Here is a 56,009-nt window from a genome sequence, read left to right as displayed (position 1 = left end):
GAGCTAATGGTTCTTACGCAACCAGGTATTTTACAACAATACGCAGGAGGACCTTTAGGACCAGAAGAAAGAGATTATCGAAGAGCAACCTTAATCCGTGAGCGATTACGTATTGAAAAAAACTAAGCGCAAGTAGGAGGCGATTTCTATGATGTTTGGAAGATTTACAGAAAGAGCACAGAAAGTATTAGCTTTATCTCAAGAGGAAGCAATTCGCATTGGGCATAATAATATTGGAACAGAACATATTTTACTTGGGCTTGTACGCGAAGGTGAAGGAATTGCAGCAAAAGCGTTAATTGCTCTTGGATTGAGCCCGGAGAAAGTGCAAAAAGAGGTAGAAGCGTTAATTGGACGTGGAACAGAAGCTTCTCAAACTGTACATTATACACCTCGTGCTAAAAAAGTTATTGAATTGTCTATGGATGAAGCGCGTAAGCTAGGACATTCTTACGTTGGAACAGAACATATTTTACTTGGCTTAATCCGTGAAGGTGAAGGTGTAGCGGCACGTGTTTTAAATAATTTAGGCGTCAGCCTTAACAAAGCAAGACAACAAGTGTTACAACTTCTTGGAAGTAACGAAGCAAGTTCAGGTCACCAAGGTGGTTCATCGACAAATGCAAATACACCGACACTAGACAGTTTAGCGCGCGACTTAACAGTTGTTGCACGTGAGAATCGTTTGGATCCTGTTATTGGACGTAGTAAAGAAATTCAACGTGTAATTGAAGTGTTAAGCCGTAGAACAAAAAACAATCCAGTGTTAATTGGAGAGCCTGGTGTAGGTAAAACAGCAATTGCTGAAGGGTTAGCACAGCAAATCGTAAATAATGAAGTTCCTGAAACGTTAAGAGATAAGCGTGTTATGACACTAGATATGGGAACAGTGGTAGCTGGGACGAAATATCGTGGTGAGTTTGAAGATCGTTTAAAGAAAGTAATGGATGAAATACGTCAAGCAGGGAATATTATTCTATTTATTGATGAACTTCATACATTAATCGGTGCAGGTGGAGCAGAAGGTGCAATCGATGCATCAAATATTTTAAAACCATCTTTAGCACGCGGAGAATTACAATGTATTGGTGCGACAACTTTAGATGAGTATCGTAAATATATTGAAAAGGATGCAGCTTTAGAGAGACGTTTCCAGCCAATTCATGTTGATGAGCCGAGTCTAGAAGAATCAACTCAAATCTTGAAAGGTTTACGCGATCGTTATGAGGCCCATCACCGTGTGTCTATTACAGATGATGCAATTGATGCAGCTGTGAAACTTTCTGATCGTTATATTACGGATCGTTTCTTACCAGATAAAGCAATTGATTTAATTGATGAAGCTGCTTCAAAGGTTCGCTTACGTTCTTATACAACACCACCAAACTTAAAAGAGCTTGAAGTGAATCTTGAGGAAATTCGAAAAGAAAAAGATGCGGCTGTACAAAGTCAAGAGTTTGAAAAGGCTGCTTCCTTACGTGATATGGAACAACGCTTACGTGAGAAATTGGAAGATACAAAGCGTCAGTGGAAAGAACAACAAGGAAAAGAAAATTCAGAGGTTACGGTAGAAGATATTGCAAATGTCGTTTCTACATGGACACGTATCCCTGTTTCTAAACTTGCACAAACAGAGACTGATAAATTATTAAACTTAGAATCCATTCTTCATGATCGTGTCATCGGCCAGGATGAAGCGGTAGTGGCTGTAGCGAAAGCTGTTCGTCGTGCAAGAGCAGGACTGAAAGATCCGAAACGTCCAATTGGTTCATTTATTTTCTTAGGACCAACAGGTGTAGGTAAAACAGAATTAGCAAGAGCATTGGCAGAATCTATGTTCGGTGATGAGGATGCAATGATTCGCATTGATATGTCTGAGTATATGGAGAAACATTCAACTTCTCGCTTAGTTGGTTCTCCTCCAGGATATGTTGGGTATGAAGAAGGCGGACAATTAACAGAGAAGGTTCGTCGTAAGCCGTATTCAGTTGTCCTATTAGATGAAGTAGAGAAGGCGCATCCTGATGTATTTAATATTTTACTACAGGTATTGGAAGATGGTCGTTTAACTGATTCTAAAGGACGTACAGTTGACTTCCGTAATACGATTGTTATTATGACGTCTAACGTTGGTGCTGAGGCGTTAAAACGTAACAAACATCTTGGATTTAACGTACAAGATGAAAGCCGTGATTATTCGGATATGAAAGGTAAAGTAATGGATGAGCTGAAAAAGGCATTTCGTCCAGAATTCTTAAACCGTATTGATGAAATTATCGTATTCCATATGCTTGAGAAAAAACATATTCAAGAAATTGTGACTCTTATGGTAAATCAGTTAGTGAATCGCTTAAAAGAACAAGAAATTGAATTGCAATTAACAGAAGGGGCGATTGCAGCTATTGCTGATAAAGGGTTTGATCGTGAATATGGTGCTCGTCCACTACGTAGAGCAATTCAGAAGCATGTAGAAGATAGACTATCGGAAGAACTTTTAAAAGGTGCTATTGAGAAAGGACAAAAAGTTATCTTTGATGTAGAAGGGGAAACATTTGTCATTCATAGTGCTGAAAAGGTAAAATAAGTATAGACAAACTAAGAGGGCTACGAGATAGCCCTCTTTCTTGTACGAGAAGGTCAAATGTTTATAGATGAAAGCGAAGTGAAATATAAAAAGATATGGCTAAAAAGAAAACAAAATTCACATGTCAAGAGTGTGGTTATCAATCACCAAAATATATGGGTAAATGTCCAGGGTGTGGTCAATGGAATTCGCTTGTTGAAGAGATGGAACCCGTTGTATCATCCAGACGCCTAAATTATGCAAATGCAATTCAAACAGAAGTAACAAAACCAAGACGTCTTACAGAAGTAGAAACAAAGTCTGAGGCACGTATTGAAACAAAATTTCAGGAGTTTAACCGTGTACTAGGTGGCGGAATTGTAGATGGATCTTTAGTACTTATTGGTGGGGACCCTGGGATTGGAAAATCAACGTTATTATTACAGATTTCCTCGCAATTAGCAGATGCTTCATATGATGTATTGTATATATCAGGTGAGGAGTCAGCAAAGCAGATTAAACTTCGTGCAGATCGTTTACATGTAAATGGTAGTAATCTATTTGTTGTATCAGAGACAGATTTACAGCGTATTGCAGCACATATTGAAGAGATGAATCCTGCTTTTGTTGTTATTGATTCTATTCAAACGATACATTTACCTGAGGTGACATCAGCTCCTGGTAGCGTGGCGCAAGTACGTGAATGTACAGCAGAATTAATGAAACTTGCAAAAACAAAGGGAATCCCAATTTTCATCGTAGGACATGTGACAAAAGAAGGTGCAATTGCGGGGCCGCGTATGTTAGAACATATGGTCGATGCAGTTCTTTACTTTGAAGGAGATCGACACCATACATATCGTATTTTACGAGCTGTAAAGAATCGTTTTGGTTCTACGAATGAAATGGGTATCTTTGAAATGAAAGAACTTGGCCTTGCAGAAGTCTTAAATCCTTCTGAAATTTTCCTTGAGGAAAGACCAGTTGGAGTTGCAGGTTCAACAGTAGTTGCCTCAATGGAAGGAACAAGACCAGTTTTAGTAGAAATACAGGCATTAATTTCCCCTACTAGTTTTGGAAATCCTCGAAGAATGGCGACAGGAATTGATCATAATCGTGTCTCGCTTATTATGGCGGTACTAGAGAAAAGAACAGGTTTACTATTACAAAATCAAGATGCGTATTTAAAAGTAGCTGGTGGTTTGAAATTAGATGAACCGGCAATTGATTTAGCTGTTGCCTTAAGTATAGCTTCAAGTTTTAGAGATAAATCTACGGCACCAACTGATGCGGTAATAGGAGAAGTTGGATTAACTGGAGAAATAAGAAGAGTATCAAGAATCGAACAACGTGTACAAGAAGCAGCTAAATTAGGATTTCAACGTGCTATCATTCCTAGAAAAAATTTAGGGGGGTGGACAATTCCAGAGGGGATTGAGGTTGTGGGTGTTTCTAATTTAGGAGAAGCGCTTCGTTTGACATTAGGAGGCTAGGCTATGGAAGAAAATAAGCAACGTGTCAAAAGTATAATTAATATTTTACAGCTCGTGGCCCCGGGAACACCACTGCGCGAAGGGATAGATAATGTACTTCGTGCACAAACAGGGGGACTAATTGTTCTTGGGTATAATGAGCAGATTAAAAGCATTGTTGATGGTGGTTTTCATATTAATTGCGCATTCTCTCCTGCTAGTTTATATGAATTAGCAAAAATGGATGGAGCACTTATTTTAAATGAAACTGGAAGTAAAATTTTAATTGCAAACGCACAGTTAGTTCCGGATTCATCTATTGATTCTATTGAAACAGGTATGCGTCACCGAACAGCAGAGCGTGTAGCAAAGCAGACGGGCAGCCTTGTTGTGGCCATTTCACAAAGACGTAATGTAATTACGCTATATCAAGGGAACTTACGTTATACATTAAAAGATATAGGTGTCATTTTAACGAAGGCAAATCAAGCAATTCAAACGCTAGAAAAATATAAGGCTGTATGGAATGACGGCATTACGAATTTGGGTATTCTAGAATTTGAAGAGGTCGTTACAATGTCCGAGGTGGTTCACGTTTTACATAGTGTTGAAATGGTGCTGCGTATAAAAAATGAAATATTGAGCTATATTCATGAGTTAGGAACAGAAGGTAGGTTAATTCGTTTACAGCTTACAGAATTACTAGCTGATTTAGAGGCAGAGGCAGCATTGTTAATTAAAGATTATCACCAGGAGAAAACACAAGACCATCATCAAATCTTGAAAAAGTTACAAGATCTTGCAAATACACAACTTTTAGAGGATAGTGATTTAGTTAAATTACTTGGCTATCCAGGACAAACAAGCTTAGAAGAAAGTGTGACACCTAGAGGGTACCGAATCACAAGCAAGATTTCTCGTGTTCCGCCACTTATTATCGAGAATTTAATTAATCGATTTAAAACATTGCAAGGTGTTTGCCGAGCAACTATTAATGAATTGGATGATGTGGAAGGAATTGGAGAAGTGAGAGCGAAGAAAATACGAGAAGGTCTAAAAAGAATTCAAGAGCATCTCTATATGAGTAGACACAATTAAGAATATTACATTGATTCTATAATATAACGACACTAGAACATTTTTGGTATATGATATGATATATTGGTAAATAAAACTATTTACAAAAAAACACGTCCGCTTTTGCATTCGGCGTTTTGATTAGCGAAACAATGGTTAATAATGAGTAGGAGGTGGTTGGATGTTAAAACGGATTGTACAGCTCTTCTTTTTAGTGATCGGGGGAGCGTTAGGGATTTACTTAATCCCAAAAATTATTAATGTATTAGATATCGGTGCGGTTCCTTTGTTGGAAGGATCGTATGTTCGTGCAATTATTGGTGCAATTATTTTATTTTTAACAACATTTTGGCTTGTAGATTATATTGTTCAACTTATTAAGCATATTGAAGAGGCTCTTGTAAAGGCGCCTGTAGCAGATGTTTTATTTGGTACATTAGGATTAATCTCTGGTCTTATTGTTGCATATTTAATTTTGATACCAATTCGTGAATTTACAATTCCAGTTATTAGTACGGTGTTGCAAGTGTTCTTCACCCTTTTACTTGGATATTTAGGATTCCAAGTAGGGTTTAAAAAGAGGAATGAATTGCTAGGATTATTTACATTACCCCAACGCGGAGGTAAGAAGAAAAACAATAGTGAGAATGAAGAGGTAGAGGTCGAAGCAGAAAAATCTACGACTCATTGGAAAATTCTTGATACGAGTGTAATTATTGACGGACGTATTGCAGATATTTGCCAAACAAAGTTTTTAGAAGGAACAATTGTCATTCCGCAATTCGTATTAGAAGAGCTTCAGCATATTGCCGATTCTTCAGATGCTTTAAAGCGTAATCGTGGCCGCAGAGGGCTAGACATTTTAAATCGTATTCAAAAGGAGATGCCAATTCCGGTAGAAATTTATGAAGGCGATTTCGATGATATCCAAGAAGTAGATAGCAAGCTTGTAAAGTTGGCAAAAATCACTGGTGGAACTGTAGTAACAAACGATTTCAATTTAAACAAAGTTTCTGAATTACAAGGGGTTACGGTGTTAAACATTAATGATTTAGCTAATGCGATTAAACCAGTCGTACTCCCTGGTGAAGAATTAAGTGTTTATGTTGTGAAAGATGGTAAAGAACAGAATCAAGGTGTTGCATACTTAGATGATGGTACGATGATTGTAGTAGAAGATGGTAGAGAGTATGTGGGTTCACAACTTGATGTACTTGTTACTAGCGTATTACAAACATCGGCTGGTCGTATGATTTTCGCAAAACGTAAATTGCTAGAAAAAGCATTATAAGTAGAGGATTATTAATATGTATACATTAATTATTCCGGCAGCGGGCCAAGGGAAACGAATGGGTGCTGGTAAAAATAAGTTATTTTTACTTATAGATGAAGTACCAATTATTGTGCACACATTGCGTGCTTTTGAAAAAGATAAAGCGTGCAAAAGTATTATTATGGCAATTAACGAAGAAGAACGCCCGTATTTTGAAGAGTTGATGCAGAAGTACCAGATTGAAAAGCAGGTACAATTTATTCAGGGTGGAGCCGAAAGACAAGATAGCGTATATAACGCACTTCAGTATGCGAGTGGTGTCGAATATGTTCTTGTTCATGACGGGGCGCGCCCGTTCGTAACGAATAAAGTGATTCGCGATGTATTAACTGCAGCAGAAAAATATGGAGCTTCCATTTGTGCAGTGCCAGTAAAAGATACTGTTAAGAAAGTAGAGCAGGGTGTTGTTGTAGAAACGGTAGAGCGGTCTCAACTTAACGCTGTACAAACACCACAAGGATTCTCTGTTTCTCTTTTGCTAGAAGCTCATAGAAGCGCAAAGCAAAGTTGTTTTCTTGGAACAGATGATGCAAGTCTCGTAGAACGCGTTGGGAAGCAAGTTGGTGTAGTGGAGGGGAGTTACTATAATATTAAAGTGACGACTCCGGAAGATCTACTAATTGCTGAAAGTTTCCTTCGTGTTCAGAAGAAATAACGTTGATGATGTGTTAATAAAGAAAAGCTCGGCAACAGCCGGGCTTTTCTTTATAAGGATAGCGATATAATATAGAGTCATAAAGCTCAGTAGTTTAGCTTAAGGAGGAAGTAAGGATGTTTCGAATTGGACAAGGTTTTGATGTACATGAATTTGCGGAAGGGCGTCCGTTGATTATCGGTGGAATTACAATTCCACACGAGAAAGGATTAATTGGTCATTCAGATGCAGATGTATTGTTACATACGATTGCTGATGCATGTTTAGGTGCGATTGCAGCAGGAGATATCGGAAAGCATTTTCCTGATACAGACCCAGCTTTTAAAGATGCAGATTCAGCTGTATTGTTACAAAAAGTTTGGGAATTTGTGCGTGAACAAGGTTACGAGTTAGGAAATTTAGATTGTACAATTATTGCTCAAAAACCAAAAATGGCACCACATATTGAGAGCATGCGTAAGCGCATTAGTGAACTGTTAGAAACGTCTATCAATAACATTAATGTAAAGGCAACAACAACAGAAAAATTAGGATTTACAGGTAGAGAAGAAGGGATTGCTTCTCAAGCGGTTGTTTTATTACAGAAAAAATAATGGTTTTTAATTCGTAAGATGGATAATCACATTTTTTTGGTGTACAATTATAGAATGTGTTGACATTAAGAATGGAAGGTGTACCAATTATGGAAAAGCAAGTGAGAGTGCGCTACGCGCCAAGTCCAACAGGACACTTACATATCGGAAATGCGCGTACGGCATTATTTAATTATTTATTTGCTCGTCATTTAGATGGCAAATTTATTATTCGTATTGAAGATACTGATGTAAAACGTAACGTGGCTGGTGGAGAAGAAAGCCAATTAAAATACTTGAAATGGCTCGGTATGGACTGGGATGAAGGTGTTGATGTTGGTGGTGAATTTGGACCATATCGCCAAACAGAGCGTTTAGATATTTATAAAAAATTATATGAAGATTTATTAGAGCGTGGTCTAGCTTATAAATGTTATATGACAGAAGAAGAGCTAGAAGCAGAGCGTGAAGGACAAATCGCTCGCGGTGAAACACCTCGTTACGCAGGTAACCACCGTGAATTAACTGAAGAACAAGTGAAAGAATTTGAAGCTGAGGGACGTATTCCAAGTATTCGTTTCCGTGTACCAGCTGATCGTGACTACACATTCAAAGATATTGTAAAAGATGAAGTTGCGTTCCATTCAAATGATTTCGGTGATTTTGTTATTGTGAAAAAAGATGGAATTCCAACTTATAACTTTGCAGTAGCAGTAGATGATCATCTAATGGAAATTACACATGTACTTCGTGGTGATGATCATATTTCAAATACACCGAAACAAATGATGATTTATGAAGCTTTCGGCTGGGATATTCCACAATTCGGTCATATGACTCTAATTGTTAATGAAAGTCGTAAAAAGTTAAGTAAGCGTGATGAATCTATTATTCAATTTATTGAGCAATATAAAGAGCTTGGGTATCTTCCAGAAGCAATCTTTAACTTTATTGCACTACTAGGTTGGTCTCCGGTAGGAGAAGAAGAAATCTTCTCTAAAGATGAGTTTATCAAAATGTTCGATGCAGCTCGTTTATCAAAATCACCTGCATTATTTGATTCTCAAAAACTAAAATGGATGAACAACCAGTATATGAAAAAGCAAGATTTAGATACGGTTGTAGAGTTAAGCTTACCGCATTTAGTGAAAGCTGGACGTGTGGGAGAAACTTTAAGCGAACAAGACCAAGCTTGGATTCGTGATGTAATTGCTTTATACCATGAACAAATGAGTTTTGGAGCTGAAATTGTAGAGCTTTCTGAAATGTTCTTTAAAGATCATGTTGATTATGAAGAAGAAGGACAAGAAGTATTAAATGGTGAACAAGTACCTGAAGTACTTCGTGCATTTGCTGGTCAAATAGAAGCTCTAGAAGCAATGGAGCCAGCAGCAATTAAGGCAGCGATTAAAGCAGTTCAAAAGGAAACAGGACATAAAGGTAAAAATTTATTTATGCCAATCCGTGTTGCAACTACAGGACAAACGCATGGTCCAGAGCTTCCGAATGCTATTGCACTTCTTGGAAAAGAAAAAGTTTTAAATCGTCTTCAAAAAGTAATTGGTTAACATTTTCTAGGTTTAGAAATATAATAAGTATACCTAAAACCTAATAAGGAAAAGCGACGAGAAGGAGAAGTAGAAAATCAGGCTTTTTACAGAGAGAACCACCTTTAGGCTGGGAGTGGTTTATAAGCGGATTTTTGAAATGCCCCTTCGAGTCTTCTGCTGAACAGCGAATTGCTTCGTGGGATGTCTTAGGCCGCAAAGTAAGCAGAAGCGGTGTACACCGTTATCATGGATGAGTTTGAGGCTTTTTTAAGCCTAAACAGAGTGGAACCGCGCTTAAAAGGCGTCTCTGTCAATATGACAGAGACGCCTTTTTTTTATACCGTGTAAATAGGTATGAATATAGAATTTATCTCCTTATATAAAGAATTAGGGGAGAAGTGATGAGTTAGGGGAGTTCGTTCGACAAAAAAGCAGCCCATAAAGGGGAGGGAACACCGATGTTTAAGAGGCTTCGGGAAGATATTGAAGTCGTTTTTGAACAGGATCCAGCGGCAAGAGGTTATTTCGAAGTCATTTTAACTTACTCTGGATTACATGCAGTTTGGGCCCATCGAATTGCACATGCTTTTTATAAAAGAAATTTTTTCTTTCTTGCACGTTTTGTTTCACAAGTGAGCCGCTTTTTTACTGGCATTGAGATCCATCCAGGAGCAACTATTGGTCGACGCTTTTTTATAGATCATGGAATGGGAGTTGTAATTGGAGAAACTTGTGAAATTGGTGATAATGTAACGATTTATCAAGGGGTTACATTAGGTGGTACAGGAAAAGAAAAAGGGAAGAGGCACCCAACAATTCAGGATAATGTATTAATTGCGACGGGTGCTAAAGTTCTTGGGTCTATTACTGTGGGAGAGAATTCTAAAATCGGAGCAGGGTCTGTCGTATTAAAAGAAGTTCCTGCACATTCTACAGTTGTAGGTATACCTGGCCGTGTCGTTATTCAAAATGGAGTAAAGATTGGTCAAGAATTAAATCACTCTGACCTTCCAGATCCGATTTTTGATAAATTAAAGGCTATGGAAGTAGAACTTGATAAATTGAAGAAACAATTGGAATTAAAGGTAGAAAGGAAGGATAAAAATGACTATTCACATTTATAATACGTTAACACGTCAAAAAGAAGAGTTTGTTCCATTAGAAGAAAATAAGGTAAAGATGTATGTATGCGGACCTACAGTTTATAACTACATTCATATTGGGAATGCAAGACCTCCTATGGTATTCGATACAGTGCGTCGTTATTTAGAATACAAAGGATACGATGTGCAATATGTATCTAACTTTACGGACGTAGATGATAAATTAATTAAAGCGGCAAATGAATTAGGTGAAGATGTACCAACGATTGCTGATCGTTTTGTTGAAGCGTACTTTGAAGATGTAACAGCACTAGGTTGCAAACACGCAACAGTTCATCCTCGTGTAACAGAAAATATGGATATCATTATTGAATTTATTCAAGAACTTGTGAATAAAGGGTATGCATATGAATCAGAGGGTGATGTGTACTTTAAGACGAAGGAATTCGAAGGTTACGGTAAATTATCACATCAACCAATCGCAGATTTACGTCACGGTGCTCGTATTGAGGTAGGGGAAAAGAAACAAGACCCTCTTGATTTTGCTTTATGGAAAGCTGCGAAAGAAGGAGAAATCTTCTGGGAAAGCCCTTGGGGGCAAGGACGTCCAGGATGGCATATTGAATGCTCAGCAATGGCGCGTAAGTACTTAGGGGATACAATTGACATTCATGCTGGTGGGCAAGACTTGGCGTTCCCGCATCATGAAAATGAAATTGCGCAGTCAGAGGCATTGACTGGAAAAACGTTTGCACGTTACTGGATGCATAATGGATATATTAATATTAACAATGAGAAGATGTCTAAATCGCTGGGTAACTTTATTTTAGTTCACGATATTATTAAGCAATACGACCCGCAGTTAATTAGATTCTTTATGTTATCAGTACACTATCGTCACCCGATTAACTTTAGTGAAGAGTTATTACAAAGTACGAATAATGGACTGGAAAGAATTAAAACAGCTTATGGAAACTTAAAGCATCGTATGGAGAGTAGTACGGATTTAACGGACCATAATGAGAAATGGTTAGCTGAAATAGAGAAATTCCAGACTGCATTTGAAGAGGCAATGAATGATGATTTTAACACTGCAAATGCAATTACCGAATTATACAACGTAGCAAATCATGCAAATCAATATTTACTTGAAGAACATACATCTAAAGTTGTGATTGAAGCATACGTAAAACAACTGGAAACGTTATTTGATATTTTAGGATTAGAATTATCAAAAGAAGAATTACTGGATGAAGAAATTGAAGAGCTTATCCAAAAGCGCATTGAAGCTCGTAAAAATCGCGATTTCGCATTGTCTGATCAAATTCGTGACGATTTAAAAGAACGTAATATTATTTTAGAAGATACCGCTCAAGGTACAAGATGGAAAAGAGGATAAGGATGATTGATGCAAAGCAATTAAACAGCTTGGCGTTAGCGTATATGGGTGATGCGGTATATGAACAATATATCCGCTATCACCTCCTTCAAAAAGGAAAAGTTCGCCCTAATCAATTACATCGCTTAGGGACGAGCTTTGTTTCAGCAAAAGCACAGGCGAAAGTTGTTTATCATTTATTAGAGACGGCATTTTTGACAGAGGAAGAAGAGGCGGTATTAAGAAGAGGGCGTAATGCAAATTCAGGTACAGTTCCGAAAAATACGGATGTACAAACATATCGACATAGTACAGCCTTTGAAGCACTAATTGGTTATCATCATTTATTAAATAATCGTGAAAGATTAGATGAAATTGTATATAAGGCAATTGCAGTTTTAGAAGAAAAGGAAGGGGGCACATCATCATGACTAGTGAATATATTATCGGACGTAACCCTGTAATTGAAGCGTTAAGATCAGGGAGAGATATTAATAAAATTTGGATCGCAGAAGGTGCTGCCAAAGGACAAGTACAAATTGTACTAGCGTTAGCGAAAGAAAATAAGATTATTTTACAACATGCACCAAAGAAAAAGTTAGATCAATTAGTTGAGGGTAATCATCAAGGTGTAATTGCTCAAGTAGCTGCATATCAGTATGCAGAGTTAGAAGATTTATTCAAAGTGGCAGAAAAACGTAATGAAGATCCGTTCTTCTTGATTTTAGATGAGATTGAAGATCCGCATAACCTAGGTTCTATTATGCGTACTGCTGATGCAACAGGAGCTCATGGAATTATTATTCCGAAGAGAAGAGCTGTGGGACTTACCGCATCAGTTGCGAAAGCATCAACAGGAGCGATTGAATACATTCCTGTTGCGCGCGTAACAAACTTATCTCGTACAATTGATGAATTAAAAGAGCGTGGACTTTGGATTGCTGGTACAGATGCCAAAGGGAAAACGGATTACCGTAATTTAGATGGTACAATGCCGATTGGATTAGTAATTGGTAGTGAAGGAAAAGGTATGAGTCGTATTATTGGTGAAAAGTGTGATTTCTTAATCACTCTACCGATGGTTGGTAAAGTTACATCCTTAAATGCTTCAGTAGCCGCAAGTTTGTTAATGTATGAGGTATATCGTAAACGTCACGAAATTGGTAAATAAAAAATGAACGATATTTTAATCGTTGACGGCTACAACATTATCGGAGCTTGGGGAGATTTGAAGAAACTGCGGGATGTAGATTTACAATCATCAAGAGATGCGCTTATTGATAAGATGGCGGATTATCAAGGTTATACAGGCACAAAAGTGATGATAGTCTTTGATGCCTATACAGTCCATGGTATTGAAAAAAAGATGAAACAATCTCGTGTAGAAGTAATATTCACACGAAAGAATCAAACTGCAGACGAAAAGATAGAGCAACTTGCGATAGAGCTTAGAAATATAAATACACAAATATATGTTGCGACTTCTGATTATACAGAACAATGGGTTATATTTGCGCAAGGTGCCCTTCGAAAATCTGCGCGTGAATTAGAGTTGGAAGTACAAGCAATGGAACAACAAGTAAGAAGGCGTACAAAAGACGCGAAAGAACAGCAGCCCGCCATGCGAAAGATATTTAGTAAGGATATTACAGAAAAATTAGAAAAATTAAGAAGAGGAGAGCGTTGAAGCATTGACGCTCTTTATCTTTTTACTGTATAATATTGCTAAATAAATAGCGGTCGGAGGGATCAAGGTGGAAGCAGGCTTCGTAAGTATAGGCGACGTTACATTTCGTGATTTAGAGGATGAGGCAATCGTTGAGTTAGTTCGAAAAGGTAATACTGACGCTCTAGAATATTTAATTCACAAGTATAAGAACTTTGTTCGTGCGAAATCAAGATCTTACTTTTTAGTGGGTGCCGATCGAGAAGACATTGTTCAAGAAGGTATGATAGGGTTGTTTAAAGCAATTCGTGATTATAAAGAGGACAAGCTGTCTTCATTCAAAGCATTTGCTGAACTATGTATCACTCGACAAATTATTACCGCTATTAAAACGGCAACAAGACAAAAACATATTCCTTTAAATTCGTATGTGTCTTTAGATAAGCCGATTTACGATGAGGAATCTGATCGAACGTTATTGGATGTTATTTCTGAAGCGAAGGTGACTGATCCTGAAGAGATGATCATTAGCCAGGAAGAATATACAGACATAGAATCAAAAATATCTGAATTATTAAGCGATTTAGAAAGAAAAGTGCTTTCTTTATATTTAGATGGTCGTTCTTATCAAGAGATTTCAGAACAGTTAAACAGGCATGTGAAATCTATTGATAACGCTTTACAAAGAGTAAAGAGGAAATTGGAACGATATATGGAAATGAGAGAAAGTACAACTTTAAATTCATAAGAAGTAACAAGTGCTGCAGGTGTAAAATAAATCACCTGTTTTCTTTTGTAGAGAGTACAAAATGCATGTCATTGACATTATCTTTTATTGTATGATACATTTTTAGGGACATAATGTTACAAGGTTGGTGTAACTAATGAGGAAAAAAGTTGTACTCTCATGTGAAGAGTGTAAAAATCGAAACTACTCTACTATGAAAGATACGAGCTCAATAGAGCGACTTGAAATAAAAAAGTTTTGTAAAACATGCAATCAGCATACAGTTCACAAGGAAACAAAATAAATAATTGAAATAATACACTGGAGGTCCCGCAGATGCGTTTAACGAACTTTTTCGGCGATGTAGGTCGCGAAATGAAAAAAGTAAGTTGGCCTAAAAAAGATGAATTACTCCGCTCAACAGCGACTGTTGTTGCTACAGTTGTGTTCTTTGCGATTTTCTTCGCAGTAGTTGATATGGGCATTTCTTCTTTAATTCGGTTAATTCTTGGTTAATTCTTGAATAAGAAGCACTTATCCATGATATAATGTTATTTATAAGAACTGTGTAAAAGCCCGGTGAACGGGTTTTTTCATTTGCGCAAAAAAATGTACGTCAGGGAGGGAAGGACGCTCGTCCTAAATGAATGGAAAAAAGTTGGTATGTTGTCCATACTTATTCTGGATATGAAAATAAAGTAAAAGCAAACCTAGAGAAACGTGTAGAATCAATGGGTATGCAAGATAAAATTTTCCGTGTTGTTGTCCCGGAAGAAGTAGAAGTAGAAATGAAAAACGGAAAAGAAAAATTAATGAAAAGAAAAGTGTTCCCAGGTTATGTATTAGTAGAATTAATCATGACTGATGACTCTTGGTATGTTGTACGTAACACGCCGGGTGTAACTGGGTTCGTTGGTTCTTCTGGTTCTGGATCTAAACCATCACCTCTATTAGAAGAGGAAGTTGTTACCATTATGAAACATATGGGAATGGACAACGAAGTGGTTGATTTCGACTTTGAACTTCATGAGACAGTACGTGTAAATGAGGGGCCATTCGCAGATTATACAGGTGCTATTGAAGAAATTGATGTGGAGAAGAAAAAGGTTAGCGTGCTTGTGGATATGTTTGGTCGCGAGACTCCAGTTGAACTTGACTTCCATCAAATTGAAAAATTATAAAATGAAACTTGAAATGAATTGTAAAAAGTGATAATATCTTTTAAGTCAGTACGTCTTCGTTATCGGAGACGTTTTTTGAAAGATTTTATCCTTACAGATAAAATATGACGTGGGAGGGCAAATCACTGTCCAATTGACCACATCACGGACTTAAGGAGGTGTGTCTCGTGGCTAAAAAGGTAATTAAAATGGTAAAGCTTCAAATTCCTGCAGGTAAAGCTAACCCAGCTCCACCAGTTGGTCCAGCATTAGGACAAGCAGGTGTTAACATCATGGGCTTCTGTAAAGAGTTTAACGCTCGTACAGCAGATCAAGCTGGTCTTATCATCCCTGTTGAAATTACGGTATTTGAGGACCGTTCATTCACTTTCATTACTAAAACTCCTCCTGCTGCTGTTCTTCTTAAGAAAGTAGCTGGTATTGAGTCTGGTTCTGGTGAACCAAACCGTAATAAAGTGGCAACTGTTAAGCGTGATAAAGTACGCGAAATCGCTGAAACTAAAATGCCTGACCTAAACGCTGCTAGCGTAGAAGCTGCAATGCGTATGGTTGAAGGTACTGCACGCAGTATGGGCATCGTTATCGAAGACTAATTCGATTTGTTTTTAAAAAAAGGTTGCGGGTCTGGAATTCCAATTCGCAACCTTTATTATCGTAAATGATTATCGTTTTTAAATAAATGGATGGCGCTCATCCTCAGGTTATACCTGAAAACAGGCGTAAACGTGGGAGGTTATTCCGCTAAAACCACATTCGAGGAGGAAATAAAAATGGCTAAAAGAGGTAAAAAGTACGTAGAAGCTGCAAAGCTTGTTGATCGTGCAGCTGCTTACTCTGCAACAGAAGCAGTAGAATTAGTAAAGAAAACAAACACAGCTAAATTTGATGCAACTGTAGAAGCTGCATTCCGTTTAGGTGTTGACCCTAAGAAAGCTGACCAACAAATCCGTGGTGCAGTTGTTCTTCCACACGGTACTGGTAAAGTACAACGTGTATTAGTATTTGCTAAAGGTGAAAAAGCTAAAGAAGCTGAAGCTGCTGGAGCTGACTTCGTAGGCGATACTGATTACATCGGTAAAATCCAACAAGGTTGGTTCGATTTCGATGTAGTAGTAGCAACTCCTGACATGATGGGTGAAGTTGGTAAACTTGGTCGCGTATTAGGACCTAAAGGTTTAATGCCAAACCCTAAAACTGGAACAGTTACTTTCGATGTAACTAAAGCTGTTAACGAAATCAAAGCTGGTAAAGTTGAATACCGCGTTGATAAAGCTGGTAACATCCACGTTCCAATCGGTAAAGTATCTTTCGAAGATGCTAAATTAGTAGAAAACTTCAAAACAATTGCTGACACTTTACAAAAAGTTAAGCCAGCTGCTGCAAAAGGTACTTACATGAAGAACGTAACAGTTGCTTCTACAATGGGACCTGGCGTACGTGTAGACGTTTCTACATTAGCGTAAATTTTGGAAGTTGACTTCATAAAGAAGTTTTAATATAATCATTTATGTTGTGAATTTAATTAGTGTACCGTAGACAGTAGGTGTCAATAGACTTAATTTCCTACCTAGGTGTTAATATACGAAGCGGAATCTTTTTTCTGTGACTATATGCCTCCATGTCTACAAGTTGGGCATGGAGGTTTTTAGTGCACTTTCGGTACATCTTCTATATAATCTACAGGAGGTGTAATAACATGAGCAAAGTAATCGAAACTAAACAACAAGTTGTAACTGAAATCGCGGACAAACTTCGCGCTAGTAAATCTACAATCGTTGTTGACTACCGTGGTTTAACAGTTTCTGAAGCAACAGAATTACGTAAGCAATTACGTGAAGCTGGCGTTGAGTTCAAAGTTTACAAAAACTCTCTAACTCGTCGTGCTGCAGAATCTGCTGAAATGGCTGAGTTAAATGAATTCTTAACAGGACCAAACGCAATCGCGTTCAGTAACGAGGATGTAGTTGCTCCTGCGAAAGTATTAAACGACTTCGCTAAAGATCATGAAGCTTTAGAAATTAAAGCGGGCGTAATCGAAGGTAAACTTGTAACACTTGATGAGGTTAAAGCAATCGCTACTCTTCCATCACGTGAAGGCTTACTTTCTATGCTTCTTAGCGTTCTTCAAGCTCCAATCCGTAACCTTGCACTTGCTACTAAAGCAGTTGCAGACCAAAAGGAAGAGCAAGGCGCTTAATTTTTTAAAAGATAATTACGTATTATCGATAAAACAATACAAACCTATTTAAGGGAGGATATTTACAATGACTAAAGAACAAATCATTGAAGCAGTTAAATCTATGACTGTATTAGAACTTAACGACTTAGTAAAAGCTATCGAGGAAGAATTCGGCGTAACTGCTGCTGCTCCTGTAGCTGTTGCTGGTGGCGCTGGAGAAGCTGCTGCTGAGAAAACTGAATTTGATGTGGAACTAACTAGCGCTGGTGCACAAAAAATCAAAGTTATCAAAGTTGTTCGTGAAATCACTGGTCTTGGCTTAAAAGAAGCTAAAGAATTAGTTGACAACACTCCAAAAGTAATTAAAGAAGCTGCTGCTAAAGAAGAAGCTGAAGAAATCAAAGCTAAACTTGAAGAAGTTGGCGCTGCTGTAGAAGTTAAGTAATTAACTTTTGATGCTTTAAAAAAAGCTCGCTCTCATGCGAGCTTTTTTTTTAACTGTAAAGAAAAGAGGTGGCCATATGGCAGACCATTATTTTTCTAACGACCCTTCTAGTAAAAGTGATCGTAAGCGATGGGAGTTTGCCCTTCGTGGATCTCGATTCACTTTCTTATCTGACCATGGGGTGTTCTCGAAAAACGAAGTGGACTTTGGTTCCCGTCTTTTAATTGAAGCGTTTCAAATGCCAGATATTAAAGGTGATATATTAGACGTAGGTTGCGGATACGGTCCTATTGGTTTGTCGTTAGCGAAAGAGTTTCAAGGTCGTGAAGTTCACATGGTGGATGTGAACGAGAGGGCACTTGGGCTTGCGAAAGAAAACGCCGCTAATAACAAAATCGAGAATATACGTATTTTTCAAAGTAGCGTCTATGAAAATGTAGATGGTAAGTATGCTGCTATTCTATCTAACCCTCCAATTCGTGCGGGTAAAGATATCGTACATGAGATTTTAGAAAAAGCTGTGGAGTATTTAGTTCCAGATGGAGAGCTTTGGATTGTTATTCAAAAGAAACAAGGTGCACCGTCTGCGCTAAAAAAACTAGAAGAAGTATTTTCTGAAGTTGAGGTTGTAGAAAAGAAAAAAGGATATTATATCATAAAATCAAAAAAACGTTGACGGTTATTTTTGGCTATGTTAACATTATACAATGCCAATATATGATTTTCTGCGTTGAGAAAGATGTATATTTTTGTTTCTCTTGGAAAAGATAGTAAAATCAGCAGATTATGAAACAGAATGATGGTTTTCTTATAGAAGCCATTTTTCTTTTTTGAGCAGGTAGAAAGACTCAACGTATTTATCTTTAAGAGAAAGAGACTACGCTAATAGCAGTAGTTGTATTTATTTGTGATTTTGCACAAATTTTTTTGTGCATTTATAATACTCATGATTTGAGGGGTGAAGCAGTTGACAGGTCAACTAGTTCAATACGGACGCCACCGCCAACGAAGAAGTTATGCCCGTATTAGTGAAGTATTAGAGTTACCAAATCTTATCGAAATTCAAACCTCTTCTTATCAGTGGTTTCTTGATGAGGGTTTGCGAGAAATGTTCCAAGACATTTCTCCGATTGAAGACTTTACGGGAAATCTATCGCTTGAATTTATCGACTACAGCTTAGGTGAACCTAAATACTCTGTAGACGAATGCAAAGAGCGTGATGTGACGTATGCAGCACCACTTCGTGTAAAAGTGCGTCTAATCAACAAGGAAACTGGTGAAGTAAAAGAACAAGATGTGTTCATGGGAGATTTCCCACTCATGACAGAGACTGGAACATTCGTAATTAACGGTGCAGAACGTGTTATCGTTTCCCAGTTAGTTCGCTCTCCAAGCGTATACTATAGTGGCAAAGTGGATAAAAACGGAAAACGTGGTTTTACTGCTACTGTAATTCCAAACCGCGGAGCTTGGTTAGAGTATGAGACAGATGCTAAGGATGTTGTATATGTGCGTATTGACCGTACGCGTAAACTTCCTGTAACTGTTTTGTTACGCGCATTAGGGTTTGGCTCTGATCAAGAAATCACCGAGCTTTTAGGTGATAACGAATACTTAAGCAACACATTAGAAAAAGACAACACAGATAGCACAGAAAAAGCATTGCTTGAAATTTATGAGCGTCTACGTCCTGGTGAACCACCAACAGTAGAAAATGCTAAGAGCTTACTTGTGTCTCGTTTCTTCGATCCAAAGCGCTATGATTTAGCAAATGTAGGTCGCTATAAGATCAACAAGAAGTTACACATTAAAAACAGATTGTTTAATCAACGTTTAGCTGAAACATTAGTGGATCCAGAAACTGGTGAAATTTTAGCGGCAGAAGGAACAATCTTAGATCGTCGTACACTTGATCGCATTTTACCTTACTTAGAGAAAAACATTGGATTCAAAACAGCGAAACCAATGGGTGGAGTGGTAGAAGGCGATGTTGAGCTGCAATCTATTAAGATTTATGCTCCTGAGTCGGAAGGCGAACGCGTAATTAATGTAATTGGTAATGCAAACATTACTCGTGATGTGAAACACATCACACCAGGTGATATCCTTGCTTCTATCAGTTACTTCTTCAACCTACTATACAAAGTAGGGGATACAGATGATATTGACCATTTAGGAAACCGTCGTCTGCGTTCTGTTGGAGAACTATTACAAAATCAATTCCGTATCGGTCTTTCTCGTATGGAACGTGTTGTTCGTGAGAGAATGTCGATCCAAGATACAAATGCGATTACACCACAGGCACTAATTAATATTCGTCCTGTTATTGCATCTATTAAAGAGTTCTTCGGAAGTTCTCAGTTATCTCAGTTTATGGACCAAACAAACCCATTAGCAGAGTTAACTCACAAACGAAGACTATCTGCATTAGGACCTGGTGGTTTAACGCGTGAGCGCGCAGGCTTTGAAGTGCGTGACGTTCATTACTCTCACTACGGTCGTATGTGTCCGATTGAAACACCAGAGGGACCAAACATCGGTTTGATTAACTCATTATCTTCGTTCGCGAAAGTAAATGAGTTTGGTTTCATTGAAACACCATACCGTCGTGTTGACCCAGAAACTGGTCTTGTAACAGGGCATGTTGATTACTTAACAGCAGATGAAGAAGATAATTATGTTGTAGCCCAAGCGAATATGAAATTATCTGACGAAGGTGAATTCCTAAGTGAAGATATCGTAGCTCGTTTCCGTGGTGAAAACATTGTCACAAATAGAGAACGCATCGACTACATGGATGTATCTCCAAAACAAGTAGTGTCGGCAGCGACAGCTTGTATTCCGTTCTTAGAAAACGATGACTCTAACCGCGCACTTATGGGAGCGAACATGCAACGTCAGGCGGTTCCGTTAATGAATCCGGAATCTCCGATTGTAGGTACAGGTATGGAGTACGTATCAGCAAAAGACTCAGGTGCTGCAGTAATCTGTAAACATCCTGGTGTTGTTGAGCGCGTAGAAGCACGTGAAGTTTGGGTACGTCGCTATGTAGAAGTTGACGGTCAAACAGTAAAAGGCGACTTAGATCGCTACAAAATGCAAAAATTCATTCGTTCTAACCAAGGAACTTGTTACAACCAACGTCCAATCGTAAGTGTTGGAAATGAAGTTGTAAAAGGTGAAATCCTTGCGGATGGTCCTTCTATGGAATTAGGTGAACTAGCACTTGGACGTAACGTGCTTGTTGGCTTCATGACTTGGGACGGTTATAACTACGAGGATGCGATCATCATGAGTGAGCGCCTTGTAAAAGATGATGTGTACACTTCTATTCATATTGAAGAATATGAATCAGAAGCTCGTGATACGAAGCTTGGACCAGAAGAAATTACACGTGACATTCCAAACGTTGGGGAAGACGCATTACGTAACCTTGACGAGCGCGGTATCATTCGCGTTGGTGCTGAAGTAAAAGATGGAGATTTACTTGTTGGTAAAGTAACACCTAAAGGTGTAACAGAATTAACAGCTGAAGAACGTCTATTACATGCTATCTTTGGAGAAAAAGCGCGTGAAGTACGTGATACATCACTACGTGTACCACACGGTGGTGGCGGTATTATCTTAGACGTAAAAGTATTCAACCGTGAAGATGGCGATGAATTGCCACCAGGCGTGAATCAACTTGTACGTGCATATATCGTTCAAAAACGTAAAATTTCTGAAGGTGACAAGATGGCCGGACGTCACGGTAACAAAGGTGTTATTTCTCGTATTTTACCAGAAGAAGATATGCCTTACTTACCAGACGGTACGCCAATCGATATCATGTTAAACCCATTAGGGGTACCATCTCGTATGAATATCGGTCAGGTATTAGAGCTTCATCTTGGTATGGCAGCAAGATACCTTGGCATTCACATTGCAACACCAGTATTCGATGGTGCTCGTGAGGAAGATGTTTGGGGCACAATTGAAGAAGCTGGTATGGCAAATGACGCGAAAACAATCCTGTATGACGGACGTACTGGTGAACCATTCGATAACCGCGTATCTGTTGGTGTCATGTATATGATCAAACTTGCGCACATGGTTGACGATAAACTTCATGCTCGTTCTACTGGACCATACTCACTTGTAACGCAGCAACCTCTTGGAGGTAAAGCTCAGTTCGGTGGACAGCGTTTCGGTGAGATGGAGGTTTGGGCACTTGAAGCTTACGGTGCTGCTTATACTCTTCAAGAAATCTTAACAGTGAAGTCTGATGATGTTGTTGGACGTGTTAAGACTTATGAAGCAATTGTTAAAGGCGAAAATGTTCCAGAACCAGGCGTTCCTGAATCATTCAAAGTATTGATTAAAGAGCTGCAAAGTTTAGGTATGGACGTTAAAATGATGTCTAGCGACGATACAGAAATTGAAATGCGTGATACAGAAGATGACGATGATCATCAATCAGCAGATAAATTGAATGTCGAAGTTGAGACAACTAAGGAATAATTGGGATAACCTGTAGACTAAAAGGGAGGTAGGCCCCTTGATAGATGTAAATAACTTTGAATATATGAAGATTGGACTTGCTTCACCTGACAAGATTCGTTCTTGGTCATACGGTGAAGTTAAGAAACCAGAAACTATTAACTATCGTACGTTAAAGCCTGAAAAAGATGGCTTGTTCTGTGAGCGTATTTTCGGACCACAAAAGGACTGGGAATGTCATTGCGGAAAATACAAACGTGTACGTTATAAAGGTGTAGTTTGTGATCGATGTGGCGTTGAAGTAACGCGTGCAAAAGTACGTCGTGAACGTATGGGTCATATCGAATTAGCTGCTCCTGTATCTCATATTTGGTATTTCAAAGGTATCCCGAGCCGCATGGGACTTGTCTTAGACATGTCCCCTCGCGCGCTTGAAGAAGTAATTTATTTCGCTTCTTATGTTGTAACAGAAAGTGGAGATACACCACTTGATAAGAAGCAATTACTTTCTGAAAAAGAATACCGTGCATATCGTGATCGATATGGTAGCACATTCCAAGCTGCTATGGGTGCAGAAGCAATTAAAAAGCTACTACAAGACATCGATTTAGATAAAGAAGTAGACTTCTTAAAAGAAGAATTAAAAACAGCACAAGGACAACGCCGTACTCGTGCTATTAAACGTCTAGAAGTATTAGAAGCATTCCGTAACTCTGGAAATGAACCGTCTTGGATGATCTTAGATGTTCTACCAGTAATTCCACCAGAACTACGCCCAATGGTACAGTTAGACGGTGGACGTTTTGCTACTTCTGACTTAAACGACTTATACCGTCGTGTAATTAACCGTAACAATCGTTTAAAACGTCTATTGGACTTAGGTGCACCAAGCATCATCGTTCAAAACGAAAAACGTATGTTACAAGAAGCTGTAGACGCATTAATCGATAATGGTCGTCGTGGCCGTCCAGTTACTGGACCAGGTAACCGTCCATTAAAATCACTATCTCACATGCTTAAAGGTAAACAAGGACGTTTCCGTCAAAACTTATTAGGTAAACGTGTTGACTACTCTGGTCGTTCTGTAATCGTTGTAGGACCGAACTTAAAGATGTATCAATGTGGATTACCAAAAGAAATGGCGCTTGAACTGTTCAAACCTTTCGTAATGAAAGAGTTAGTTGAAAAAGGATTAGCACATAACATTAAGAGTGCGAAACGTAAAATCGAGCGTGTACAACCTGAAGTTTGGGACGTTTTAGAGTCTGTGATTAAAGAACATCCAGTACTTCTAAACCGCGCACCAACACTTCACCGTCTTGGTATCCAGGCGTTTGAACCTACATTAGTAGAAGGTCGCGCAATCCGTCTTCACCCACTTGTATGTACTGCATACAACGCGGACTTTGACGGTGACCAAATGGCCGTTCACGTACCTTTATCATCAGAAGCTCAAGCTGAAGCTCGTCTTCTTATGTTAGCGGCACAAAACATCTTGAACCCGAAAGACGGTAAACCAGTTGTTACTCCATCTCAGGATATGGTATTAGGTAACTATTACTTAACACTTGAGCGTGAAGGTGCAATCGGTGAAGGTATGGTCTTCAAAGATGCAAACGAAGCATTGCTTGCATATCAAAATGGATATGTTCATCTTCATACACGTGTTGCAGTAGCTGCAAGTGCAGTAAACAACGCAACATTTACTGAAGAGCAAAAGAGTATGCTTCTATTAACAACAGTTGGTAAATTAATATTTAACGAAATCTTACCAGAGTCGTTCCCTTATATTAATGAACCAACAAATTCAAACCTTGAAAAAGAAACACCAGCGAAATATTTCGTTGAAAAAGGTGCGAACATTAAAGAAATTATTGCTAGTCGCGAAGAAGTGGCGCCATTTAGCAAGAAAATCCTTGGTAACATCATTGCGGAAGTATTCAAACGTTTCCAAATTACAGAAACGTCTCGCATGCTTGACCGTATGAAAAACTTAGGATTCAAGTACTCTACAAAAGCTGGTATTACAGTTGGGGTATCTGACATTCTTGTATTAGGCGAAAAAGATGAAATTCTCCACGAAGCACAAGCAAAAGTAGATAATGTAATTAAACAATTCCGTCGCGGTTTAATCACGGAAGAAGAACGTTACGATCGCGTTATCTCTATTTGGAGTAATGCAAAAGATGTTATCCAAGGAAAACTGATGAAATCCTTGAATAAACGCAACCCAATCTTCATGATGAGTGACTCAGGTGCCCGTGGTAACGCATCTAACTTTACTCAGCTTGCTGGTATGCGTGGTCTTATGGCCAATCCATCTGGTCGTATCATCGAACTTCCAATCAAATCGAGTTTCCGTGAAGGTTTAACAGTACTTGAGTACTTCATCTCTACGCACGGTGCGCGTAAAGGTCTTGCTGATACAGCACTTAAAACTGCCGATTCTGGTTACTTAACACGTCGTCTTGTTGACGTTGCACAAGATGTAATCGTTCGTGAAGATGATTGTGGAACAGATCGCGGTTTATTAATCGGTGCGATTAAAGAGGGTAATGAAGTTATCGAGTCATTATATGATCGTCTTGTTGGACGTTTTGCAAGAAAAACTGTAAAACATCCTGAAACAGGTGAAGTATTAGTTGCTGAAAATCAATTAATTACTGAAGATATCGCTCATATCGTTGAAAATTCGGGTGTTGAAACTGTAAACATTCGTTCAGCGTTTACGTGTAACACTCGCCACGGTGTATGTAAGAAGTGTTACGGTCGTAACTTAGCAACTGGAACAGACGTAGAAGTAGGAGAAGCGGTAGGTATTATCGCAGCTCAATCTATCGGTGAGCCAGGTACACAGTTAACGATGCGTACATTCCATACAGGTGGGGTTGCCGGAGATGATATCACTCAAGGTTTACCTCGTATCCAAGAGATCTTCGAAGCTCGTAATCCGAAAGGTCAGGCAGTTATCAGTGAAATCGACGGTGTTATCGCAGCGATCAATGACGTTAAAGATCGCCAAGAAGTAGTTGTACAGGGTGAAGTTGAAGCTCGTACGTATGCTATTCCTTACGGTGCTCGTCTGAAAGTAACTCCAGGACAGCCAATTAGCCACGGTAAAGAGTTAACTGAAGGTTCTATTGATCCGAAAGAATTACTAAAAGTAACGGACATTACGGCGGTTCAAGAATACTTATTACGTGAAGTTCAAAAAGTATACCGTATGCAAGGGGTAGAAATTGGTGACAAACACGTAGAAGTAATGGTACGTCAAATGTTACGTAAAGTTCGTGTAAGTGATGCAGGTGAAACAGATGTATTACCAGGAACATTACTAGATATCCATCAGTTCACTGATGCGAATGCTAAGGTCTTACTGCAAGGTAAGCAACCAGCAACAGCTAGACCTGTTCTACTTGGTATTACAAAAGCTTCACTTGAAACAGATTCATTCTTATCTGCAGCATCGTTCCAAGAAACAACTCGTGTCTTAACTGATGCAGCAATTAAGGGTAAACGCGATGAACTTCTAGGATTAAAAGAAAATGTTATTATCGGTAAACTTGTTCCTGCTGGAACAGGTATGAATCGTTATCGCAAAGTGGATCTTGTAAAAACAACACAAGATGACATGAATGTAGAAAACGATGAGGTTTATGTGGAACAGTAAAATTTTCCGGCATAAATTTTGTATAAAAACAATTAATCTTAGTTGACATTGTATGAGTCAAAATGTTACTATAATCAAGGTTGCTCCTGAACGATGCTTTGGAGGATATTTATATGTCTTATCAAAAAGTATCAACTGCTGAAAATGTAGTCGTTGGTCATAAACGCACATTGGAGGCAATCAAAAATGGTACAGTTAAAGAAGTTGTCATCGCAGAGGATGCTGACATGCGGTTAACCCATGCTATCATTCGTGTTGCAATGCAATATAACGTGCCCATAACAAAAGTTGAATCAGTTCGTAAGCTTGGTAAAGCTTCGGGGATTCAAGTGGGAGCTTCAGCAATAGGAATAATAAGTTAAAACTGTTTTTGTGAGGAGAGAGCATTTGCTCTTCCTTGCAAAAACTTTGTTTTCAACTAATAATGAACCACCTGGATATGTGGTCATACAAACATGCGAAGGGAGGATAATCAAATGCCTACTATTAACCAATTAGTGAGAAATGGTCGTACTGATAAAGTATGGAAATCTAAATCACCTGCGTTAAACAAAGGTTTTAACTCTTTAAAGAAAAAATCAACTGATATCTCTGCACCTCAAAAACGTGGTGTATGTACTCGTGTTGGTACAATGACTCCAAAGAAACCTAACTCAGCGTTACGTAAATACGCTCGTGTACGTTTAACAAACGGTATCGAGGTTACAGCTTACATCCCAGGTATCGGTCATAACCTACAAGAGCATAGCGTAGTATTAATTCGCGGTGGTCGTGTAAAGGATTTACCGGGGGTACGTTACCACATCGTTCGTGGTGCGCTTGACACAGCTGGTGTTGACAAACGTATGCAAGGACGTTCTAAATATGGTACTAAGAGACCAAAACCTGCTAAAAAATAATAACTTTAAAATGAAAGGAGGAACTCAATATGCCTCGTAAAGGACCTGTTGCGAAACGTGACGTGTTACCAGATCCAATGTACAATTCGAAGCTAGTAACACGCCTTATCAACAAAATGATGGTTGACGGTAAAAAAGGTAAATCTCAAACAATTCTTTATAATGCGTTCGATATCGTAAACGAACGTACTGGTAAAGAGCCAATGGAAGTATTCGAGCAAGCTCTTAAGAACATCATGCCTGTTCTTGAAGTACGCGCTCGTCGTGTTGGTGGTGCTAACTACCAAGTTCCAGTTGAGGTTCGTCCAGAACGCCGTACAACTTTAGGTCTTCGTTGGTTAGTAAACTACGCTCGTCTTCGTGGTGAAAAAACTATGGAAGAGCGTCTTGCTAACGAAATCTTAGATGCAGCTAACAACGCTGGTGCATCTGTTAAGAAACGTGAAGACACTCATAAAATGGCAGAAGCTAACAAAGCATTTGCTCATTACCGTTGGTAGGATTCAACGTAAAATAAATGTAAGCATAAACCGCTTTATTTGTCGCTTATGGAAGTGTGGAGAGGGAGAATGCCTCTCCCTTTCATCGGGCGCTCGTTTTACATAATGAGAGTACTGGACATACTGACATGTGTAACAATATAAAGTGGCTTTTTTGCTACTTAAAATAAAAAAATCCAATCCATATATGGAAGGAGCAAGACACCAAATGGCAAGAGAGTTCTCTTTAGAAAACACTCGTAATATTGGTATCATGGCTCACATCGATGCTGGTAAAACAACAGCAACTGAGCGTATTCTGTACTACACAGGACGTATTCATAAAATCGGTGAAACTCACGAAGGTGCATCTCAGATGGACTGGATGGAGCAAGAGCAAGAGCGTGGTATCACAATTACTTCTGCTGCAACTACAGCACAATGGAAAGGTCATCGTGTAAACATCATTGATACTCCAGGACACGTAGATTTCACAGTAGAAGTAGAACGTTCTTTACGCGTACTTGATGGCGCTGTAGCAGTACTTGATGCGCAATCTGGTGTAGAACCACAAACAGAAACTGTTTGGCGTCAGGCTACTACTTACGGCGTACCTCGTATCGTATTCGTTAACAAAATGGATAAGATCGGTGCAGATTTCTTATACTCTGTAGGAACAATCCACGATCGTTTACAAGCAAACGCACATCCAATTCAGTTACCAATCGGTGCTGAAGATGAGTTCAATGGTATCATTGACCTTGTTGAAGAGTGTGCTTACATGTACGGTAACGATTTAGGAACAGACATTCAACGTGTTGAAATTCCTGAAGAGCACAAAGAATTAGCTGAAGAATACCGTGGAAAACTTATTGAAGCGGTAGCTGAGCTTGATGAAGAAATGATGATGAAGTACCTAGAAGGTGAAGAAATCACTGTAGAAGAGCTTAAAGCTGGTATCCGTAAGGCTACAACTTCTGTAGAATTCTTCCCAGTAATCTGTGGTTCTGCATTCAAAAACAAAGGTGTTCAAATTCTGTTAGACGCAGTTATCGACTACCTTCCATCTCCACTAGATGTACCTGCTATTAAAGGTACTCTACCGGATACAGATGAAGAAGTAGAACGTAAGTCTAGCGATGAAGAACCATTCGCAGCTTTAGCATTCAAAATCATGACTGACCCTTATGTTGGTAAGTTAACGTTCTTCCGTGTGTACTCTGGTGTGTTAAACTCTGGATCATACGTGAAAAACTCAACTAAAGGTAAGCGTGAGCGTGTAGGTCGTATCCTACAAATGCACGCTAACAGCCGTGAAGAGATTTCAACAGTTTACGCTGGTGATATCGCTGCTGCTGTAGGTTTAAAAGATACTACTACTGGTGATACTCTTTGTGACGAGAAGAGCCTTGTTATCCTTGAGTCTATGGAATTCCCAGAGCCAGTTATCTCTGTAGCTATCGAACCAAAATCTAAAGCTGACCAAGATAAAATGGGTACAGCATTATCTAAGCTTTCTGAAGAAGATCCAACATTCCGTGCTCACACTGACCAAGAAACTGGCCAAACTATCATCGCTGGTATGGGTGAACTTCACCTTGATATCATCGTTGACCGTATGCGTCGTGAATTCAAAGTGGAAGCAAACGTTGGTGCTCCTCAGGTAGCATACCGTGAGACTTTCCGCGCTGCTGCGAAAGTTGAAGGTAAGTTCGCTCGTCAATCTGGTGGTCGTGGACAATTCGGTCACGTTTGGATTGAGTTTGAACCTAACGAAGAAGGTAAAGGATTCGAATTCGAAAACAAGATCGTCGGTGGTGTAGTTCCTCGTGAATACATCCCAGCTGTTGGAGCAGGTCTTGAAGATGCACTTAAAAATGGTGTACTAGCTGGTTATCCACTAGTTGACATTAAAGCTGCATTAGTTGACGGATCTTACCATGATGTCGATTCATCTGAGATGGCGTTCAAAATCGCTGCATCTATGGCACTTAAAGCTGCGGTTTCTAAATGTAGCCCAGTAATTCTTGAGCCAATGATGAAAGTTGAAGTTGTAATTCCTGAAGAGTACATGGGTGACATTATGGGTGACGTAACATCTCGTCGTGGACGTGTAGAAGGTATGGAAGCTCGCGGTAACGCACAAGTTGTTCGCGCTATGGTTCCACTTTCTGAAATGTTCGGTTATGCAACGTCATTACGTTCTAACACTCAAGGACGCGGAACATTCTCTATGGTGTTTGACCACTATGAAGAAGTACCAAAGTCTGTTTCTGAAGAAATTATCAAAAAAAATAAAGGTGAATAATTGATTTTTATCGATTGTTCAAGTATAACTACTTATGTAAGCTTAGAAAGTGGGACGTAAGTTTCACTTTCTAGTCTAAATATAAAATAACCTATATAAACTAAGGAGGAATTTAGAATGGCTAAAGCTAAATTCGAACGTTCTAAACCCCATGTTAACATCGGTACAATCGGCCACGTTGACCATGGTAAAACTACATTAACTGCTGCGATCACTACAGTTCTTGCAAAAGCTGGTGGTGCTGAAGCACGCGGATACGATCAAATCGATGCTGCTCCAGAAGAAAGAGAGCGCGGTATCACAATCTCAACTGCACACGTTGAGTACGAAACTGAAACTCGTCACTATGCACACGTTGACTGCCCAGGTCACGCTGACTATGTTAAAAACATGATCACTGGTGCTGCTCAAATGGACGGCGGTATCTTAGTAGTATCTGCTGCTGATGGCCCAATGCCTCAAACACGTGAGCACATCCTTCTTTCTCGTCAAGTAGGTGTTCCTTACATCGTTGTATTCTTAAACAAATGCGACATGGTAGATGACGAAGAATTATTAGAATTAGTAGAAATGGAAGTTCGCGACCTATTATCTGAATACGGATTCCCAGGCGACGACATTCCTGTAATCAAAGGTTCTGCTCTTAAAGCTCTTCAAGGAGAAGCTGATTGGGAAGCAAAAATCATTGAATTAATGGCTGAAGTTGATGCTTACATCCCAACTCCAGAACGTGAAACTGACAAACCATTCTTAATGCCTGTAGAGGACGTATTCTCTATCACAGGTCGTGGTACAGTTGCTACTGGTCGTGTTGAGCGCGGTATCGTTAAAGTTGGTGACGTAGTAGAAATCATCGGTCTTGCTGAAGAAAATGCTTCTACAACTGTAACTGGTGTAGAGATGTTCCGTAAACTTCTTGACCAAGCTCAAGCTGGAGACAACATCGGTGCTTTACTTCGTGGGGTTGCTCGTGAAGACATCCAACGTGGACAAGTACTTGCAAAAAGCGGTTCTGTAAAAGCTCACGCTAAATTCAAAGCTGAAGTTTTCGTATTATCTAAAGAAGAAGGTGGACGTCACACTCCATTCTTCGCTAACTACCGTCCTCAGTTCTACTTCCGTACAACTGACGTAACTGGTATCATCCAATTACCAGAAGGTACTGAAATGGTAATGCCTGGTGACAACATCGAAATGACTATCGAACTTATCGCTCCAATCGCTATCGAAGAGGGAACTAAATTCTCTATTCGTGAAGGTGGACGTACAGTAGGTTACGGTGTAGTTGCTACTATCGTTGAGTAATCTTAACTGATATAAAAAAACCTAAGGGATTTTCCCTTAGGTTTTTTGTTTGCGTTTATATAAGGGAGAAGAGAGTGTTTTTTTGTTTTGACGAGTTTCTTCTATAGTAATATAAAAACAACAAAAGATAATCCAGAAACTGTAAAATGAATTCTGTTAGATGAAAACTTGAAATTCTTTAAAGTGCCATGTATAATAGCAAAAGTAGAGAAAAGCAGATGCAAACAAAAAGATGCTTGCATCTAGACGAATAACATTGTATAATAGACAATGTTGGTCTTTGACTGCGATGAAGTGGAAGGTTGCTGACACACCCGGCCGCTTTGCCATGGCATGGTGTGGGGAAATTTCCATGGAGAAGGTCTATTTTAGAAATAGGCGAACGAAGGAGGGAAAATAATGGCAAAAGAAAAAATTCGTATCCGTTTAAAAGCTTACGATCACCGTATTCTTGATCAGTCAGCTGAGAAAATTGTAGAAACAGCTAAGCGTTCTGGGGCAACAGTTTCTGGTCCGATCCCATTACCAACTGAAAAAACTGTTTACACAATTCTTCGTGCTGTTCATAAGTACAAAGATTCTCGTGAGCAATTCGAAATGCGCACGCACAAACGTCTAATCGACATCGTGAGTCCTACTCCACAAACAGTAGATTCATTAATGCGTTTAGACTTACCATCTGGTGTAGATATCGAAATCAAACTATAATTTATATAACTTAAAAATGTAGGAGGTGTAACTCATGACCAAAGGAATCTTAGGAAGAAAGATCGGTATGACTCAAGTATTTGCTGAGAACGGTGAGTTAATCCCAGTAACAGTTATCGCTGCTAATCCAAACGTTGTTCTTCAAAAGAAAACAACTGAAACTGATGGCTACAATGCAATTCAGTTAGGATTTGAAGATAAACGTGAAAAGTTAACTAACAAACCTGAACAAGGCCACACTGCTAAAGCATCTACAACTCCTAAGCGCTTCATTCGCGAAATCCGCGATGCAGACGTGGACGGATTAGAGGTTGGTCAAGAGGTAAAAGTTGACGTATTCGCTACAGGTGAAATCGTTGATGTAACAGGAATTTCTAAAGGTAAAGGTTTCCAAGGTGTTATCAAACGCCACGGACAATCTCGCGGACCTATGTCTCATGGTTCTCGCTATCACCGTCGTCCAGGTTCAATGGGCCCAGTTGCTCCGAACCGTGTATTCAAAGGCAAAAAACTTGCTGGACGTATGGGTGGAGACCAAGTTACTATCCAAAACTTAGAAATCGTTCAAGTTGACACTGAGCGCAACTTATTACTAGTAAAAGGTAACGTTCCAGGTGCTAAGAAATCTCTTGTAGTTGTTCAAGGCGCTGTGAAGGTTAGCAAATAATTCACAATAGGAAGGAGGAATTCCAATGCCAAAAGTTACTGTATATAACCAAACTGGTTCACAGGTTGGTGAAATCGAATTAGCTGAAGCTATTTTCGGTATCGAACCAAATGAAGCTGTACTTTTCGAAGCTGTAATGATGCAACGTGCATCTTTACGTCAAGGTACACACAAAGTAAAAACTCGCTCTGAAGTTCGCGGTGGTGGTCGTAAACCATGGCGTCAAAAAGGAACTGGACGTGCTCGTCAAGGGTCTATCCGCTCTCCTCAATGGCGTGGTGGTGGTACGGTATTCGGACCTACACCAAGAAGCTATGCGTACAAACTTCCTAAGAAAGTTCGTCGTTTAGCAATCAAATCTGCATTAGCTACTAAAGTAGTTGAGAACAACATTGTAGTTCTTGAAGACCTAGTGTTACATGCACCAAAAACAAAAGATATGCTAGCAGTACTTAAAGGATTAACTGTTGAGAAGAAAGCTCTTATCGTAACTGCTGATGCAAACGAATCTGTAGAGTTATCTGCTCGCAATATCCCTGGAGTAACAGTAATCACTGCTGATGGCGTAAACGTTTTAGACGTGCTTCATCATGATAAGCTAATCATGACAAAAGCGGCAGTGGAAAAAGTAGAGGAGGTGCTTGCATAATGAGAGATCCTCGTGATATCATTAAGCGCCCAGTTATCACTGAACGTTCTATGGAAATGATGGCTGAAAAAAAATACACGTTCGATGTGGACGTTAAATCTAATAAAACAGAAGTTAAAGATGCTCTTGAAGCGATCTTTGGTGTTAAAGTAGAAAAAGTGAACATCATGAACTACAAGCCGAAAGCAAAACGCGTTGGTCGTCACGCTGGTTTTACTAGCCGTCGTCGTAAAGCAATCGTTAAGCTAACTGCTGACAGCAAAGAAATCGAAATCTTCCAAGGCGTTTAATTCTTACTAAAGAAGGAGGGAAATTGAGATGGGAATCAAAAAGTATAATCCAACTACTAACGGTCGTCGTAATATGACTACGAATGATTTCGCTGAAATCACGACTGATAGACCCGAAAAGTCATTACTTGCTCCTTTAAGCAAGAAGGCTGGTCGTAATAACCAAGGTAAAATCACTGTACGTCATCAAGGTGGCGGACATAAGCGTCAATACCGTATCATCGACTTTAAGCGTAACAAAGATGGAATTCCAGGACGCGTTGCTACGATCGAATACGATCCAAACCGCTCTGCGAATATCGCATTAATTAACTACGTTGACGGTGAAAAACGTTACATTCTTGCTCCTAAATCTTTAGAAGTAGGTATGGAAGTTATGTCTGGCCCAGAAGCTGACATTAAAATCGGTAACGCATTACCATTAATCAACATTCCAGTAGGTACTGTTGTTCATAACATCGAGCTTAAGCCTGGTCGTGGCGGACAATTAGTTCGTTCTGCTGGTACATCTGCTCAAGTACTTGGTAAAGAAGGTAAATACGTACTTGTACGTTTAACTTCTGGTGAAGTACGTCTTGTATTATCTGCTTGTCGCGCTTCAATCGGTCAAGTAGGTAACGAACAACACGAACTTATCAAAATCGGTAAAGCAGGTCGCTCTCGCTGGTTAGGTAAACGCCCAACAGTTCGTGGTTCTGTAATGAACCCGGTTGATCACCCACACGGTGGTGGTGAAGGACGTTCTCCAATCGGACGTAAGTCTCCAATGTCTCCATGGGGTAAACCAACTCTTGGATTCAAGACTCGTAAGAAAAACAAAGCGTCTGACAAATTCATCGTTCGTCGTCGTAAAAAATAATGGGATTGTAGTACGGTTCATTTCTAGAACCGTACGCCAATCACGAAGGGAGGCACCAAAATGGCTCGTAGCTTAAAAAAAGGACCATTTGTCGATGATCACTTAATGAGCAAAATGGAAAAATTAGTTGCATCTGAGCAAAAACAAGTTGTTAAAACTTGGTCTCGCCGTTCAACAATCTTCCCTCAGTTCATCGGACACACAATCGCTGTATATGATGGTCGTAAACACGTACCTGTGTACATCACTGAGGATATGGTTGGCCATAAGTTAGGTGAATTCGCACCAACTCGTACGTACAAAGGTCACCTTGCTGACGATAAGAAAACTAGAAGATAATGAGAGGAGGCACTTCAATGCAAGCTAAAGCAGTAGCGAGAACAGTTCGTATTGCTCCTCGTAAAGTTCGTTTAGTAGTAGACTTAATCCGAGGTAAGCAAGTGGGTGAAGCGATTGCTATCCTTAACCACACACCAAAAACTGCTTCTCCAGTTGTAGAAAAAGTTTTAAAATCTGCAATCGCAAATGCAGAGCACAATTATGAGATGGACATTAACAACCTAGTTGTAGAAAAAGTTTTCGTTGACGAAGGTCCAACGTTAAAACGTTTCCGTCCACGTGCAATGGGTCGTGCAAGCCAAATTAACAAACGCACAAGCCACATCACAGTTGTGGTATCAGAAAAGAAGGAGGGATAATCGATGGGTCAAAAGGTTAATCCAATTGGTCTTCGTGTCGGCGTTATCCGTGACTGGGAATCTCGTTGGTTCGCTGAGAAAGATTACGCTACATTATTACATGAAGACATCAAAATCCGTGAGTACATTAATGTACGCTTAAAAGATTCTGCTGTTGCTAAAGTAGAAATCGAACGTGCAGCAAATCGTGTAAATGTTACAATTCACACTGCAAAACCTGGTATGGTAATTGGTAAAGGTGGTACTGAAGTTGAAGCACTTCGTAAAGCTCTTAACCAATTAACAGGCAAGCGTGTACACATCAACATTTTAGAAGTTAAGAGAGCTGATCTTAACGCTAAATTAGTAGGCGAAAACATCGCTCGTCAATTAGAAAACCGTGTATCATTCCGTCGTGCACAAAAGCAAGTTATTCAACGTGCTATGCGTGCAGGTGCTAAAGGTATTAAAACACAGGTTTCTGGTCGTCTTGGCGGAGCTGATATCGCTCGTGCAGAATCTTACAGTGAAGGAACTGTTCCACTTCATACACTTCGCGCTGATATTGACTATGCAGCAGTTGAAGCTGATACAACATACGGTAAATTAGGCGTAAAAGTATGGATCTACCGTGGAGAAGTCCTTCCTACAAAAAAGAAAGCTTCTGAGGAAGGAGGAAAATAATATGTTAATGCCAAAACGCGTAAAATATCGTAGAGAGCATCGTGGTAAAATGCGTGGTCGTGCTAAAGGTGGAACTGAAATTGCTTTCGGTGAATTCGGTTTACAAGCACAAGCTGCTTCATGGATTACAAACCGTCAAATCGAAGCTGCTCGTCGTGCAATGACTCGTTACATGAAACGTGGCGGTAAAGTATGGATTAAAATTTTCCCTTCTAAACCTTACACTGCAAAACCTCTAGAAGTACGTATGGGTTCCGGTAAAGGGGCACCAGAAGGCTGGGTAGCAGTAGTAAAACCTGGGAAAATTATGTTCGAAATCGCGGGTGTATCTGAAGAGGTAGCACGCGAAGCATTACGTCTTGCAGCTCACAAGTTACCTGTGAAATGTAAATTCGTAAAACGTGAAGAAAATGGTGGTGAATCTAATGAAAACTAATGATATTCGTGAATTAACCACTGCCGAAATCGAAACAAAAGTTAAAGCTTTAAAGGAAGAGTTGTTTAATCTTCGCTTCCAACTTGCTACAGGACAATTAGAGAATCCAACTCGCATTCGTGAAGTGCGTAAAGCAATTGCTCGTATGAAAACTGTAGTTCGTGAAAGAGAGATCGGAATTAATCGATAAATTGAGGGGAGGTTTGCATAGTGAGCGAACGTAACCAACGCAAAGTTTATACTGGTCGTGTAGTGTCTGACAAAATGGACAAAACGATTACAGTTTTAGTTGAAACTTACAAAACTCATTCCTTGTACGGAAAACGTGTTAAGTATTCTAAGAAGTACAAAGCCCATGATGAGCAAAACCAAGCGAAACTTGGCGATATCGTTAAAATCATGGAAACTCGCCCGCTTTCTGCTACTAAGCGTTTCCGTTTAGTTGAAATCGTTGAAGAAGCGGTTATTATCTAAATAGACGAATCGGAATTTTTAGTCCGAAGGGAGGTTTCATAACATGATCCAACAAGAATCTCGTTTGAAAGTTGCTGACAACTCTGGTGCACGTGAACTTTTAACAATTAAAGTATTAGGCGGCTCTGGTCGTAAATATGCTAACATTGGTGACATTATCGTTGCTACGGTAAAACAAGCAACACCAGGTGGCGTTGTTAAAAAAGGTGACGTTGTTAAAGCAGTAGTGGTACGTACGAAGAGCGGAGCTCGTCGTCCGGACGGTTCTTACATCAAATTTGATGAAAACGCAGCGGTTATCATTAAAGACGATAAGAGCCCACGTGGTACTCGTATCTTCGGACCAGTAGCTCGTGAATTACGTGATAGCAACTTCATGAAGATCGTTTCTTTAGCTCCAGAAGTTCTATAATTTAAGGTATTGCCTTGCTAAGGAGGTGCAGAATTAAGATGCATGTAAAAAAAGGTGATAAAGTACAGGTAATCACTGGTAAAGACAAAGGAAAACAAGGCGTTATCCTTGTGGCTTTCCCAAAGCAAAACCGTGTTATCGTTGAGGGTGTCAATATCGTTAAGAAGCACTCTAAGCCATCTCAATTAAATCCACAAGGTGGAATTATTACTAAAGAAGCACCTATTCACGTTTCTAACGTTATGATTTTAGATCCGAAAACAGGTGAACCTACTCGTGTAGGCTTCAAAGTAGAAGATGGTAAAAAAGTTCGTATTGCAAAAAAATCTGGTGAATTATTAGATAAATAATTTTCTTAAGAAAGGAGGTCACTTCATTGAATCGCCTTAAAGAGAAGTTCCAAAAGGAAATTACTCCTGCTCTAGTGAGCAAGTTTAACTATAAATCTGTAATGCAGGTACCAAAAATCGAAAAGATCGTAATCAACACTGGTGTTGGTGACGCGGTATCTAACTCAAAAGCGTTAGACAACGCAGTAGAAGAATTAACACAAATCACAGGTCAAAAACCTGTTGTAACTCGTGCTAAAAAATCAATCGCTGGTTTCCGTCTTCGTGAAGGTATGCCAATCGGTGCGAAAGTAACTTTACGCGGCGAGCAAATGTATGAGTTCTTCGACAAATTAGTATCAGTTTCTTTACCACGTGTACGTGATTTCCGTGGTGTTTCTAAGAAATCATTCGATGGTCGTGGAAACTATACATTAGGTGTTAAAGAGCAACTTATTTTCCCTGAGATTGATTATGATAAAGTAAGCAAAGTCCGCGGTATGGACATCGTAATCGTTACTACAGCGAAAACTGATGAAGAAGCTCGTGAACTTTTAACACAATTCGGTATGCCATTCCAAAAATAATGGAAGCCAACGCTAAGTAGAGGAGGCGAAAACGTGGCTAAAAAATCTATGATAGCGAAACAAAAGCGTACTCCTAAGTTTAAAGTACAAGAGTATACACGTTGCGAACGCTGCGGTCGTCCGCATTCTGTATACCGCAAATTTAAACTTTGCCGTATTTGTTTCCGTGAACTTGCATATAAAGGTCAAATTCCTGGTGTTAAAAAAGCTAGTTGGTAAAACCCACAAATGGGAAGGAGGTAAAACACATGGTGATGACAGATCCAATTGCAGACATGCTTACTCGCATCCGTAATGCGAACATGGTACGTCATGAGAAATTAGAGGTTCCTGCTTCTAAAATCAAAAAAGAGATCGCTGAACTTTTAAAACGTGAAGGTTTCATTCGTGATGTAGAATACATCGAGGATAACAAACAAGGTATCCTTCGTATTTTCCTGAAATATGGTGCAAACAATGAACGTGTAATCACTGGATTAAAACGTATCAGTAAACCTGGCTTACGCGTTTACGCTAAAGCTGACGAAGTACCACGTGTACTTAACGGATTAGGTATCGCTCTTGTTTCTACATCTAAGGGAGTAATGACAGACAAAGACGCTCGTCAATTACAAACTGGTGGAGAAGTAGTAGCATACGTTTGGTAATATATATTTAAAACGAACGGAGGTGTGACCACATGTCTCGTATTGGTAAAAAGATTCTTGAAATCCCTGCAGGTGTTACTATTACAGTTGCAGAAGACAATACTGTAACAGTAAAAGGCCCTAAAGGTGAATTAACTCGTACTTTCAATGCTGATATGCTTATCAAAATTGAAGAGAATACATTAACAGTTGAGCGTCCATCTGAACAGAAGGAACACCGTGCATTACACGGTACAACTCGTGCTTTAATCGGAAACATGGTTGAAGGTGTAACTGAAGGTTTCGCACGCGGACTTGAATTAGTCGGTGTTGGTTACCGTGCTCAAAAACAAGGTGATAAACTTGTATTAAGCGTAGGTTATTCTCATCCAGTAGAAATGACTCCGGAAGCAGGTCTTGAAGTTGAAGTACCTGCACCAACTAAGATCGTAATTAAAGGTATCGACAAGCAACGTGTTGGCGAATTCGCTGCTAACATCCGTGCTGTACGTGCTCCTGAGCCTTACAAAGGTAAAGGTATTCGTTACGAAGGCGAAGTTGTTCGTCGTAAAGAAGGTAAAACTGCTAAGTAAACCCGTTAGGTGAGAGAAAGGAGTGACAAGAATGATCACTAAAGCTGATAAAAATGCGACTCGTAAGAAAAGACATGCACGTGTACGTGCTAAACTTACTGGTACTGCAGAGCGTCCACGTTTAAACGTGTTCCGTTCTAACCAACATATTTACGCTCAAGTTATTGATGATGTGAATGGTGTAACGTTAGTAAGTGCATCTACTCTTGATAAAGACCTTGCTCTTAACGGTACTAGCAATATTGAAGCTGCTACGAAAGTTGGAGAATCAGTTGCTAAGCGTGCTGTAGAGAAAGGCGTTAAAGAAGTAGTATTTGATCGCGGTGGTTACTTATACCATGGCCGTGTTAAAGCTCTAGCTGAAGCTGCTCGTGAGGCTGGATTACAATTTTAATGGTCAAAGGAGGGAAAATTGATGCATCGCATTGACCCAAGTAAATTAGAACTTGAAGAACGTGTAGTTACGATAAATCGTGTCGCGAAAGTTGTTAAGGGTGGTCGTCGTTTCCGCTTTGCTGCACTAGTTGTAGTTGGCGATAAAAACGGTCATGTTGGATTCGGTACTGGTAAAGCACAAGAGGTACCAGACGCAATCCGTAAAGCTATCGAAGACGCTAAGAAAAACTTAATCGCTGTACCATTAGTTGGTACAACAATTCCACACACAATCAACGGTCATTTTGGCGCTGGTGAAGTATTCTTAAAACCTGCTGCTGAGGGTACTGGTGTTATTGCTGGTGGACCTGTTCGTGCGGTCCTTGAATTAGCTGGTGTACAAGATATTCTTTCGAAATCTCTTGGTTCTAACACACCAATCAACATGATTCGCGCTACTGTGAACGGATTAAGCGAACTTAAGCGCGCTGAAGATGTTGCAAAATTACGCGGTAAATCTGTAGAAGAGCTACTAGGTTAAGGAGGGAAAACAAATGGCGAAAAAGTTAGAAATTACCCTCACTCGTAGTGTAATTGGTCGTCCACAAGATCAACGTGCGACGGTAGAAGCTTTAGGTCTTAAAAAGTTGAATTCAACTGTAGTTAAGGAAGAAACTCCTGCTATTCTTGGTATGATCAACAAAGTTTCTCACCTTGTAACTGTAAAAGAAGCTTAAGGATAACTCATTAATATAAGGAGGTGCCTGGGAATGAAACTTCATGAATTAAAACCTGCAGAAGGTTCTCGTAAAGTACGTAACCGTGTCGGTCGTGGTATCGGTTCTGGTAACGGTAAAACTGCTGGTAAAGGTCATAAAGGACAAAACGCACGTTCTGGCGGCGGTGTTCGTCTTGGCTTCGAAGGTGGTCAAACTCCATTATTCCGTCGTTTACCAAAACGCGGCTTCACAAACATTAACCGTAAAGAGTTTGCTATTGTAAACTTATCAACGTTAAATCGTTTTGAAGATGGTACAGAAGTAACACCTGAATTATTGCTGGAAACTGGCGTTATCAGCAAGTTAAACGACGGTGTTAAAGTTCTTGCAAGCGGAGCAGTAGAGAAAAAACTAACTGTTAAAGCGCACAAGTTCTCTTCAAGTGCTAAAGAAGCAATTGAAGCAGCTGGCGGATCAGTTGAGGTGATCTAATGTTTCGTACAATCTCCAACTTTATGCGCGTTGCTGAGATAAGACGTAAAATATTATTCACTTTAGCGATGTTAATCGTATTCAGGATTGGCACGTTTATCCCCGTGCCATTTACAAATGGAGACGTACTGAAGGCACAAGATCAATTAAATGCTTTAGGTATTCTAAATACATTTGGCGGTGGAGCCTTGAAAAACTTCTCCATCTTTGCGATGGGAATCATGCCGTATATTACAGCATCCATCATCGTGCAATTATTGCAGATGGATGTTGTTCCTAAATTTTCGGAATGGTCGAAGCAAGGTGAAATGGGCCGTCGTAAATTAACGCAATTCACGCGTTACTTTACAATTGTTCTTGCGTTTATTCAGGGGTTTGGTATGTCAATCGGTTTTAACGGTATGGTAGGTGGACAATTAATTTTGAATCCAGGTTGGAGCACTTATTTATACATTGCTACGGTACTGACTGCTGGTACTGCATTTTTAATGTGGTTAGGTGAACAGATTACAGCTAAAGGTGTAGGTAATGGTATTTCCATCCTTATCTTTGGCGGTATTGCCGCAGCGATCCCAAGTGTTATATCTCAAGTGTATCAGCAACAGTTTCAAAATATCGGAGATCAATTGTTCATGAGTATCGTTAAAGTTGCATTGATTTTACTAGCTGTGCTAGCAGTTATTGTGGGTGTTATTTTCATTCAACAGGCTGTTAGAAAGATCCCAATTCAATATGCGAAGCGTGTAACAGGAGGAAATGGTGGTTATGCTGGAGCACAAAACACACATTTACCGCTTAAGGTAAATAGTGCTGGTGTTATTCCAGTAATTTTTGCTGTTTCATTCTTAATTACGCCTCCGACTATTGCACAGTTCTTCCCGAAACATGATGTATCGCAGTGGATTATTGCAAACTTTAACTATTCTCACCCAGTGGGAATGATCATATATGTTGCGCTCATTGTAGCCTTCACATATTTCTATGCATTTGTTCAGGTTAATCCAGAGCAAATGTCAGAGAATCTAAACAAGCAAGGTGGATATGTTCCAGGTATTCGTCCGGGTAAGAATACGGAACAATATCTAACAAAAATCTTGTATCGTTTGACCTTTGTAGGATCAATTTTCCTAGCAGCGATTGCAATCTTACCAGTTATCTTTACGAAATTGGGAAATCTTCCTCCATCTGCACAGATCGGTGGAACGAGTATGTTAATCGTTGTCGGCGTTGCTTTAGAAACAATGAAGCAGCTAGAAAGCCAACTGGTAAAACGCCATTACAAAGGGTTTATCAAGCAGTGAGTAAGTGGGAAGAATTGTCTTCCCTACATGCTCATGTACTCTGAGGGGGAACAAGGATGAACTTAATTTTAATGGGGCTTCCTGGTGCTGGTAAAGGTACACAAGCCGAACAGATTGTTGCCAAGTATAACATCCCTCACATTTCAACAGGAGACATGTTCCGTGCAGCTATGAAGGCTGAAACTGAAATGGGTCTACAAGCAAAATCTTTTATTGATAAAGGTGCACTTGTTCCAGATGAAGTTACAATCGGAATCGTTCGTGAACGTTTAAGTCAAGACGACTGCGTAAGAGGTTTCTTACTAGACGGTTTCCCACGAACTGTTGCACAAGCATCAGCTCTTGAAGAAATTATGAAAGATCTTGGCAAAAAAATCGACTATGTTTTAAACATTAATGTGGATTCAGGGTTGTTATTAAAACGCCTTACAGGCCGTCGCATTTGTAAAGAGTGCGGTGCGACTTACCACTTAGAATTCAATCCACCAGCAAAAGCTGATGTGTGCGATAAATGTGGTGGCGAATTATATCAACGCTCTGATGACAATGAAGAAACTGTAGCAAATCGTTTAGATGTAAATATTAAGCAAACAAAACCTTTGCTTGATTTCTACGAAGAGCTTGGTTACTTACAAAGCATTAATGGTGAGCAAGATATCAATAAAGTATTTGCTGATATCGATGTTCTCATCGGAGGCTTAGCGTAATGATAATCTGCAAAACTCCTCGCGAGATAGAAATCATGCGAGAAGCTGGCAGGATCGTTGCTTTGACTCATCAAGAGTTGAAACAGCACATTACTCCAGGAATTACAACGAAAGAGCTCGATCAAATAGCGGAAAAGACGATTCAAAAATATGGTGCTACGCCATCTTTTAAAGGATACAACGGATTTCCGGGGAGCATATGTGCTTCTGTAAATGAAGAGCTTGTACACGGAATTCCAGGGAAGCGCAAGCTCAAAGAGGGCGATATCATCAGTATCGATATTGGTGCGAAATACAATGGGTACCATGGAGATTCTGCATGGACGTATCCAGTTGGAAACATTTCTGAATCTGTTCAAAAGCTACTTGATGTCACAGAAAAATCGTTGTATCTTGGTCTAGAACAAGTAAAACCAGGCGAGAGATTATCAAATATCTCACATGCGGTTCAAACCCATGCTGAAGAGAATGGATTCTCGATCGTTAGGGAGTATGTTGGTCACGGAATCGGGCAAGACTTACATGAGGACCCTCAAATCCCGCACTATGGTCCACCCAATAGAGGCCCTAGATTAAAGCCGGGAATGGTCATCTGTGTTGAGCCGATGGTGAATCAAGGAAGACGATATGTAAAAACACTATCTGATGACTGGACAGTGGTAACGGTAGATGGTAAATGGTGTGCCCATTTTGAGCACACGATTGCTCTTACAGAAGCAGGATACGAAATCCTTACCACTTTATAAGTAGCTGGCTCTCCGGGATTTCAGAGCAGTGTAAAATGTTACTGATTTGAAGAAGGGAGAACTATTGAATGGCTAAAGATGATGTAATTGAAGTCGAAGGTACCGTTCTTGAAACGTTGCCAAATGCTATGTTCAAAGTAGAATTAGAGAATGGGCATGTCGTATTGGCTCACGTTTCTGGTAAAATCCGTATGAACTTCATTCGTATTTTACCAGGAGACAAAGTTACGGTAGAATTATCTCCGTACGATTTAAATCGTGGTCGTATTACGTACCGTTTTAAATAATATAGCACTCCGTAATCTTTAAGGAGGTTCGAGACATGAAAGTAAGACCGTCAGTTAAACCAATCTGCGAAAAATGTAAAGTTATTCGTAGACGTGGAAAAGTAATGGTTATTTGTGAAAACCCTAAACATAAACAAAAACAAGGTTAATCAGAAGGAGGTGCATTCGTAATGGCACGTATCGCAGGTGTAGATATTCCTCGAGACAAACGCGTTGTTATTTCTTTAACTTACGTATTCGGCATTGGTCGCACAACTGCTGAAAAAATTCTTGCAGAAGCAGGTATTTCTGAAGAAACACGAGTTCGTGATTTAACGGAAGACGAATTAGGACGTATCCGTGATATCATCGATCGTATTAAAGTTGAGGGAGACCTTCGTCGTGAAGTATCTCTTAACATCAAACGTCTAATGGAGATCGGTTCTTACCGTGGTCTTCGTCACCGTCGTGGTTTACCAGTTCGTGGTCAAAACTCTAAAAACAATGCTCGTACACGTAAAGGTCCACGTCGTACAGTAGCAAATAAAAAGAAATAATAAGTAAAGGAGGTTGAACTAACAATGGCACGTAAAACAAACACTCGTAAAAAACGTGTGAAAAAGAATATTGAAGCTGGTATAGCTCATATTCGTTCTACTTTCAACAACACAATCGTAACACTTACAGATACTCACGGTAACGCACTTTCTTGGTCTAGTGCTGGTGCACTTGGTTTCCGTGGATCTCGTAAATCTACTCCATTCGCTGCGCAAATGGCTGCTGAAACTGCTGCTAAAGCTGCAATGGAACACGGTTTAAAAACTTTAGAGGTTACTGTTAAAGGTCCTGGTGCTGGTCGTGAAGCTGCAATTCGTGCTCTTCAAGCTGCAGGTCTAGAAGTAACAGCAATTAGAGATGTTACTCCAGTTCCTCATAATGGATGTCGTCCACCAAAACGTCGTCGTGTGTAATTTTTCTGTATAGAATTTTCCCTTTTGTCTATAATGGATATGATGCATTATCGAGAAATTTCGTACAGAAACATCGCTTGTTGTGCACAATCGGGAACTGCCTAAGGGGGACTTTCGGTTAGACAGGGGTTATACCTTTGTTTAACCGGGGTTTCGACGTTTTGAAGGAGGGTTTAGTTAATGATTGAAATCGAAAAGCCGAAAATCGAAACGGTTGAACTTAACGAAGATGCTAAATATGGTAAATTCGTAATTGAACCGCTTGAGCGTGGATATGGTACTACTTTGGGTAACTCCTTACGTCGTATTCTTTTATCCTCACTCCCTGGTGCCGCTGTTACTGCTATCCAAATCGATGGCGTATTACATGAATTTTCAACAGTTGAGGGCGTAGTAGAAGACGTTACGACGATCATCTTAAACTTGAAAAAGTTAGCTCTTAAAATCTACTCTGAAGAAGAGAAGACGTTGGAAATTGATGTACAGGGCGAAGGTATTGTCACAGCTGCTGATATTACTCACGATAGTGATGTAGAAATCTTAAATCCAGATTTACACATTGCAACGTTAGCAAAAGATGCGCATTTCCGCGTGCGTTTAACTGCAAAGCGTGGCCGTGGGTATACGCCAGCTGATGCAAATAAAAGCGAAGATCAACCAATAGGAGTAATTCCTATTGATTCTATTTATACTCCAGTATCACGTGTGACTTACCAAGTGGAAAAGACACGTGTCGGACAAGTGGCTAATTATGATAAGCTTACGCTTGATGTATGGACGGATGGAAGCATCGGGCCAAAAGAAGCTATCTCTTTAGGTGCCAAAATCTTAACTGAGCATTTAAATATCTTTGTTGGTTTAACTGATGAAGCACAAAATGCTGAGATTATGGTCGAGAAGGAAGAAGATCAAAAAGAGAAAGTTCTTGAGATGACTATCGAAGAACTAGACCTTTCTGTTCGTTCTTATAATTGCCTAAAACGTGCAGGAATTAATACTGTACAAGAGCTTGCGAACAAAACAGAAGAAGATATGATGAAAGTTCGTAACTTAGGACGTAAATCCTTAGAAGAAGTTAAACATAAACTTGAGGAATTAGGTTTAGGTTTACGTAAAGACGACTGAGGATTTAAACCCATCAACAAAGGAGGGAACTACGAATGGCATACAGAAAATTAGGCCGTACAAGTGCGCAACGTAAAGCTATGTTACGTGATTTAGCTACTGATTTAATTATCAACGAGCGCATCCAAACGACAGAAACTCGTGCAAAAGAACTTCGTTCTGTAGTGGAAAAAATGATCACTTTAGGTAAACGCGGAGATCTTCATGCTCGTCGTCAAGCAGCAGCTTTCATTCGCAATGAAGTAGCTAACGCTGAGACTGGTCAAGATGCACTTCAAAAACTATTCGCTGATGTAGCTCCACGCTATGCTGAGCGCCAAGGCGGATACACTCGTATTGCAAAAATTGGTCCACGTCGCGGAGACGCAGCACCAATGGTAATTATCGAGTTAGTATAATGATAATTAAAAGGGCAGGACAGTTCTTTTCAAGAAACTGGTCATGGCCCTTTTTTTTAAATATAAAAATAGGCTAACTGTGCGAAGGAAAGGGTGCCTTCTATTGAAAAAAGAGAAACTTCGGATAGAAAATATATCATTTCAATATCCTGGGGCAGCCACTTATGCATTAAAAGATGTTTCATTTTCCTTATATGAGGGAGAATGGGTATCTATTATTGGACAAAACGGTTCAGGAAAGTCTACACTTGCAAAATTATTGAATGGTTTGTTTTTGCCAGAAGCAGGGACTATTACAGTAAATGATACAATGGTTTTATCAGAGGAAACGGTATGGGATGTTCGAAAACAAATTGGAATGGTATTTCAAAATCCAGATAATCAATTTGTTGGAACAACAGTGCAAGATGATGTTGTATTTGGCTTAGAGAATATCGGAATGCCAAGAGAACAAATGATTGAAAGATTAGAACAGGCCTTGCGACTTGTCCGTATGGAAGATTTTCTTAATGATGAGCCTCATTCCTTATCTGGTGGGCAAAAGCAGCGAGTGGCAATAGCAGGCGTTTTAGCACTTCAACCATCTATTTTAATATTAGATGAAGCAACGTCAATGTTAGACCCTCAAGGGAGACGTGAAGTAGTAGAAACGGTTAGACAACTTGTTACTCAAAAAGGTATTACCGTGTTATCGATTACGCACGATTTAGAAGAAGCGGCACAGTCAGATCGTGTCATTATTTTAAATAAGGGAGAAATATTAGAGGAAGGGACTCCAGAAAAAATTTTCAAATCCTCTCATATGCTCCAAGAAATTGGCTTAGATGTACCGTTTTCAGTGAAAATAGCAGAATTATTAAAAAGAAATGAAATTCTCTTGCAAAATACGCATCTTACAATGGAAAGCTTGGTGAACGAACTTTGGAGATTACATTCCAAAAAGTAGAGCATCGTTATCAATATAAAACTCCATTTGAAAGACGCGCACTTTATGATGTAGATGTGTCGTTTCCAAGTGGGGGCTATTATGCCATTATTGGTCATACTGGTTCAGGTAAGTCAACGATGATTCAACATTTAAATGGTTTATTGCAGCCGACAAATGGTACAGTTCAAATTGGTGAACATTTGATTTCGGCAGGAAAGAAAGAAAAAAAGTTAAAGCCACTACGTAAAAAAGTAGGGGTTGTCTTTCAATTCCCAGAACATCAGTTGTTTGAAGAGACTGTGGAGAAAGATATTTGTTTCGGCCCTACTAATTTTGGAGTATCTGTAGACGAAGCAAGGCAAAAGGCTAGAAAGGCAATTGAACTTGTAGGGCTAGAACCGGAACTGTTAACACGTTCTCCGTTCGAATTAAGTGGTGGACAAATGAGACGTGTTGCTATAGCGGGTGTACTGGCGATGGAACCTGAAGTGCTTGTATTAGATGAACCTACAGCAGGACTAGATCCAAAAGGGCAGAACGAACTTATGGAGATGTTTTATAAGCTGCACAAGGAAAAGGGGCTTACAGTTATCCTTGTAACGCATAATATGGAGGATGCTGCTCAGTATGCGGAGCAGATTGTAGTTATGCATAAAGGAACGGTCTTTTTGCAAGGAAGTGCAGAGGAAGTATTTTCACATGCCGATGAACTAGAGAAAATTGGTGTGGATCTTCCTATGTCATTAAAGTATAAACGTGCAATTGAAGAGAAGTTTGGTATTTCAATTCCAAAGGCTACCTTATCTTTAGAGGATCTTACTCATGAAGTTGTGCAGGTGTTACGAAAAGGTGGTCATGAATCATGCAGCAGTTGATTATTGGGAGATATATCCCGGGGAATTCACTTATTCATCAACTTGATCCACGTACGAAGCTGCTGATTGTCTTTTTATATGTATTTGTTGTTTTCTTAGCAAATAATGCGATTTCATATGGATTTTTATTTTTATATGCACTCATTGCTTTATTTTTTGCAAAAGTGCCGATTCGTTATGTACTTTCGGGCTTAAAACCAATTTTATGGATTTTTCTTTTTACATTTTTCCTGCATATTTTTACAAATAAGGAGGGGGATGTACTATTCCAGCTTGGTTGGTTTTCGATATATGAAAAAGGATTAGAGCAAGGGATATACATTTCTGTACGATTCTTCGTTATTATTTTAATGACGACATTATTAACGTTAACGACGACACCTATTGAAATTACAGATGGTTTGGAGACGTTATTAAAGCCGTTGAAGCGTATAAAGGTTCCTGTTCATGAAATCGCATTAATGATGTCAATTTCTCTTCGTTTTATCCCGACATTAATGGATGAAACGAGTAAAATAATGAAAGCACAAGCGTCACGTGGTATTGATTTTGCCGGGGGACCGATAAAAGATAGAATGAAAGCTATTATTTCACTGCTCGTTCCTCTGTTTATCAGTGCTTTTAAGCGTGCAGAGGACTTAGCCATTGCGATGGAAGCTCGTGGATATCAAAGTGGTGAAGGACGTACTAAATTTAGGCAACTACGCTGGAAAACAAGCGATACAGTAACGATTGTCAGCTTATTTTGTTTAGCTTGTATTTTGGCATGGGTGCGATCGTAATGGAGAATAGAGAAATGGATAGAATAAAATGTACGGTTGCATATGATGGCATGCATTTTTGTGGTTATCAAATTCAGCCGAACCATCGTACTGTTCAACAGGAGATAGAAAAAGCATTGCAGAAATTGCATAAGGGAGAACTTGTTCGTGTTCAGGCATCTGGTAGAACAGATTCTACAGTTCATGCAAAAGGACAAGTAATACACTTTGATACTTCTTTGTCTCTTGAAGAGTGGCAATGGATTAATGCTTTAAACACAATGTTGCCAGATGATATTGTTATTAGGCAAGTAGAGAAAAAAACAGAAGAATTTCATGCACGTTACGGTGTTGAGAAAAAAGAATATCGTTATCGTGTATTATTATCAAAGACTGCGGATGTATTCCGTAGAAATTACGTATATCAATATCCATACCCGCTCGAAATCAACTCTATAAGAAAAGCAATTCCTTATTTTATTGGAACACATGATTTCACTTCTTTTTGTTCGGCAAAAACTGACAAAAAAGATAAAGTGCGAACAATTTATGAAATCGAGTTAATTGAACAAAATGATGAAATAATTTTTCGTTTTGTAGGTAATGGATTTTTATATAATATGGTCAGAATTATTGTTGGTACGTTACTTAGCGTAGGGCAAGGAAAGCTTGATCCTGATAGCATTCCAGAGATTTTAGCGAAACAAAATCGTCAGTTTGCTGGAAAGATGGCTCCAGGTCATGGGCTTTACTTATGGGAGGTAAACTATAACAACTAATCCTGGTGTAACATTTGCTTGACATTAGAAACTCAAAAGTATATCATAACATATGGTATTGTTTCTAAAACCACGATTAGCCCCGGAAGGAAATCGTGTTTAAGATAAACAATAGATTTTTTCTATGGAAAAGATAACGAGGAGGGAAACACATGCGTACGACTTTTATGGCAAAAGCTAACGAAGTTGAGCGTAAATGGTATGTGGTTGATGCTGAAGGTCAAACTTTAGGTCGCCTTGCTAGTGAAGTAGCATCCATTTTACGTGGTAAAAACAAACCTACATTTACACCACACGTTGACACGGGTGATCATGTAATTATTATTAACGCTGAGAAAATTCATTTAACAGGTAATAAATTAAACGATAAAATTTACTACCGTCACACTAACCACCCAGGTGGACTTAAGCAAAGAACAGCTCTTGAAATGCGTACAAACTACCCTGTACAAATGTTAGAGCTTGCAATTAAAGGCATGCTTCCAAAAGGACGCTTAGGCCGTCAAGTTTCTAAGAAACTTAACGTGTATGCTGGAGCAGAGCATCCACACCAAGCACAAAAACCAGAAGTTTACGAACTTCGCGGATAATTAATTAAAGGAGGGCTTACTTTGGCACAGGTTCAATACTATGGCACTGGACGTCGTAAGAGTTCAGTAGCGCGCGTACGCCTAGTTCCAGGCGAAGGACGCGTTATCATTAACGGTCGTGATTTTGAAAACTATATCCCATTTGCTGCATTACGTGAAGTAGTGAAACAACCTCTAGTTGCAACAGAAACTTTAGGTAACTACGATGTACTTGTAAACGTAAATGGTGGTGGATACACTGGTCAAGCTGGTGCTATTCGTCACGGTATTTCTCGCGCTTTATTAAAAGCTGATCCAGAATACCGTCTAACACTAAAACGTGCAGGTCTATTAACTCGTGACGCACGTATGAAAGAGCGTAAAAAATACGGTCTTAAAGGCGCACGTCGTGCACCTCAGTTCTCAAAACGTTAATTTTTGCGAACTACAAACCCCAACCATTTTGGTTGGGGTTTTTTTATGTTTCATTCCTCTTTTGCAATTTTTATAGCTTGGAATATTTTAGTGCTACCGCCATGCGTATGCTTCTTCTTTAGAAGTTTAGACTAATACGTATTAGGGAGGTTTATAAGTACTATGAATGTCATTGTCAGCTTACAAGAAAAACAAAAAGAAAAGCAGTTAAAATACGAGCGGAAGATGTTGCGGGAATTATCATTAAAAACATTGCGTTCAAATATTCGTGATGCCTTTCAAATGCAAGAGCTTCATCGTCAGTATGAAGATTACTGTATTGAATTAGGGATAGAATCTTATTTATTAGGAGCGAGATACAGTAAATTTGGTTATTATGGTGAATCGTTTTTTGATGTGAAATATAGAGCTTTAGAAGAAGAACAACAATTAACTGAAACGCTATTTCAATTTTTAACGAGTATGACTATGCGAGAAATAAAGTTGAAAGATGAGGAATTACTTTTTGAATCTTGTCAGCAGTTTATAGGATTGTGGTGGCAAGAAGGGTATGAAAAAGGTGAAAGAAGATATCGATTAAAGCTTCATTAAGACAAGCATAAACTTTCCTCTTGTCCCATATAAGTAATTAGAGGGACTAGCTGGAGGAGGAAAGGTATGAAGAGAATTCGAATTATCTCTTTTGCACTCGCTGCGGTTGTATTGTTTTTTTTAGTTAAACAAGAATTTCAAATTACAAAATCGTGGCGAGCTTGGAATTTACCCTTATCAGGGAAAGTAATTGTATTAGATGCTGGGCATGGTGGACCAGATGGAGGGGCTGTTGGTGGAAAGGATATTATAGAAAAGGATATTACGCTTGAAATTACAAAAAAGGTACAAGACTATTTACAAGAACAAGGTGCACTAGTTATTTTAACGCGTGAGGGAGATTATGATTTAGCTAACAAAGATACAAAGTCATATAGTAGACGTAAAGCAGAGGATTTAAAAAAACGTGTAGAAATCATCAATAAACCTGATGTAGACTTTTTTGCAAGTATTCATTTAAATGCTTTAACTAGTAGTGGATCGAAAGGCGCACAAACGTTCTATTACCGCTCTTCGATTGAAAATGAACGTGCTGCAAAATTTATACAGGCTGAATTGAGAACAAGTTTAGAGAACACGAATCGTTCTGCTAAGACAATTTCGCATGTATATTTATTAAAGTATTCTAAAACACCAGGTGCTTTAATTGAAGCTGGCTTTTTATCGAATGTGAACGAAAGGTATATGTTAAATTCGGAGAAATATCAGCAAAAAGTAGCAGCTGCAATATACCGTGGTATATTACGTTATTTCACGGAAAAAGGAAATCCTCCAGAATAAGGAGGATTTTTTTGAGCTTCTCTCATTAACGAAGTTTTCGGAAAATATGTTATACTGGAAATGTAAACGCATTTATTTCAAGGATAAGCAGAGATAAATTTAATTAACATTACGTTATTTTTTATACAGGGGGCTGGGCTAATTATGGTAACGAAAGAGCAAGTGGTTGAAGCGTTAGAAGGGATTGTAGATCCGTTTTTACATAAAACATTAAAAGAAACAAGTGCAATTAAAGAGGTAACAGTCAAGCCGGAGAAGGAACATGTGAGTGTCAAAATTGCAATCGTAAAAACCGGTACAGCGGAACAAATGCAGTTGCAGTCTGGAATTGTAAAGTTAGTAAAAGAACTTGGGGCAGCAACAGTTGGACTTCGTTTTGCAGAATTTACAGAAGAGGAATTAGCTCAGTTTGCACCGGAACAAGAAGAAGAGCAAAGTGAATCTTTATTGTCACCTAATTCAAAAACAACATTCTTAGCAGTAGCGAGTGGAAAAGGTGGCGTGGGAAAATCAACTGTTTCCGTTAACCTTGCAGTTGCTTTAGCTCGTTTAGGAAAAAAAGTTGGTATTATCGATGCGGACATTTACGGTTTTAGTGTGCCAGACATGATGGGGATAGAAAAGCGTCCTATCGTAAGAGGCGACAAGATAATTCCGGTGGAACGTTTAGGTGTAAAGGTAATCTCAATGGGCTTCTTTGTAGAGGATAATGCACCAGTTATTTGGAGAGGACCTATGCTTGGGAAAATGTTAAACCACTTCTTCACAGAAGTAGAATGGGGCGATTTAGATTATTTAGTACTAGATTTGCCACCAGGCACAGGTGATGTTGCGTTAGATGTGCACTCAATGTTGCCATCTTGCAAAGAGATTATTGTAACGACGCCTCATCCAACAGCTGCGTTTGTAGCAGCGCGTGCTGGAGCGATGGCATTGCGCACTGAACATAGTATTCTTGGTGTTGTTGAGAATATGGCATATTTTGAAAGTAAGGTAACTGGTGAGAAAGAATATGTATTTGGAAAAGGCGGGGGAGATAAGTTAGCTACCGAATTACAAACGAATGTTCTTGGTCGCATTCCGCTACAACAACCCGATTGGAATAAAGAAGACTTTGCTCCTTCAGTATATGAAGATACACATACAACGGGCATTATTTATAGTAAAATAGCTGAAACAGTAATTGATAGAACAGCTGTTACACAAAAATAAAGTGAAACTTTAATCAGTGGGGTTCACCTGTTACTGACAACAATAAGGCTTTTGTTGCTAGTAAACCTTTCGCTTAACTAGAGGGGGCCATTTTGTCTGTTAATAGCAAGATAAAGTAATAACGAGTGAACAATGTATAAATTGTCCACTCGTTATTATAGTTATTATTTTTTACTATTCTTCCTTCTTCCCGCCTTGAGAACCACCGTCACCGCCTGCTTCTTTCTTACCAGATCCGCCTTTTTCAGCTTTTTGCACACCTTTACTAATGATATCAATCATCTTGGCTTGGAAGAGTGGACTTTCAGCAGTTTCTGTTAGTACTTGTTGTAGATATTGACGGTATTCTTTACTCTTCATTGTTTGTAACATCATTTTTTCTACTTCAGGATTTTTCATAATTTCTATAACGCCTGCTTGGTATTCAGGGTCTTTTAATAAGGTTTTCATTAATTGGGTTTGTTCTTTCCCCATACTTTTAGCGAACTTCGATGAGAACTCAGGATCTTTAAAGAGCTTTTCCCAGAATTGTTGCCCTTTATCGGATACCATGGCATCTTCAATCGTTTTCTTTACTACTGTTTCATCTAGTATGAGTGCTTGTTTCATTTTTTCATCAGTTAATACATCTTGAATGGCTTTCTTACCTTGATCTGTTTTCAAAATATCAACAATCATTTTCTTTGTTTGATCGTAATCTAGTTCGGATTTCGTTTCTTTTCCTTGTGCGCATGCTGCAAGTGCGATAAGTAGAAAAGAAGAAACGAAAATGAATAGCATCCGTTTCATAAGTTGGAACTCCTTTCAGCACAGTTCTCTCTTTTTAATATAAATATCTTTAAGGAATTTATACATGAACATGGCTAGCTTTTTGAAATTGTCATTGATACAATTTAATTAGAAATATAAGGATAATGGGGGATGTGTTGTGAATAGCCGCAAGTGGGTACGACTATTTTTAACGACGTTGTTTCTTGGTGGAATTAGCACAGTTATTATTGGTTTTGTTTTGGAGTGGGACAAGTACAATAAATTTTTTCAAAATTTCGACGGTAAGGAGATTTTAGCAGTATCTTTCTGGCTGATGGGTGTAGGATTTATTTTTAGTGTTATAAGTCAAATGGGATTCTTTGCATATTTAACAATCCACCGTTTTGGACTAGGGATGTTCCGCTCATCTTCTTTATGGAATGCAGTCCAGCTCTTCTTTATTGCATTCGTATTATTTGATTTTGTGTATTTAAGATCTGTACTTATTGCAAATGGGGAAGTCTCGTTAGGGAATAACATACTTGTTGCTGGAATATTATTTGTGTTTGGAGCAATTGTTGCTTATGTAAAAAGCAAAGAAACAAATAAAAAAGCATTTGTGCCAGCTCTGTTCTTTATGGTTGTTGTAACGATCCTTGAATGGGTACCGGCGCTTCGGATTAATGATACAGATTGGTTATATTTAATGGTTATACCGCTATTGTTATGTAATGCATATCAATTACTTGTATTACATCGTTTAATCGGAAAAACAAGTAAATCAGCTTAATAGAGAGGTTTTATACACCAGCAGTTATAATGCTGGAAATGGTATGATTAAAAAAGCTCTACCACCTTCTTGAAAGGTAGTAGAGCTTTTTATGCGTGAAGAGTAGTAGGGAAGAAGCTACTTCACATCTTCACTTTTCGTACTTGTGTTGGAAATAAGTTGTGATACGGATATTTGCTCATATCCATCACTTTTTATTTTTTGCAGGAGCAGCGGTAAAGCTCTATTTGTTTGAAGGGCAGAATCGGATGCGTGTAATAAGACGATATCTCCACCTTTCAAATTATTAGAGACAGTGGAAACGATGTTATTTACACCTGGGTTTTTCCAATCGTTTGAATTATTACTCCAATGCACGACGGTGTATCCAAGTGATTCTGCGATTTTAAGGGTTGCTTTGTTAAATTCGCCACTAGGTGGACGTAACAGCTTGACTTGTTTTACACCAAGTTTGGTAAAAACATCTTGTGCTCGTAAAAGGTCTCGTCTTATTTCATTTGTCTCTAGAGAAGTATAGGATGTGTAATTGTACCCCATACTACCGATTTCGTGTCCATCTTTCATGATGCGCTCTACAATATCAGGGTGTCTTTCGGCCCATGCAGCAGAAAGGAAGAAGGTTGCATTCTTAATTTCTCTTTCTTTAAGAGTATCTAGGATTGGAATTGCTTTTTTGTCTCCCCAACTAATATCAAACGTAAATGCAACTTGCTTTTTAGCGGTGTCTCCCTTGTAAATTACTTTAGGGCCTGTAGCAGTTGAAAAAGCAGATTCATGTGAATATGTTTTTAAAAAGAGTAGCCATGCTGTAAATAAGGACAGTATCACTATTAAGCTAATGTGTTTAAAATTTCTCTTACTCGTAATAAAAAAGAAAAACATAATATTACGCCCCTTTGTCCAATCCTTTTCAGTTACATATATGCTGGAAATATAAAAAAGAGAACAAAGGATTAATATCGTAAGTAGTGGATATAATGGATGATAGGATTGTGATAATTGAAAATGAGCGGAACGTTTATTGTTGCGTAAGGAATTATTGAGGTGATTGTTTGCTTGGGCTGATGTTGACAAAAGAAGAGAGAAAAGAAATGGAATACATATTGAAGAGAGAATTAGAGGAACTTTTATTTGATTTTGAAGATGAGCGTATTCATGAAGTTGTAAAAAAAGCCATGGAAGAAAGATATAAAATCATTTTCTGTTTATTCCGGAGAGTAGCTAACACAGAAGAATGCATTCGTTATGTAAGAAAAAGAATTTTTTATTAAAAAGTGTTGACGTTAATAGTTTGTATATGTTAAATTAATAACCGTCGCTGATGCGGAAACGCAGAAAACGACAAAAAGAAATTGAAAAACTTAGTTGACATCGAAAAACGAAAATGTTAACATAAGGAAGTCGCA

The 56,009-nt window shown here is 39.1% G+C and carries 72 protein-coding genes and 2 other annotated features (1 of these 74 running past the window's edge); of the genes, 70 read left to right on the top strand and 2 right to left on the bottom strand.

Annotated features, from left to right (window positions below):
- The 68 genes from ACQGSG_RS06465 to ACQGSG_RS06130 form a co-directional block, all read left to right on the top strand.
- Positions 1-126: the final stretch of a protein arginine kinase gene (locus ACQGSG_RS06465; RefSeq protein WP_000050842.1), read on the top strand. It extends 939 nt beyond the left edge of the window; the window shows 126 of its 1,065 coding nt (coding positions 940-1,065); its start codon lies off the left edge, out of view; the stop codon is at positions 124-126.
- A 22-nt stretch (positions 127-148) separates the two neighbouring features.
- Positions 149-2,584 carry an ATP-dependent protease ATP-binding subunit ClpC gene (gene clpC / locus ACQGSG_RS06460; RefSeq protein WP_000971187.1) on the top strand — a complete coding sequence of 812 codons (2,436 nt, stop codon included), beginning with the start codon at positions 149-151 and terminating at the stop codon, positions 2,582-2,584.
- A 95-nt stretch (positions 2,585-2,679) separates the two neighbouring features.
- A complete protein-coding gene (radA, locus tag ACQGSG_RS06455) occupies positions 2,680-4,056 on the top strand; it encodes a DNA repair protein RadA (RefSeq protein WP_001085202.1) in 1,377 nt (458 codons plus the stop codon).
- Positions 4,057-4,059: 3 nt separating this feature from the next.
- On the top strand, positions 4,060-5,133 hold the full coding sequence (gene disA / locus ACQGSG_RS06450; RefSeq protein ID WP_000392158.1) for a DNA integrity scanning diadenylate cyclase DisA: 1,074 nt from the start codon (positions 4,060-4,062) through the stop codon (positions 5,131-5,133).
- A 160-nt stretch (positions 5,134-5,293) separates the two neighbouring features.
- Positions 5,294-6,403, top strand: coding sequence for a PIN/TRAM domain-containing protein (locus ACQGSG_RS06445; protein ID WP_000919677.1), 1,110 nt, complete (start codon positions 5,294-5,296; stop codon positions 6,401-6,403).
- Positions 6,404-6,419: 16 nt separating this feature from the next.
- Positions 6,420-7,100 carry a 2-C-methyl-D-erythritol 4-phosphate cytidylyltransferase gene (gene ispD / locus ACQGSG_RS06440; RefSeq protein WP_000288286.1) on the top strand — a complete coding sequence of 227 codons (681 nt, stop codon included), beginning with the start codon at positions 6,420-6,422 and terminating at the stop codon, positions 7,098-7,100.
- Positions 7,101-7,216: 116 nt separating this feature from the next.
- Positions 7,217-7,693 (top strand): 2-C-methyl-D-erythritol 2,4-cyclodiphosphate synthase, encoded by a 477-nt coding sequence (gene ispF / locus ACQGSG_RS06435; RefSeq protein ID WP_000488388.1) that lies wholly within the window; start codon positions 7,217-7,219, stop codon positions 7,691-7,693.
- Between the two features lie 89 nt (positions 7,694-7,782).
- Positions 7,783-9,240, top strand: coding sequence for a glutamate--tRNA ligase (gltX, locus tag ACQGSG_RS06430; protein ID WP_000415143.1), 1,458 nt, complete (start codon positions 7,783-7,785; stop codon positions 9,238-9,240).
- 47 nt (positions 9,241-9,287) lie between these two features.
- Positions 9,288-9,534 (top strand) — a binding site (T-box leader).
- A 146-nt stretch (positions 9,535-9,680) separates the two neighbouring features.
- Positions 9,681-10,346: a serine O-acetyltransferase gene (gene cysE / locus ACQGSG_RS06425; RefSeq protein ID WP_000476497.1), complete on the top strand. Its 666-nt coding sequence runs from the start codon at positions 9,681-9,683 to the stop codon at positions 10,344-10,346.
- Positions 10,327-11,724 carry a cysteine--tRNA ligase gene (gene cysS, locus ACQGSG_RS06420; protein WP_000152276.1) on the top strand — a complete coding sequence of 466 codons (1,398 nt, stop codon included), beginning with the start codon at positions 10,327-10,329 and terminating at the stop codon, positions 11,722-11,724. Before cysE ends, cysS begins: the two co-directional genes overlap by 20 nt.
- 2 nt (positions 11,725-11,726) lie before the next feature.
- Complete coding sequence (locus tag ACQGSG_RS06415; RefSeq protein ID WP_000564261.1) at positions 11,727-12,134, top strand: Mini-ribonuclease 3; 408 nt, start codon at positions 11,727-11,729, stop codon at positions 12,132-12,134.
- The gene (gene rlmB / locus ACQGSG_RS06410) at positions 12,131-12,874 is read left to right on the top strand and encodes a 23S rRNA (guanosine(2251)-2'-O)-methyltransferase RlmB (RefSeq protein WP_000200237.1); all 744 of its coding nucleotides are present in this window, start codon (positions 12,131-12,133) and stop codon (positions 12,872-12,874) included. Before ACQGSG_RS06415 ends, rlmB begins: the two co-directional genes overlap by 4 nt.
- Before the next feature lie 3 nt (positions 12,875-12,877).
- On the top strand, positions 12,878-13,390 hold the full coding sequence (locus tag ACQGSG_RS06405) for an NYN domain-containing protein (RefSeq protein WP_000997880.1): 513 nt from the start codon (positions 12,878-12,880) through the stop codon (positions 13,388-13,390).
- 67 nt (positions 13,391-13,457) lie between these two features.
- Positions 13,458-14,117 carry an RNA polymerase sporulation sigma factor SigH gene (locus tag ACQGSG_RS06400; RefSeq protein ID WP_000387193.1) on the top strand — a complete coding sequence of 220 codons (660 nt, stop codon included), beginning with the start codon at positions 13,458-13,460 and terminating at the stop codon, positions 14,115-14,117.
- A gap of 136 nt (positions 14,118-14,253) precedes the next feature.
- Positions 14,254-14,400 carry a 50S ribosomal protein L33 gene (gene rpmG, locus ACQGSG_RS06395; RefSeq protein ID WP_014481927.1) on the top strand — a complete coding sequence of 49 codons (147 nt, stop codon included), beginning with the start codon at positions 14,254-14,256 and terminating at the stop codon, positions 14,398-14,400.
- A gap of 32 nt (positions 14,401-14,432) precedes the next feature.
- Positions 14,433-14,612 (top strand): preprotein translocase subunit SecE, encoded by a 180-nt coding sequence (gene secE, locus ACQGSG_RS06390; RefSeq protein ID WP_001241323.1) that lies wholly within the window; start codon positions 14,433-14,435, stop codon positions 14,610-14,612.
- A 131-nt stretch (positions 14,613-14,743) separates the two neighbouring features.
- The gene (gene nusG / locus ACQGSG_RS06385) at positions 14,744-15,277 is read left to right on the top strand and encodes a transcription termination/antitermination protein NusG (protein WP_000415794.1); all 534 of its coding nucleotides are present in this window, start codon (positions 14,744-14,746) and stop codon (positions 15,275-15,277) included.
- Positions 15,278-15,444: 167 nt separating this feature from the next.
- Complete coding sequence (gene rplK, locus ACQGSG_RS06380; protein WP_001085872.1) at positions 15,445-15,870, top strand: 50S ribosomal protein L11; 426 nt, start codon at positions 15,445-15,447, stop codon at positions 15,868-15,870.
- A gap of 177 nt (positions 15,871-16,047) precedes the next feature.
- Positions 16,048-16,740, top strand: a complete 693-nt coding sequence (gene rplA / locus ACQGSG_RS06375; RefSeq protein ID WP_001987630.1) for a 50S ribosomal protein L1 — start codon at positions 16,048-16,050, stop codon at positions 16,738-16,740.
- Positions 16,741-16,789: 49 nt separating this feature from the next.
- Positions 16,790-16,934 (top strand) — a sequence feature (ribosomal protein L10 leader region).
- 39 nt (positions 16,935-16,973) lie between these two features.
- Positions 16,974-17,474, top strand: a complete 501-nt coding sequence (rplJ, locus tag ACQGSG_RS06370) for a 50S ribosomal protein L10 (RefSeq protein ID WP_000048716.1) — start codon at positions 16,974-16,976, stop codon at positions 17,472-17,474.
- 67 nt (positions 17,475-17,541) lie between these two features.
- Entirely contained in the window at positions 17,542-17,901 is a 360-nt protein-coding gene (gene rplL, locus ACQGSG_RS06365) for a 50S ribosomal protein L7/L12 (protein WP_000159736.1), read from the top strand.
- Positions 17,902-17,977: 76 nt separating this feature from the next.
- The gene (locus ACQGSG_RS06360) at positions 17,978-18,577 is read left to right on the top strand and encodes a class I SAM-dependent methyltransferase (protein WP_000763262.1); all 600 of its coding nucleotides are present in this window, start codon (positions 17,978-17,980) and stop codon (positions 18,575-18,577) included.
- Positions 18,578-18,868: 291 nt separating this feature from the next.
- Positions 18,869-22,402: a DNA-directed RNA polymerase subunit beta gene (gene rpoB, locus ACQGSG_RS06355; RefSeq protein ID WP_000147553.1), complete on the top strand. Its 3,534-nt coding sequence runs from the start codon at positions 18,869-18,871 to the stop codon at positions 22,400-22,402.
- 37 nt (positions 22,403-22,439) lie between these two features.
- Positions 22,440-26,051 carry a DNA-directed RNA polymerase subunit beta' gene (gene rpoC / locus ACQGSG_RS06350; protein ID WP_000567939.1) on the top strand — a complete coding sequence of 1,204 codons (3,612 nt, stop codon included), beginning with the start codon at positions 22,440-22,442 and terminating at the stop codon, positions 26,049-26,051.
- A 113-nt stretch (positions 26,052-26,164) separates the two neighbouring features.
- Positions 26,165-26,413, top strand: a complete 249-nt coding sequence (locus ACQGSG_RS06345) for a 50S ribosomal protein L7ae-like protein (RefSeq protein ID WP_000121837.1) — start codon at positions 26,165-26,167, stop codon at positions 26,411-26,413.
- 114 nt (positions 26,414-26,527) lie between these two features.
- Complete coding sequence (gene rpsL / locus ACQGSG_RS06340; protein ID WP_001142341.1) at positions 26,528-26,950, top strand: 30S ribosomal protein S12; 423 nt, start codon at positions 26,528-26,530, stop codon at positions 26,948-26,950.
- 29 nt (positions 26,951-26,979) lie between these two features.
- Complete coding sequence (gene rpsG, locus ACQGSG_RS06335) at positions 26,980-27,450, top strand: 30S ribosomal protein S7 (RefSeq protein ID WP_001137491.1); 471 nt, start codon at positions 26,980-26,982, stop codon at positions 27,448-27,450.
- 208 nt (positions 27,451-27,658) lie between these two features.
- Positions 27,659-29,737, top strand: coding sequence for an elongation factor G (gene fusA, locus ACQGSG_RS06330; RefSeq protein WP_000090370.1), 2,079 nt, complete (start codon positions 27,659-27,661; stop codon positions 29,735-29,737).
- Between the two features lie 117 nt (positions 29,738-29,854).
- Positions 29,855-31,042: an elongation factor Tu gene (gene tuf, locus ACQGSG_RS06325; RefSeq protein WP_001029614.1), complete on the top strand. Its 1,188-nt coding sequence runs from the start codon at positions 29,855-29,857 to the stop codon at positions 31,040-31,042.
- 399 nt (positions 31,043-31,441) lie between these two features.
- The gene (rpsJ, locus tag ACQGSG_RS06320) at positions 31,442-31,750 is read left to right on the top strand and encodes a 30S ribosomal protein S10 (RefSeq protein ID WP_001040596.1); all 309 of its coding nucleotides are present in this window, start codon (positions 31,442-31,444) and stop codon (positions 31,748-31,750) included.
- A gap of 34 nt (positions 31,751-31,784) precedes the next feature.
- Positions 31,785-32,417 (top strand): 50S ribosomal protein L3, encoded by a 633-nt coding sequence (gene rplC, locus ACQGSG_RS06315; RefSeq protein ID WP_000160207.1) that lies wholly within the window; start codon positions 31,785-31,787, stop codon positions 32,415-32,417.
- Positions 32,418-32,442: 25 nt separating this feature from the next.
- A complete protein-coding gene (gene rplD, locus ACQGSG_RS06310) occupies positions 32,443-33,066 on the top strand; it encodes a 50S ribosomal protein L4 (RefSeq protein WP_426947105.1) in 624 nt (207 codons plus the stop codon).
- On the top strand, positions 33,066-33,356 hold the full coding sequence (gene rplW, locus ACQGSG_RS06305; RefSeq protein ID WP_001205558.1) for a 50S ribosomal protein L23: 291 nt from the start codon (positions 33,066-33,068) through the stop codon (positions 33,354-33,356). The genes rplD and rplW overlap by 1 nt, the downstream gene beginning before the upstream one ends.
- 28 nt (positions 33,357-33,384) lie before the next feature.
- Positions 33,385-34,215 carry a 50S ribosomal protein L2 gene (gene rplB, locus ACQGSG_RS06300; RefSeq protein ID WP_000511583.1) on the top strand — a complete coding sequence of 277 codons (831 nt, stop codon included), beginning with the start codon at positions 33,385-33,387 and terminating at the stop codon, positions 34,213-34,215.
- A gap of 60 nt (positions 34,216-34,275) precedes the next feature.
- The gene (gene rpsS, locus ACQGSG_RS06295) at positions 34,276-34,554 is read left to right on the top strand and encodes a 30S ribosomal protein S19 (RefSeq protein ID WP_000124454.1); all 279 of its coding nucleotides are present in this window, start codon (positions 34,276-34,278) and stop codon (positions 34,552-34,554) included.
- Positions 34,555-34,571: 17 nt separating this feature from the next.
- Complete coding sequence (rplV, locus tag ACQGSG_RS06290) at positions 34,572-34,913, top strand: 50S ribosomal protein L22 (protein ID WP_001148024.1); 342 nt, start codon at positions 34,572-34,574, stop codon at positions 34,911-34,913.
- A gap of 3 nt (positions 34,914-34,916) precedes the next feature.
- Positions 34,917-35,576, top strand: a complete 660-nt coding sequence (gene rpsC / locus ACQGSG_RS06285) for a 30S ribosomal protein S3 (protein WP_000529956.1) — start codon at positions 34,917-34,919, stop codon at positions 35,574-35,576.
- Position 35,577: 1 nt separating this feature from the next.
- Positions 35,578-36,012, top strand: coding sequence for a 50S ribosomal protein L16 (rplP, locus tag ACQGSG_RS06280; RefSeq protein WP_000928969.1), 435 nt, complete (start codon positions 35,578-35,580; stop codon positions 36,010-36,012).
- A complete protein-coding gene (gene rpmC / locus ACQGSG_RS06275; protein ID WP_000855718.1) occupies positions 36,002-36,202 on the top strand; it encodes a 50S ribosomal protein L29 in 201 nt (66 codons plus the stop codon). Before rplP ends, rpmC begins: the two co-directional genes overlap by 11 nt.
- A gap of 20 nt (positions 36,203-36,222) precedes the next feature.
- Entirely contained in the window at positions 36,223-36,486 is a 264-nt protein-coding gene (gene rpsQ / locus ACQGSG_RS06270) for a 30S ribosomal protein S17 (RefSeq protein ID WP_000004106.1), read from the top strand.
- A gap of 43 nt (positions 36,487-36,529) precedes the next feature.
- Positions 36,530-36,898 (top strand): 50S ribosomal protein L14, encoded by a 369-nt coding sequence (gene rplN, locus ACQGSG_RS06265; protein ID WP_000615912.1) that lies wholly within the window; start codon positions 36,530-36,532, stop codon positions 36,896-36,898.
- Between the two features lie 38 nt (positions 36,899-36,936).
- The gene (gene rplX / locus ACQGSG_RS06260; RefSeq protein ID WP_000558200.1) at positions 36,937-37,248 is read left to right on the top strand and encodes a 50S ribosomal protein L24; all 312 of its coding nucleotides are present in this window, start codon (positions 36,937-36,939) and stop codon (positions 37,246-37,248) included.
- A 26-nt stretch (positions 37,249-37,274) separates the two neighbouring features.
- The gene (gene rplE / locus ACQGSG_RS06255; protein WP_001080831.1) at positions 37,275-37,814 is read left to right on the top strand and encodes a 50S ribosomal protein L5; all 540 of its coding nucleotides are present in this window, start codon (positions 37,275-37,277) and stop codon (positions 37,812-37,814) included.
- Between the two features lie 33 nt (positions 37,815-37,847).
- Complete coding sequence (gene rpsN, locus ACQGSG_RS06250; protein ID WP_001085700.1) at positions 37,848-38,033, top strand: 30S ribosomal protein S14; 186 nt, start codon at positions 37,848-37,850, stop codon at positions 38,031-38,033.
- Positions 38,034-38,062: 29 nt separating this feature from the next.
- On the top strand, positions 38,063-38,461 hold the full coding sequence (rpsH, locus tag ACQGSG_RS06245; RefSeq protein WP_000245511.1) for a 30S ribosomal protein S8: 399 nt from the start codon (positions 38,063-38,065) through the stop codon (positions 38,459-38,461).
- 32 nt (positions 38,462-38,493) lie between these two features.
- Positions 38,494-39,033: a 50S ribosomal protein L6 gene (rplF, locus tag ACQGSG_RS06240; RefSeq protein WP_000086558.1), complete on the top strand. Its 540-nt coding sequence runs from the start codon at positions 38,494-38,496 to the stop codon at positions 39,031-39,033.
- 31 nt (positions 39,034-39,064) lie between these two features.
- Positions 39,065-39,427 (top strand): 50S ribosomal protein L18, encoded by a 363-nt coding sequence (rplR, locus tag ACQGSG_RS06235; protein WP_000628816.1) that lies wholly within the window; start codon positions 39,065-39,067, stop codon positions 39,425-39,427.
- Between the two features lie 21 nt (positions 39,428-39,448).
- Positions 39,449-39,949 carry a 30S ribosomal protein S5 gene (gene rpsE / locus ACQGSG_RS06230; protein WP_000554646.1) on the top strand — a complete coding sequence of 167 codons (501 nt, stop codon included), beginning with the start codon at positions 39,449-39,451 and terminating at the stop codon, positions 39,947-39,949.
- 13 nt (positions 39,950-39,962) lie between these two features.
- Positions 39,963-40,145 (top strand): 50S ribosomal protein L30, encoded by a 183-nt coding sequence (gene rpmD / locus ACQGSG_RS06225; RefSeq protein ID WP_001085234.1) that lies wholly within the window; start codon positions 39,963-39,965, stop codon positions 40,143-40,145.
- A 33-nt stretch (positions 40,146-40,178) separates the two neighbouring features.
- The gene (rplO, locus tag ACQGSG_RS06220; protein ID WP_000766081.1) at positions 40,179-40,619 is read left to right on the top strand and encodes a 50S ribosomal protein L15; all 441 of its coding nucleotides are present in this window, start codon (positions 40,179-40,181) and stop codon (positions 40,617-40,619) included.
- Complete coding sequence (secY, locus tag ACQGSG_RS06215; RefSeq protein ID WP_000490117.1) at positions 40,619-41,920, top strand: preprotein translocase subunit SecY; 1,302 nt, start codon at positions 40,619-40,621, stop codon at positions 41,918-41,920. Before rplO ends, secY begins: the two co-directional genes overlap by 1 nt.
- A gap of 56 nt (positions 41,921-41,976) precedes the next feature.
- On the top strand, positions 41,977-42,627 hold the full coding sequence (locus ACQGSG_RS06210) for an adenylate kinase (RefSeq protein WP_001048989.1): 651 nt from the start codon (positions 41,977-41,979) through the stop codon (positions 42,625-42,627).
- The gene (map, locus tag ACQGSG_RS06205) at positions 42,627-43,373 is read left to right on the top strand and encodes a type I methionyl aminopeptidase (RefSeq protein ID WP_000582539.1); all 747 of its coding nucleotides are present in this window, start codon (positions 42,627-42,629) and stop codon (positions 43,371-43,373) included. The genes ACQGSG_RS06210 and map overlap by 1 nt, the downstream gene beginning before the upstream one ends.
- Before the next feature lie 68 nt (positions 43,374-43,441).
- Positions 43,442-43,660, top strand: coding sequence for a translation initiation factor IF-1 (gene infA, locus ACQGSG_RS06200; RefSeq protein WP_001029884.1), 219 nt, complete (start codon positions 43,442-43,444; stop codon positions 43,658-43,660).
- A 35-nt stretch (positions 43,661-43,695) separates the two neighbouring features.
- Positions 43,696-43,809, top strand: coding sequence for a 50S ribosomal protein L36 (rpmJ, locus tag ACQGSG_RS06195; protein WP_000868344.1), 114 nt, complete (start codon positions 43,696-43,698; stop codon positions 43,807-43,809).
- Between the two features lie 21 nt (positions 43,810-43,830).
- Positions 43,831-44,196 carry a 30S ribosomal protein S13 gene (gene rpsM / locus ACQGSG_RS06190; RefSeq protein WP_000090788.1) on the top strand — a complete coding sequence of 122 codons (366 nt, stop codon included), beginning with the start codon at positions 43,831-43,833 and terminating at the stop codon, positions 44,194-44,196.
- A gap of 24 nt (positions 44,197-44,220) precedes the next feature.
- A complete protein-coding gene (gene rpsK / locus ACQGSG_RS06185) occupies positions 44,221-44,610 on the top strand; it encodes a 30S ribosomal protein S11 (protein ID WP_000101798.1) in 390 nt (129 codons plus the stop codon).
- A 180-nt stretch (positions 44,611-44,790) separates the two neighbouring features.
- Positions 44,791-45,735: a DNA-directed RNA polymerase subunit alpha gene (locus ACQGSG_RS06180; protein ID WP_000569643.1), complete on the top strand. Its 945-nt coding sequence runs from the start codon at positions 44,791-44,793 to the stop codon at positions 45,733-45,735.
- Between the two features lie 35 nt (positions 45,736-45,770).
- Entirely contained in the window at positions 45,771-46,133 is a 363-nt protein-coding gene (rplQ, locus tag ACQGSG_RS06175) for a 50S ribosomal protein L17 (RefSeq protein ID WP_000331490.1), read from the top strand.
- A gap of 103 nt (positions 46,134-46,236) precedes the next feature.
- Positions 46,237-47,079, top strand: coding sequence for an energy-coupling factor ABC transporter ATP-binding protein (locus ACQGSG_RS06170; protein WP_000711759.1), 843 nt, complete (start codon positions 46,237-46,239; stop codon positions 47,077-47,079).
- Positions 47,055-47,936 carry an energy-coupling factor ABC transporter ATP-binding protein gene (locus ACQGSG_RS06165; protein ID WP_000406535.1) on the top strand — a complete coding sequence of 294 codons (882 nt, stop codon included), beginning with the start codon at positions 47,055-47,057 and terminating at the stop codon, positions 47,934-47,936. Before ACQGSG_RS06170 ends, ACQGSG_RS06165 begins: the two co-directional genes overlap by 25 nt.
- Positions 47,924-48,718, top strand: coding sequence for an energy-coupling factor transporter transmembrane component T family protein (locus tag ACQGSG_RS06160; protein WP_001186526.1), 795 nt, complete (start codon positions 47,924-47,926; stop codon positions 48,716-48,718). The genes ACQGSG_RS06165 and ACQGSG_RS06160 overlap by 13 nt, the downstream gene beginning before the upstream one ends.
- Positions 48,719-48,732: 14 nt before the next feature.
- A complete protein-coding gene (truA, locus tag ACQGSG_RS06155; protein WP_033667318.1) occupies positions 48,733-49,476 on the top strand; it encodes a tRNA pseudouridine(38-40) synthase TruA in 744 nt (247 codons plus the stop codon).
- Positions 49,477-49,628: 152 nt separating this feature from the next.
- Positions 49,629-50,066 carry a 50S ribosomal protein L13 gene (rplM, locus tag ACQGSG_RS06150; RefSeq protein ID WP_001260793.1) on the top strand — a complete coding sequence of 146 codons (438 nt, stop codon included), beginning with the start codon at positions 49,629-49,631 and terminating at the stop codon, positions 50,064-50,066.
- Positions 50,067-50,087: 21 nt separating this feature from the next.
- Positions 50,088-50,480, top strand: coding sequence for a 30S ribosomal protein S9 (gene rpsI / locus ACQGSG_RS06145; protein WP_000079986.1), 393 nt, complete (start codon positions 50,088-50,090; stop codon positions 50,478-50,480).
- A gap of 162 nt (positions 50,481-50,642) precedes the next feature.
- A complete protein-coding gene (locus ACQGSG_RS06140; RefSeq protein WP_001101005.1) occupies positions 50,643-51,071 on the top strand; it encodes a DUF2521 family protein in 429 nt (142 codons plus the stop codon).
- Positions 51,072-51,137: 66 nt separating this feature from the next.
- Positions 51,138-51,851 (top strand): N-acetylmuramoyl-L-alanine amidase CwlD, encoded by a 714-nt coding sequence (cwlD, locus tag ACQGSG_RS06135; RefSeq protein WP_000822439.1) that lies wholly within the window; start codon positions 51,138-51,140, stop codon positions 51,849-51,851.
- A gap of 144 nt (positions 51,852-51,995) precedes the next feature.
- Positions 51,996-53,063 carry an Mrp/NBP35 family ATP-binding protein gene (locus tag ACQGSG_RS06130; protein WP_087947719.1) on the top strand — a complete coding sequence of 356 codons (1,068 nt, stop codon included), beginning with the start codon at positions 51,996-51,998 and terminating at the stop codon, positions 53,061-53,063.
- Positions 53,064-53,237: 174 nt separating this feature from the next.
- Here ACQGSG_RS06130 and gerD read toward each other — a convergent pair whose 3' ends face one another.
- Complete coding sequence (gene gerD, locus ACQGSG_RS06125; RefSeq protein ID WP_000827296.1) at positions 53,238-53,852, bottom strand: spore germination lipoprotein GerD; 615 nt, start codon at positions 53,850-53,852, stop codon at positions 53,238-53,240.
- Between the two features lie 139 nt (positions 53,853-53,991).
- Here gerD and kbaA point away from each other — a divergent pair, with 139 nt between their 5' ends.
- The gene (gene kbaA, locus ACQGSG_RS06120) at positions 53,992-54,603 is read left to right on the top strand and encodes a KinB signaling pathway activation protein KbaA (protein ID WP_001088526.1); all 612 of its coding nucleotides are present in this window, start codon (positions 53,992-53,994) and stop codon (positions 54,601-54,603) included.
- A gap of 117 nt (positions 54,604-54,720) precedes the next feature.
- Here kbaA and pdaB read toward each other — a convergent pair whose 3' ends face one another.
- Positions 54,721-55,485 carry a polysaccharide deacetylase family sporulation protein PdaB gene (pdaB, locus tag ACQGSG_RS06115; protein WP_000464705.1) on the bottom strand — a complete coding sequence of 255 codons (765 nt, stop codon included), beginning with the start codon at positions 55,483-55,485 and terminating at the stop codon, positions 54,721-54,723.
- Positions 55,486-55,655: 170 nt separating this feature from the next.
- On the opposite strand from pdaB, the gene ACQGSG_RS06110 reads away from it, so the two are divergent.
- Positions 55,656-55,874, top strand: coding sequence for a hypothetical protein (locus ACQGSG_RS06110; RefSeq protein ID WP_000901147.1), 219 nt, complete (start codon positions 55,656-55,658; stop codon positions 55,872-55,874).
- Positions 55,875-56,009 lie beyond the last annotated feature (135 nt).

It is taken from the genome of Bacillus sp. GMa5/1 (genome assembly GCF_050172015.1).
Classification (GTDB): Bacteria; Bacillota; Bacilli; order Bacillales; family Bacillaceae_G; genus Bacillus_A; species Bacillus_A cereus.
Note: the sequence above shows the minus strand (reverse complement) of the source record. Positions and strands in the feature narration are given on the sequence as shown.

Bases quoted from the DNA above. Each gene is read 5' to 3' on its own strand.
- rpmG (WP_014481927.1), top strand. From the start codon at position 14,254: ATGAGGAAAAAAGTTGTACTCTCATGTGAAGAGTGTAAAAATCGAAAC.
- secE (WP_001241323.1), top strand. From the start codon at position 14,433: ATGCGTTTAACGAACTTTTTCGGCGATGTAGGTCGCGAAATGAAAAAA.
- ACQGSG_RS06445 (WP_000919677.1), top strand. From the start codon at position 5,294: ATGTTAAAACGGATTGTACAGCTCTTCTTTTTAGTGATCGGGGGAGCG.
- infA (WP_001029884.1), top strand. From the start codon at position 43,442: ATGGCTAAAGATGATGTAATTGAAGTCGAAGGTACCGTTCTTGAAACG.
- rpsK (WP_000101798.1), top strand. From the start codon at position 44,221: ATGGCACGTAAAACAAACACTCGTAAAAAACGTGTGAAAAAGAATATT.
- rplX (WP_000558200.1), top strand. From the start codon at position 36,937: ATGCATGTAAAAAAAGGTGATAAAGTACAGGTAATCACTGGTAAAGAC.
- rpmD (WP_001085234.1), top strand. From the start codon at position 39,963: ATGGCGAAAAAGTTAGAAATTACCCTCACTCGTAGTGTAATTGGTCGT.
- rpsE (WP_000554646.1), top strand. From the start codon at position 39,449: ATGCATCGCATTGACCCAAGTAAATTAGAACTTGAAGAACGTGTAGTT.
- ACQGSG_RS06160 (WP_001186526.1), top strand. From the start codon at position 47,924: ATGCAGCAGTTGATTATTGGGAGATATATCCCGGGGAATTCACTTATT.
- rpmC (WP_000855718.1), top strand. From the start codon at position 36,002: ATGAAAACTAATGATATTCGTGAATTAACCACTGCCGAAATCGAAACA.
- rpsH (WP_000245511.1), top strand. From the start codon at position 38,063: ATGGTGATGACAGATCCAATTGCAGACATGCTTACTCGCATCCGTAAT.
- rplV (WP_001148024.1), top strand. From the start codon at position 34,572: ATGCAAGCTAAAGCAGTAGCGAGAACAGTTCGTATTGCTCCTCGTAAA.
- ACQGSG_RS06415 (WP_000564261.1), top strand. From the start codon at position 11,727: ATGATTGATGCAAAGCAATTAAACAGCTTGGCGTTAGCGTATATGGGT.
- ACQGSG_RS06210 (WP_001048989.1), top strand. From the start codon at position 41,977: ATGAACTTAATTTTAATGGGGCTTCCTGGTGCTGGTAAAGGTACACAA.
- rplQ (WP_000331490.1), top strand. From the start codon at position 45,771: ATGGCATACAGAAAATTAGGCCGTACAAGTGCGCAACGTAAAGCTATG.
- cysS (WP_000152276.1), top strand. From the start codon at position 10,327: ATGACTATTCACATTTATAATACGTTAACACGTCAAAAAGAAGAGTTT.
- ispF (WP_000488388.1), top strand. From the start codon at position 7,217: ATGTTTCGAATTGGACAAGGTTTTGATGTACATGAATTTGCGGAAGGG.
- rplC (WP_000160207.1), top strand. From the start codon at position 31,785: ATGACCAAAGGAATCTTAGGAAGAAAGATCGGTATGACTCAAGTATTT.
- ACQGSG_RS06405 (WP_000997880.1), top strand. From the start codon at position 12,878: ATGAACGATATTTTAATCGTTGACGGCTACAACATTATCGGAGCTTGG.
- pdaB (WP_000464705.1), bottom strand. From the start codon at position 55,485: ATGTTTTTCTTTTTTATTACGAGTAAGAGAAATTTTAAACACATTAGC.
- ACQGSG_RS06360 (WP_000763262.1), top strand. From the start codon at position 17,978: ATGGCAGACCATTATTTTTCTAACGACCCTTCTAGTAAAAGTGATCGT.
- rplF (WP_000086558.1), top strand. From the start codon at position 38,494: ATGTCTCGTATTGGTAAAAAGATTCTTGAAATCCCTGCAGGTGTTACT.
- rplL (WP_000159736.1), top strand. From the start codon at position 17,542: ATGACTAAAGAACAAATCATTGAAGCAGTTAAATCTATGACTGTATTA.
- disA (WP_000392158.1), top strand. From the start codon at position 4,060: ATGGAAGAAAATAAGCAACGTGTCAAAAGTATAATTAATATTTTACAG.
- nusG (WP_000415794.1), top strand. From the start codon at position 14,744: ATGGAAAAAAGTTGGTATGTTGTCCATACTTATTCTGGATATGAAAAT.
- clpC (WP_000971187.1), top strand. From the start codon at position 149: ATGATGTTTGGAAGATTTACAGAAAGAGCACAGAAAGTATTAGCTTTA.
- ACQGSG_RS06140 (WP_001101005.1), top strand. From the start codon at position 50,643: ATGAATGTCATTGTCAGCTTACAAGAAAAACAAAAAGAAAAGCAGTTA.
- ispD (WP_000288286.1), top strand. From the start codon at position 6,420: ATGTATACATTAATTATTCCGGCAGCGGGCCAAGGGAAACGAATGGGT.
- gltX (WP_000415143.1), top strand. From the start codon at position 7,783: ATGGAAAAGCAAGTGAGAGTGCGCTACGCGCCAAGTCCAACAGGACAC.
- rpsS (WP_000124454.1), top strand. From the start codon at position 34,276: ATGGCTCGTAGCTTAAAAAAAGGACCATTTGTCGATGATCACTTAATG.
- rpsJ (WP_001040596.1), top strand. From the start codon at position 31,442: ATGGCAAAAGAAAAAATTCGTATCCGTTTAAAAGCTTACGATCACCGT.
- radA (WP_001085202.1), top strand. From the start codon at position 2,680: ATGGCTAAAAAGAAAACAAAATTCACATGTCAAGAGTGTGGTTATCAA.
- ACQGSG_RS06180 (WP_000569643.1), top strand. From the start codon at position 44,791: ATGATTGAAATCGAAAAGCCGAAAATCGAAACGGTTGAACTTAACGAA.
- rplJ (WP_000048716.1), top strand. From the start codon at position 16,974: ATGAGCAAAGTAATCGAAACTAAACAACAAGTTGTAACTGAAATCGCG.
- rplR (WP_000628816.1), top strand. From the start codon at position 39,065: ATGATCACTAAAGCTGATAAAAATGCGACTCGTAAGAAAAGACATGCA.
- tuf (WP_001029614.1), top strand. From the start codon at position 29,855: ATGGCTAAAGCTAAATTCGAACGTTCTAAACCCCATGTTAACATCGGT.
- rlmB (WP_000200237.1), top strand. From the start codon at position 12,131: ATGACTAGTGAATATATTATCGGACGTAACCCTGTAATTGAAGCGTTA.
- fusA (WP_000090370.1), top strand. From the start codon at position 27,659: ATGGCAAGAGAGTTCTCTTTAGAAAACACTCGTAATATTGGTATCATG.
- rpmJ (WP_000868344.1), top strand. From the start codon at position 43,696: ATGAAAGTAAGACCGTCAGTTAAACCAATCTGCGAAAAATGTAAAGTT.
- ACQGSG_RS06130 (WP_087947719.1), top strand. From the start codon at position 51,996: ATGGTAACGAAAGAGCAAGTGGTTGAAGCGTTAGAAGGGATTGTAGAT.
- rplO (WP_000766081.1), top strand. From the start codon at position 40,179: ATGAAACTTCATGAATTAAAACCTGCAGAAGGTTCTCGTAAAGTACGT.
- rplW (WP_001205558.1), top strand. From the start codon at position 33,066: ATGAGAGATCCTCGTGATATCATTAAGCGCCCAGTTATCACTGAACGT.
- rplN (WP_000615912.1), top strand. From the start codon at position 36,530: ATGATCCAACAAGAATCTCGTTTGAAAGTTGCTGACAACTCTGGTGCA.
- secY (WP_000490117.1), top strand. From the start codon at position 40,619: ATGTTTCGTACAATCTCCAACTTTATGCGCGTTGCTGAGATAAGACGT.
- cwlD (WP_000822439.1), top strand. From the start codon at position 51,138: ATGAAGAGAATTCGAATTATCTCTTTTGCACTCGCTGCGGTTGTATTG.
- rplA (WP_001987630.1), top strand. From the start codon at position 16,048: ATGGCTAAAAGAGGTAAAAAGTACGTAGAAGCTGCAAAGCTTGTTGAT.
- rpsG (WP_001137491.1), top strand. From the start codon at position 26,980: ATGCCTCGTAAAGGACCTGTTGCGAAACGTGACGTGTTACCAGATCCA.
- rplM (WP_001260793.1), top strand. From the start codon at position 49,629: ATGCGTACGACTTTTATGGCAAAAGCTAACGAAGTTGAGCGTAAATGG.
- gerD (WP_000827296.1), bottom strand. From the start codon at position 53,852: ATGAAACGGATGCTATTCATTTTCGTTTCTTCTTTTCTACTTATCGCA.
- rpsC (WP_000529956.1), top strand. From the start codon at position 34,917: ATGGGTCAAAAGGTTAATCCAATTGGTCTTCGTGTCGGCGTTATCCGT.
- rplB (WP_000511583.1), top strand. From the start codon at position 33,385: ATGGGAATCAAAAAGTATAATCCAACTACTAACGGTCGTCGTAATATG.
- rpsM (WP_000090788.1), top strand. From the start codon at position 43,831: ATGGCACGTATCGCAGGTGTAGATATTCCTCGAGACAAACGCGTTGTT.
- truA (WP_033667318.1), top strand. From the start codon at position 48,733: ATGGATAGAATAAAATGTACGGTTGCATATGATGGCATGCATTTTTGT.
- rpsL (WP_001142341.1), top strand. From the start codon at position 26,528: ATGCCTACTATTAACCAATTAGTGAGAAATGGTCGTACTGATAAAGTA.
- map (WP_000582539.1), top strand. From the start codon at position 42,627: ATGATAATCTGCAAAACTCCTCGCGAGATAGAAATCATGCGAGAAGCT.
- rplP (WP_000928969.1), top strand. From the start codon at position 35,578: ATGTTAATGCCAAAACGCGTAAAATATCGTAGAGAGCATCGTGGTAAA.
- cysE (WP_000476497.1), top strand. From the start codon at position 9,681: ATGTTTAAGAGGCTTCGGGAAGATATTGAAGTCGTTTTTGAACAGGAT.
- ACQGSG_RS06345 (WP_000121837.1), top strand. From the start codon at position 26,165: ATGTCTTATCAAAAAGTATCAACTGCTGAAAATGTAGTCGTTGGTCAT.
- rplD (WP_426947105.1), top strand. From the start codon at position 32,443: ATGCCAAAAGTTACTGTATATAACCAAACTGGTTCACAGGTTGGTGAA.